This window comes from Niveispirillum sp. SYP-B3756 (assembly GCF_009495745.1).
Taxonomy (GTDB): Bacteria; Pseudomonadota; Alphaproteobacteria; order Azospirillales; family Azospirillaceae; genus Niveispirillum.
Genome location: NZ_WIDQ01000006.1, coordinates 287,893 through 345,563, shown reverse-complemented (window position 1 = coordinate 345,563; position 57,671 = coordinate 287,893). Strand labels below are relative to the sequence as shown.

Below are 57,671 nucleotides of genomic sequence, written 5' to 3'. Positions count from 1 at the left end.
CACGGCCGACGGCATGGATCATCGGGTAATTCTGCGCCAGCAGGTCGTCACCCACAATCACGCTGAAGCTGGCACCGAATTCCTTTGCCAGCGCCTCGGCAGCGGCGGCCAGTTCCGGCGGCCCCATATCCTCGCACGGGGTGTTCACCAGATCGCGCACCAGCGTGGCAGAGCGGGCAAAGCGCTCCACCGCCGCCGCATCGGCATTGGCCGGCAGCACCAGGCTGGCAAAGCTCTTGGTGGATTTCTTGTAGCGGGTGAACTGATAGCAGGCCAGGGCCCAGCCGGTGGCGACAGCGGTCGCCGTCGCCGGCTCCAGCGCCGTGTCAAGGACATAGCTGCCGGCGGGCAGGCTGCCCGGCAGGCCCGCCAGCGACCAGATATCCAGTTTCTCTGCCACACCAACCAGCACACGCACCAGCGCGCCATCAGCGCTGCCGATCAGGGCGGTGCTGCCGGGGGTGGCCTTGAAACCCAGGCGGCGCACCCAGGCGGCCTCTGCCGCCGGTGCGGCGTTCAGCCAGCCATCCAGCGCATCCTTGGTCAGCAGCGTCAGGGGAACGGTATCGGCGGCGGGGGCGGGCAGCAGACAGGTCAGCACTTGGGGCTTGGTCCTTTTGCAGAGGCGGGTATGGATTTTCGGGCTTGGTCGCCCTTTCTTCCAGCCCTACTCTCCCCCGGCCCCCATCGCAATGGTGAAGCTGAGATGACGACGCACGCCCCCACCGACCTGACCCTGGTGATCGCCAACAAGCGCTATTCCTCCTGGTCGCTGCGCCCCTGGCTGGCCCTGCGCACCGCCGGTGCTGCGTTTGACGAAGTCCTGGTGCGGCTACGTACACCGGAGACCACGCAGACCCTGCTGACCCATGGACCGAGCGGCAAGGCACCGGTGCTGAAGCAGGGCGATCTGACCGTCTGGGACAGTCTGGCCATCTGCGAATATGTGGCGGAACTGTTCCCGCAGGCGCAGCTTTGGCCCGCCGATGCCAAGGCCCGCGCCGTGGCCCGCGCGGTGGCGGCGGAAATGCATTCCGGTTTCATGGATTTGCGCCGCAACCTGTTCTTCGATTTGCATCAGGTGCATGATGTGCCGGAGCGGGTGGCGGCCGCTGCCGGCGATATCGCCCGTATCCAGGCGCTGTGGGCCGATTGCCGCGCCCGATTCGGGGCCAGCGGCCCCTTCCTGTTCGGCCATTTCACCATCGCGGATGCCATGTATGCCCCGGTCTGCGTGCGGTTGCGCGGCTGGCAGGGGGGTGAGCTGACGCCAGAGGCCGATGCCTATATCGACGCCATCTTCGCCCTGCCCGCCATGCGGGAATGGATGGCGGCCGCAGCGCAGGAACCCTGGGTGATTGATTACCTGAACATCTGATCCAGCCGTTCTTTATCCGCCATGTGGCCACCCTGGAATATTTCCATGGGCGGCCCGTGGCCCCGGCATTACCGCTGCATCCGATAAGGCAACCACCGCCCGCAAACCGCCATCAGGGAGCCCGCCCATGTCCGCCCCGTCCTTCCGCTTCCGCTATGGTCCCCGCGTGTTGAGCGGTCCCGGCACGGCCGGACAGGTGGCAGACCATCTGCCGGCGGGGCCCTGCCTGATGGTAACGGACAAGGGCGTGCGCAGCCTGGGCCTGCTGGCCCCGGTGCTGGAGGCGTTGGAAAAGGCCGGTATCCCGGTCAGCATTTTCGATGCGGTGGAACCCGATCCCTCGCGTGAAACCGTATTGGCCACGGTGGCGGCGGGACGGGCGGCGGGTGCTGTTTCCGTGCTGGGCGTGGGCGGTGGCAGCCCGATGGATGTGGCCAAACTGGCAGCCTATCTGCTGGCATCCGGTGATGATCTGGAGGCGATCTGGGGTGTGGAGCAGGCCAAGGGCCGGCGCCTTCCCCTGTTGCTGGTCCCCACCACGGCCGGCACGGGATCGGAGGCCACGCCTGTCACCGTCATTTCCGTCGGCAATGGCGAAAAGCGTGGGGTCAGCGCCGGGGTTCTGCTGCCCGATGTCAGCGTGCTGGACCCGCTGCTGACCCTGGGCCTGCCGCCGCATGTGACGGCGGCCACCGGCATTGATGCCATGGTTCACGCCATCGAATCCTATACCAGCGCCCGGCTGAAAAACCCGATGTCCGACATGCTGGCGCGTGAGGCGCTGCGCCTGCTGGCCGCCAACCTGCTGAAGGCCTGCCGCACGCCCGGCGATGTGGAGGTGCGCAGCGCCATGCTGCTGGGTGCCCATCTGGCAGGCGTTGCCTTCGCCAATGCGCCGGTGGCGGGCGTCCATGCCCTGGCCTATCCGCTGGGCGGGCTGTTCCATGTACCGCACGGCCTGTCCAACGCGCTGGTGCTGCCGCATGTGATGGCCTTCAACATGCCGGTGACGGCCCCGCTTTATGCCGAACTGGCCCCGCTGGTCGACCCTTCGCTGGCCGGCCTATCCCCAAGCGCACAGGCGGAAGGGCTGGTGGCCGCCATGGTCACCCTGTCGCGCGAAAGCGGCCTGCCGCAGCAGATGCGCGCCGTGGGCGTGACGGAAGCCGACCTGCCGCAGATGGCCAAGGACGCGATGCTGCAACAGCGCCTGCTGGTCAACAACCCCCGCCCCATTTTGGAAGCCGACGCGCTGGCCATCTACCAGGCCGCCTGGTGAGAAAAAAGCGGCCCCGCACCCTGTTACGCAGGATGACGGGGCCGTGGGAGGAAGGTTAAGCCAAAGGCATCCTAGAAGCTCGCCCCCACCCGCAGGCCAACCATGCGGCCAGGGTTATAGGTGGCTGTCGTGGAGCTCCAGACCACGGTGGTCTGATTGGCCACGCGCTTGTCTTCCACATTATTGACGAAGGCGTTGGCGAAATAGCGCTGATCAGCGCTTTCCCAGCGCAGGTTCAGGTCGGTCTTGCTATAACCGCCATTGCGGCCCTGCCCATAATTGGCACTGTCGCTGAACGTCTTGGACTGCACATAGAAATCGATTGCAGGGCTGAGCGTACTGCCGCCCGGCAGATCGAAAATATGCTCATAGCCCAGCCGCGCGCTCCAGCGTGGGGCATTGGCCAGACGGTTGCCGGAGAAATCCGCCACCGCACCGGGAATGGGGGCATAACCCATGATGGGCGCGAAGATATTGTACATCACATCGGCGCTGTGAAGATTTTCCGATGCATTGGGGAACCTGTTATATTTGCCATCCAGATAGGAGACATAGGCCGAGATGCGGTCGTTGCGCGTGGGGCGGAACAGGCTTTCCAGTTCCACACCCCGGATACGCGCCTTGGCGGCGTTGGTGGTGACCGCCACCGGCCCGGTGGCGGTGCTGATCACGCTGGAAACCTGCAGATCCTGGTAATCCATATTGAACAGGGTCGCCGACAGGAACAGCTTGCGATCCAGCAGGTTACCGCGCAACCCGGCTTCATAGTTCGTCACCGTTTCCGGCCGGTAGCTTGTATAGGGGGCCGGGTTGGTGCTGGATTGCAAACCGCCGGCGCGATAGCCGGTGCTGACCGTGGCATAGCCCATGATTTCATCGGTGAAATCATAGTCCAACCCCGCCTTCCAACTGACCTTGCTGAATTTTTCCGACGCGCGTGCCCGGTCATCGGTCAAGCCCAGACCACCGGCCGGGCAAGTGGTGCTGTTGATATTCTGCCGGGTGACGGTGCCGCCGAAGCAGACCAGTTCCTGCTGGCCACCATGCACCGTGTCCCAGGTGGAGCGCAGACCGGCCAGCAGACGGAACCGGTCCGTCACCCGGAAGGTGCCTTGGGCAAACACAGCAGCGGATTCACTACCCCAATCCGTATAGCTATTCACCACATCCACAGCAGCGATGGTGGAAATCTGCTTGCCGGTACCGGCAGAAATGGGACCGAAGGCGTTGAACACGCTGGCGAACGGGGCCGGTGCCGTATTGCCTGCGTGCAGCAGACGCTGACCAGACGGCGTGTCATCCCAATAATAATAACCGCCGCCGACCAGTGAAATCCGCTCCGCCTCGTAATTAATATCCAGTTCGTGGGAACTGGCCTTCTGGCGCTGGTCCAGATATTCCTGCGAGAAGACGCCGGTGCTGGCCACCACACCATCATTTTTCAACACGGAATAACCGGCCAGATAGGTTGCCGTCACCGCATCGGAAATCTTCCAGGTCAGGCGGGAACGGGCGCTATATTCCCGGACATCCTTGCCATTGTCGCGCACCTTCTGGATGCCGGGATTGGGTTCATGGGTCTTGATGATCTCTGCCGGGCCGAAGCGGCCCGTCTTCAGATCAGCATTAGGGTAATAATTATAGTTGGCCAGGTAAACCAGCGGGGTCGTCCCCTCATCCCGGCCATAATTCAGCGACAGGCGCCAGGTCAGGTTATCGGCAATGTTCCAGCGGCTGGTGAGGCGCAGGCCCGTCTGATCGGTCTTGTCGAACCGGTCCTGGGCCGAATATCGCGGCGACAGCCCGTCATTGACATGCCGGAAGGCAGAGACACGCAGGGCGAAATTATCCGCAACCGGCAGGTCTGTATGCAGGCGGACCTGCACATCCTGATGCGATCCATATTGCACGTCACCGCTGACGGCATAATCGTTGTCCGGATCGGCCGTATTGATATTCACCACGCCCGCCGTGGCGTTGCGGCCATGCACGGTGCCCTGCGGCCCGCGCAGCACCTCAATGGCACCGATATCAAACATGCCCAGCGTCAGCGTGGTGGCAAAGGGGGCATAGATGCCATCCACCTGCGTCGCCACCGTGGAATAACCGCTGAAGCCGTTATTGCTGCCGATGCCACGCATGGCAAAGCCATTTTGGCTGAATTGCAGGTTCGGCACCGCGGTGACCAGATCGCTCGCCACCGTAATATTCTGGCGGTCCAGGATATCCGGGTTCAGCACGGAAACGGCGATGGGCGCCTTGGCCAGCGTCTCCTTCACCTTCTGTGCCGTCACCACGATTTCCGCCAGCATATCCTCTGACGTTTCGGTCTCAGCCGCCAGGGCGGCAGCCGAAACAAGCATGGTGCTGGCCGACAGCAACAAGGCCGCACGCGTGACCTTCCATGGACGTGTCATTTTCCTTCCCCTCTATATTTGTTGGTTATGGTCTTTGGCCCGGACATTGCCGGAAAGCAGGCAGCAAGGCCCCGTCCCCGCGCCCAGGGGCGCGGGTTGTCTCTGTCCTTCCGGGGTACGGCTCGCTTTACTTCAGCAGAACACCCAGTGCTGTCTCCGCCATGGCGCGGTAACCGGCATCCGACGGGTGCAGCTTGTCGCCGCTGTCATAGGCCGGGTTGATCCGCTGCGGATCGGCACTGTCACGCACGGCAGCATCGAAATCGATGACGCTGTCAAATTCCCCGCTGGTGCGGATCCAGCGGTTCAGCTCCTGCCGTACCACTTCCTTTTCCGGCGTCGCATAGCCGGGAAAGGGCGATCCCAGGAAGGGGGTCAGGGTGGCACCGTGGATTTTCACCCCCCGCGCCTTGGCCCGTGCGATGAGCTGGCGATAACCAGCAATCAGGTCGGCCGCCGTGACAACCGGGTGATGGCCCGGCCCACGCGGATTTTCCAGCCCGCTCAACCCCAGATCATTGATGCCTTCCAGCAGTACGATATCGGTGACGCCGGGCACCGACAGGGCATCGCGGTCGAAGCGGGCCAGCGCCGCCGGCCCCATCTCGTCCCGCAGCACGCGGTTACCGGCGATGCCGGCATTGGCGATGGCGACGTCGTTCTGCCCCTTCTGGCGCAGCAGGGCCGCCAACTGATCGGGCCAGCCGCGCATCTTCGCATCCTTGGCCCCGGTTCCATCGGTGATGGAATCGCCGAAGGTGACGATGGTGCGCGCCCTCTTGGTGGCGCGCACCAGAATGGCGGAGACGATCTCCCGTCCGGTTTCAACCCGACCGCCGGTGAGCTTGGCCGCCCGCGTCTGATCGCCACCGGCCGCCACCTCCACCACATGCAGCGGGTCAGCCTGGGGAATGGTCACCGGTGCCGGCAGATGCAAGGTCACATAAACGATGGCACCGGCCGCCACCTGCAGGGGCAGCGGATCGCTCACCAGTGGGGCACCGGCGGCAATACGGGCCGCGGTGCCACCGGAAAAGTGCAGCGGGGCCACGCTCTTGCTATCAAGATTGCCGGCCGCATCCGCCAGGGCGATGGTCACCGCCGACACCTGCACATCCGTGGGCAAGGTTTCGGCCGACAAGCGGACGCGAACCTCATCCCCCGCAGCGGTGATGCGCATCTTATAGCGCAAAGTGCCCTGCACCTCTGCCGGCGGGCGCCAGAAATCGAAGGGCAGCTTCTCCAGATTTAAGGAGGGACTGGAGGCCCAGCTTTGCACCCAGCGCCCGTCCGGCGCCGCCAGGGCGGCCGGCACACAGAGCAGGGTCAGCGCCGACACCGACAACAGCCGCTTGAACAAGGAATTCTTCACGACTTCTTTCCTCCCACGCATTGGAAGCTTTCAGCGGCTTCCTTGTTTCCCGTGCCGTCATAGCGGGCATAGGTTGGATAGGGGCAGAGTGGCCGGGTACGGCCGGGCCAGGGGCTTTGCGGCCCGGCCGTGGCGGTCAGGCTGTCGGGGGCCTGCCCCCGTTCCACCCAATCGACCATGGCCTGGAAGGCGGCAAAACGGTCTGTCGCGGGGCCATTGCCACAATGGCCCATGCCGGGCACCGGGAAGACCCGCACAAAGCCGGCGGCCTGTCCGCCATAACGTTCATCCATCTCCCGATACCAATTGAGCGTATCGTTGATGGAGAAGACCGGATCGGAGACACCATGCGGCACGATCAGCTTGCCGCCATGGGCACGGAAGGCATCGATATCGGGGGATCGGGCCGACATCTCTTCCCAGGCCGAAACCGTAAATGGGGCGGCCACCCGGTGGATCAGGTCGCCATCCTTTTGAAAATCAAAGGTCAGTTGCTGTTCAAATATCTGCTGCGGGTCCATGCCCAAGGACCGGGGAGCGGGCGAAAACAGCCCATGCAGGGCCGCCCCGCCAATCACCACATTCAGTGGCGGGACCGGCGGCTGAACAAGGCCCAGCTTCCACACCGCCCAATCCGGTGATCCGATCCCGGCATCCCAGGGCCATTGCGCATAAAGGGCGGCCCCACCCTTCCCTTTCGGCCCGGCCAGCGACTTTTTCAGCGCCGCCAGCTTGCCGGGATCAACACAGCCATCCTCGGCGCCGGCGGCGCATTGCACGCTTTCCAGTGCCTTTTGCAATTTGGCACCGCCGCATTGGCCATAACGGCTGATGATGCCATCGGCCAAGCCATCATCGCCATCGCAGGCATCCAGCACCGCCCGGCGGATCAACACAAAATCATCGGCGCTGAACAGCCGGGAGAGGGCCGAAACCGAGCGCTTGCCCTTTTCATCCGGCGGCAGCAGGGCGCCAAAGGCCTGCACATCCCAATTCTGCGCCAGGGCGGCACGCGGCAGCGACATGCCGGGGGCACCGGCAACAATGCCGTCAAACATGTCGGGGAAGCGGTGGGCGGCCATCAGCCCTTCCTGCCCGCCCTTGGAACAGCCGGCGAAATAGGAATGGTCGGCCGTGCGACCATAGAAGCGGGTGATCAATGCCTTGGCACTGTCCGCAACCGTTTGCAGGGAAGCATAGGCATAGTTCCGCCGTGCCTCCGGATCCCAGCCGAAGGCGACGGGGCCACCCCGGGCCGGATCGCTGTTGCTGGCATTGTCATGGCCGGAATCCTGACTGACGACGGCATAGCCCTGGTTGACCGCCGGTTCCGTCAAGCCGGCACCGGGAACCAGACCCAGCGCATTGCCAATATTGCCATTGGTGCCGCCCCCACCCTGGAACAGAAAGCGGCCGTTCCAGTTTTCCGGCAGGCGCAGCCGGAAGCGGATTGCATAATGCTGACCATCAATGCCCGTGCGCGCTGCCATGGTCGCATCGATGACGCAATGCGGCTTCAGGGCCGGCGGCGGACCGGCAGGCCGTTCAAACGGCTCCGGCGGCACGGTCGCGCCCTCGGGCAGATAGCGAGCGGCCTGCACCTGGGTGGATGCATCGGGCCATTGGCCCTGCATCAGGGTGGCAACGGCCGCGCAGCGGCCCTCAAAAGCAGGCTCAGCCGCTCCAGCGGAAGCAGCCCACCCCACAATTGCCGTGGAAAGCGACAGCGATGCGACGCATCCTGCCAACAGCCTGGCTCTGGATACCCTGGCCACCTGTACCTCCCGGACTATTCGTTTTGTTCTTAAATATAACCATACTCCCACATTACAAACGATTGCAATCGCGTTTTTGAAAGAAGCAGCAAATTCCAGTCATGATGACATAGCCAACCGCACCGTGGACAAAAAGAAAGGGCGGCCCCCGGATCGCGCCGGGGGCCGCCCTTGGATGGGGCTGGGTTGATGCGGCTTTTTATCAGGCCGGTGGCATTAAATCCGTTCCACCACCATGGCGATGCCCTGGCCACCGCCAATGCACATGGTGATCAGCCCATAGCGGCCGCCCGTGCGGGCCAGTTCATAGATCGTCTTCACGGTGATGATGGCCCCCGTCGCCCCCACCGGATGGCCCAGCGAAACACCGCTGCCATTGGGGTTCACCTTGGCCGGATCGAAGCCCAGCAGCTTGGACACTGCACAGGCCTGGGCGGCAAAAGCCTCATTGGCTTCAATCACATCAATATCTGCCAGTGACAGGCCGGCGCGTTGCAGGGCGATGGGCACGGCGTGGACCGGACCCAGCCCCATCACCTCCGGTTCCACCCCGGCATGACCCCAGCCCAGGATGCGGGCCATGGGCTTGATGCCACGGGCGGCAGCGGCATCGGCCGACATCAGCGTCACCGCCGCTGCCCCGTCATTGACGCCCGACGCATTGCCCGCCGTTACCGTGCCATCCTTCTTGAAGGCCGGCTTCAGCTTGGTGAAATCTTCCAGCTTGGCATCGGGGCGGACATGTTCATCGGTATCGAACAGGCGGCTTCCCCCGCGTGCCTTCACCTCCACCGGCAGGATTTGTTCCTTGAAGCGGCCTTCGGCGATGGCGCGGGCGGCGCGGGTATGGCTTTCCAGCGCCAGCGCATCCTGGGTGGCACGGTCGATGTCATGGCGTTCGGCCACATTTTCAGCCGTGACGCCCATATGGATCTTGTGGAACGGGTCGGTCAGCACCGTCACCATGGCATCGACAACGGCGGCATCACCCATGCGCTGGCCCCAGCGCACAGAGGGGATGACATGGGGCGACCGGCTCATACTTTCCGCCCCACCAGCCACGGCCACGTCGCATTCCCCCAGCCGGATCATCTGGGCGACAGAAATGATGGCCTGAATACCGGAACCGCAAAGCCGGTTCAGCGTCAGCGCCGGGGCTGCGGTGGGGATGCCGGCATTCACCGCCGCCACGCGCGCCATGTAGGCGTCCTGCGGGCCCGACGGGATCACCTGCCCCATCACCACATGCTGCACATCGGCCGGGGCCACCCCGGCGCGGCGCACCGCTTCGGCAATCACCAGGCTGCCCAATTCTGCCGGGGCCATATCCTTCAGGCTGCCACCAAAGCCCCCAATAGCGGTGCGGGTGCCAGAAACAATCACGACATCGTTCAGCGTGCTCATCCAAAATCCTCCCAGATTTTCATGTTTTATCTGTAACGATAAATTATGCCTCCGCTGCGATGCACGCAAGAAACTTTCGCATATGCAAAAAGGGCCGACCCAAGGGCCGGCCCTTTTTCATCAGCGGCCCTTGAAGGCGGGCGGGCGTTTTTCGGCAAAGGCGGCCATGCCTTCCTTCTGGTCTTCCAGGCCGAAGGTGCTGTGGAAGGTGCGGCGTTCGAACAGCAGCCCTTCGGTCAGGCTGCTTTCAAAGGCACGGTTCACACTCTCCTTCGCCATCATCGCCACCGGGCGGGACATGGTGGCGATCTTCTCCGCCACCTTCAGCACCTCCGCCATCAGGTCGGCCAGTGGCACCACGCGGGCGACAAGGCCGGACCGCTCCGCCTCCGCCGCATCCATCATGCGGCCGGTCAGGCACATTTCCATGGCCTTGGCCTTGCCGATGGCGCGGGTCAGGCGCTGGGTGCCACCGGCACCGGGGATGGTGCCGATGGTGATTTCCGGCTGGCCGAACTTGGCATTGTCTGCCGCAATGATGAAATCCGCCATCATCGCCAATTCACAGCCGCCGCCCAGGGCATAGCCGGCCACGGCGGCGATGGTGGGCTTGCGGCAGGTGGCCAGCCGGCCCCATTTCTTGGTGATGAAATCGTTCAGATAGGCGTCCATATGGCTGAAGCCGGCCATCTCCTTAATGTCGGCCCCGGCGGCGAACGCCTTTTCCGACCCGGTGACGACGATCACGCCGATGGCGGGGTCCGACTCCAGGCCATTCAGCGCCTGTTCCATCTCCGTCACCAGCGCATCGCAGAGCGCGTTCAGCGCCTTGGGACGGTTCAGCGTGACGATGCCGACGGCACCCTTGGTTTCAACCAGGATATTTTCGTAGCTCACGGTCATTTCCCCATTTTTAGGCGGGTGATCAGGGCTGCAACAGCCGCCGCGCGATGATCACCCGCATGATCTCGTTGGTACCTTCCAGGATCTGGTGGACACGTAGATCGCGCAGGATGCGTTCCACCGGATATTCCCGGATGTAACCATAGCCGCCATGAAGCTGCAGTGCATCATTGGCGATCTGGAAACCGGCATCTGTGGCAAAACGCTTGGCCATGGCGCACCAGGTCGTCGCCTCCGCATGGCCCGCATCCAGCGCCACGGCACCACGATGCACCATCAGCCGGGCTGCATCCAGTTCGGTGGCCATATCGGCCAACTTGAACTGCAACGCTTGGAACTCGTTCAGTTTTTTGCCAAACTGCTGGCGCAGGTCCATATGCGCCTTTGCCGCGTCCAGGCAGGCCCGCGCGCCACCCAGGGAGCAGGAGGCGATGTTGAGCCGCCCGCCATCCAGCCCCTTCATGGCGATCTTGAAGCCATCGCCTTCAGCCCCCAGCCGGTTGGCCACGGGTACGCGGCAATCCTCGAAAATCACCGGAGCGGTGGGCTGGCTGTTCCAGCCCATCTTGCGCTCCTTCTTGCCGAAGGACAGGCCGGGCGTGCCCTTTTCCACCACCAGACACGAAATCCCCTTCGGCCCCGGCCCGCCGGTGCGCACCATCACCACATAAATGTCAGAGGTGCCACCGCCGGAAATGAAGGCCTTGGACCCATTCAGCACATAATGATCGCCATCGCGTTCGGCACGGGTGCGCAATGAGGCGGCATCCGACCCCGCCCCCGGTTCGGTGAGGCAATAGCTGGCGAAATGGGCCATGCTGAACAGATCGGGCAGCCATTTCGCCCGCTGTTCCTCATTGCCGAACGTGTCGATCATCCAGGCCGCCATATTGTGGATGGACAGATAGGCGGCGGTGGAAGGACAGGCGGCGGACAACTCCTCGAACAAGATCGCCGCATCCAGGCGGCCCAGGCCGGTACCGCCAAACTGGTCACGGCAATAGAGCCCGGCAAAGCCCAGTTCCGCCGCCTTGCGCAACACCGCCACCGGGAAAATCTGGTTTTCGTCCCAGTCGGCAGCAAACGGGGCCATATGCTCGGCAGCGAATCCGCGCGCCAGATCCTGGATGGCGCGCTGGTCCTCGGTCAGATCGAAATCCATCTCGGTCGATCCTTGGCATAAGAAAACGGGCGGTGCTGTCTTTGGCCTTGATAAGGCCGAAGCTCAAGCACCGCCCCAGTGTGCGGCCCGCCCTGGGAGAGCGTGATAAGGCCGCGATTTCTGAGAAAAGCCGGAGCGGCTGGCCCCCTTACCCCATGGTGGGGATGACGAAGCTGGCCCCGTCGCGGATGCCCGATGGCCAGCGCGACGTTACCGTCTTGGTCTTGGTGTAGAAACGCACGCTATCCGGGCCATGCTGGTTCAGGTCACCGAAGCTGGAGCGCTTCCAGCCGCCGAACGTGTAATAGGCCAGCGGCACCGGGATCGGCACATTGATGCCGACCATGCCAACATCCACCCGGGCGGCGAAATCACGGGCCGTATCGCCGTCGCGGGTGAAGATGGCGACGCCATTGCCGTATTCATGATCGTTCGGCAGGGCCAAGGCAGCCTCATAATCGTCGGCGCGCACCACGGACAACACTGGCCCGAAGATTTCTTCCTTATAAATCCGCATGTCCGGCGTCACCCGGTCGAACAGCACGCCGCCCATGTAGAAGCCATTCTCATAGCCCTGCAGGGTCAGTTCGCGGCCATCCACCACCAGTTCGGCCCCTTCCTTAATGCCGATATCGACATAGGCCTTGATCTTGTCCAGATGCAGGCGGGTGACGACGGGGCCGAAATCCGCTGTCGGATCGGTGGAAGGGCCAACGCGTAGCGTGCGCACCCGGCTGGCCAGCCGGTCGACCAGCATATCCGCCGTCTTCTGGCCCACCGGCACCGCCACGGAAATGGCCATGCAGCGTTCACCAGCCGAGCCATAACCAGCCCCGATCAGCGCATCGACCACCTGATCCATATCGGCATCGGGCATGATCAGCGCATGATTCTTGGCCCCGCCGAACGCCTGCACCCGTTTGCCGTTGGCCGTGCCACGGGAATAGATGTATTCGCCAATCGGGGTGGAACCGACAAAGCCCACCGCCTTGATATCCGGGTGGTCAAGGATGGCGTCCACCACTTCCTTATCGCCATTCACCACATTCAAAATGCCCTTGGGCAAGCCAGCCTCGGCCATCAGTTCCGCCAGCAGCAGCGGCACAGAGGGATCACGCTCCGACGGCTTCAGGATGAAGGCATTGCCGCAGGCAATGGCGGGCGCGAATTTCCACATCGGGATCATGGCAGGAAAATTGAACGGCGTGATGCCGGCCACAACGCCCAGCGGCTGGCGCATCGAATACATGTCGATGCCGGGGCCTGCGCCTTCGGTGAATTCACCCTTCAACAGATGCGGAATGCCGATGGCAAATTCCACCACCTCCAGCCCGCGCTGGATATCGCCCTTGGCGTCCGGGATGGTCTTGCCATGTTCCAGGGCCAGTTTCAGGGCCAGCTTGTCGAAATCCCGGTTCAGCAGTTCCAGAAACTTCATCAGCACGCGGGCGCGCTTCTGTGGGTTGGTGGCAGCCCAGGCCGGCTGCGCCGCCTTGGCATTGGCCACGGCCTCGGCCAGTTCGGCCGCACTGGCCAGCGGCACCTCAGCCGAAATCTCGCCCGTCATGGGGGTGAAGACCGGTGCGTAACGGCCGGATTTACCCTCTACCCGCGCGCCACCGACAAAATGATACAGCTTATCGACCACAGGTTCCTCCCTCGCTTATTGAAAGAAAGGGTGGCACGGGATGCCGCGCACGGCAAGGTGAGAGCTACCCCAGCCGGATGTGCGAAAACGCCAATATCCACCACAAAGAGTCGGTGCCGAGCGAAAGACGCTGCCGTATTTTTCGCCATAAATATTGGAACAAATTCCCGAACGCCGTTTGTTGACCCCACACAAAGGTTCGACGACGAACCCATTTTAAATTTCGCTCAAAAGCGACCTAACCCTTTGGACTATGCCCTGCCTCTTCTCGCCCACCACCATTGATGTATGTTTCCAGCAGAGGCACGCAGGGGAGACGCAGCAAGTGCAACATCATGATGGGGTGCATCTCCGCACCATGCGGACATCGCGGGGGATGAGTCTGGCGACGCTGGCCAATTCCGCCGGGCTGTCGAAAAGCGAGATTTCAAAACTGGAAAACGGGGTTCGGCCGTTCCGACCCGACCATGTCATCCGGCTGGCGAAGATTTTCGGGGTGGGGCCGAGCGACATGCTCTCCCCCTCCAGCCCGCTGCGCAGCATGTTGGGCGACAGCAAGGCGGAAACAGAGCTGCCGCTTTATGACGGGCGTGATCTTGCCCGCGAAGGCAGCAACGCCACCGCTCGCAGCAAGACTGCCCGACCGGCGGCCCTGCGCAGCGTCGCCGGCGCCTATGCGGTAACGGTGGCTGATCTGAACAATGCCCCGGCCTTCGCCCCCGGTGCCGTGCTGCTGGTCAATCCGGAAGCCACCGCCAAGGTGGGCGATCTGGTGGTGAACCGGGTTTCCTGGTCACCGCTGGCCTTTTATCTGCGCCAGGATGATGATGGGGGACTTTATGGGTTGACCCTGTCACGCAAGCGGGTAGAACTGGCCATGGATGATGCGGAGAAGTTGCACCGCGTCGTTGGGATCTGGTTGGGTGATTAACACCTTACGCCGTCAGGCTACCGCTTGACGGCGCAACAGCCACCCAGCCACACTTCCGGGCGGAGCGGTCCGGGAGAAAATGCCAAATGGCGGTGGAATTGGGTGGGATTGATACGGCGCGCATCGAAGCCCTTATGGCTGTCGAGCGCGCCGTTTTCATTGATGCACATCCGCGTTCGGCGGCACGGGCAGGCCAGGGGCTGGAAGGCTTCTATCAGGGCGTTCCGATGCACTGGATGCGGGATTGGCCCATGCCCTTCCCGTTGCTGGTGGAAAGCGCCAGCGGTGCCAGCCTGACCGATATTGACAGCAATATCCTAGCCGATTTCTGCCTGGGCGATACCGGTTCCATGTTCGGCCATTCCCCGCCCGCCGTGGCGGCGGCCATCACCCGGCAGGCCAGCCGGGGCCTGACCTATATGCTGCCGACGGAAGATGCGGCGGCTGTGGGCCGGCTGCTGCAACAGCGATTCGGCCTGTCGCACTGGCAGGTGGCGGGCAGCGCCACCGATGCCAACCGCTTTGCCCTGCGCGTGGCCCGTGCCGCCACGGGGCGGCCGAAGATCCTGGTCTTCAATGGCTGCTATCACGGCACCGTGGATGAAACCTTCGTCCGGCTGGTCGATGGAAAGCCCGTCAACCGGCCCGGCCTGCTGGGGCAGGTAACCGACCTGACCGCCCACACAAAAGTGGTGGAGTTCAACGATCTGCCGACGCTGGAAGCCGCCCTGGCCGACCGTGACGTTGCCTGTGTCATCACCGAACCGGTGCTGACCAATTGCTGCATGGTGCTGCCGGACCCGGATTTCCATACGGCCTTGCGACGGCTGACGCGGCAGACCGGTACCCTGCTGCTGATTGATGAGACGCACACCATCTCCACCGGCCCCGCCGGCTATTGCGGGCGGTACGGGCTGGAACCTGATATTTTCGTGCTGGGCAAGCCGGTGGCCGGCGGGGTGCCGGCGGCGGTCTGGGGCTTTACCGATCAGGTGGCGGCCGATCTGGACCGGGCGCGGGCGAGCCTGCCGCCCGGCCATTCCGGCATGGGCACCACGCTTTCCGCCAATGCCCTGTCGCTGGCAGCCATGCGGGCCTGCCTGGAACAGGTGATGACGCCCGACGCCTATGCCCATATGGAGTCGTTGGCCGAACAACTGGCGCAGGGGCTGACGGGGGCTATTGATGCCACCGGACTGCCCTGGCATGTGGTGCGGGTCGGGGCCCGGGTGGAGTTCATCTGCGCCCCCGGCCCCTTGCGCAATGGCACAGAGGCCGACGCCGCCCATGCCGGCCCGCTGGAACAGGCCATCCATCTGGCCTTGCTGAACCGGGGCTGCCTGATCGCACCGTTCCACAATATGATGCTGATCTCGCCGGTGACGGAGGCCAGCCAGGTGGCCCGGCTGGTCAATGCCTTCACCGATGTGACCCGCCTGCTGACAGATAAAGGGGGGCCAGCATGATCCCCGCCAGCGCTGCGGATTGGGATGAGGCCCGGCATTTCCTGGCCCACCATCCGGAAATCGACGCCATCGACATTGTGCTGATCGATCCCAACGGCATCGGCCGGGGCAAGATCATCCGCCGGCACGAATTGGAAGGGCTCTACCGCCAGGGGCGGCATCTGCCCTCCTCCATCCTGGGCCTGGATGTGACCGGGGAGGATGTAGAGGAGACCGGGCTGGTCTGGTCGATGGGCGATGCCGACCTGCGGGCCTGGCCGGTGCCGGGCACGCTGGTGCCCCTGCCCTTCACCAGCCCGCCGCGCGCCCAGGTGCTGGTGAGCCTGCATGAGCTGGATGGCAGACCCTTTGCCGCCGACCCGCGCCACGCCCTGGCACGGCAAATCATCGCCCTGGCGGCGGAGGGACGGCACCCGGCCGGCGCGTTTGAACTGGAATTCTATCTGCTGGATGCCAATCCCGGTGCCGATGGCCGCCCGCATCCCGCCGCCATGGCGCTGGATGGGCGCCGCCATGGCCAGACCCAGGTTTACGGGCTGGATGATCTGGATGGGATGCAACCCTTCTTCGCCCAGGTCTATGCGGCGGCAGAGGCCCAGGGACTGCCGCTGGAAACGCTGATCGCCGAATATGCGCCCGGCCAGTATGAGCTGACACTGCATTACCAAACCGATCTGCTGCGCGCCGCTGACGATCTGGTGATGTTGAAACGGCTGGTGCGGGCCTTGGCCCGACGGCATGGCATGGTGGCCTGTTTCATGGCCAAGCCGTTCCAGGGGATGGCGGGTTCGGGGATGCATCTGCATGTATCGCTCGCCGATGGGGCCGGCAACAACCTGTTTGCCGAACCGGTTGGGGAACCGCCCCCCGGCTCGTTGCTGCGCCATGCCATTGGCGGGCTGGCCGCCACCATGGGCGACGGGATGCTGGTCTTCGCCCCCCATGCCAATAGCTGGCGGCGCTATGTCGCCAATCTCTATGCCCCAGTTTCACCCAGTTGGGGCTGCAACGACCGGTCGGTGGCGCTGCGGGTGCCGGCGGGCGATGTGGCTGCCCGGCGGGTGGAACATCGCCCGGCCGGGGTGGATGCCAATCCCTATCTGGTGGCGGCCACGGTGCTGGCCGGCATCCGCCACGGCATCGACCAGCAGATTGATCCAGGCCCGCCCGCTGAGCGCGAGGGATATAGCCGCCAGGGCCCGTTCGACACCACCATGCCGCGCGACTGGCACGGCGCCCTGATCCAGGCCGAGCAGTCAGCCTTTCTGAAATCGGCACTGGGGCCGGCACTGCACCGTTCCTTCTGCGCCATCAAACGGGCGGAGCTGGGGCGGGTGATGGCGGCGGTGACGGAGCTGGATTACCAGCTTTATCTGCATCAGGTGTGAAAAGCCTCTCGTGAATAGTTGTGTAATCCAGCTGGTACACACATAATCCGGCTTCGCTTTCGCAACTGCGTTCCCCATCTTGCGCCGCCAGCTGTTGCCATTGCTATCCATTCTGCTGGCGGCCGGGGCACAGGCGGCGGAAGGGCCCTTGCCGGGGGTTCACCCCTCCGCCTTCCTGCCGGCTGCCGGTTCCGCCTGGCTGGATGAGGTGCTGTGGCGGGGCGGTGGAGAGGCCCGGATCGGCCTGCAACCGGTCACGCCGCTGGCCGTCACCCTGCGTCAGCCGGCGGAAACCGCCGATGCGGTGGGTGATCTCGATCTGAGGCTCTGGCCGCAGGGCCGCCATCATCCGGCCCTGACCCTGGGGATGCGTGGTCTGGGGGAGAGCGCTGAAAGGCTGGACAGCGCCATGCTGGGGGTGGAGATGGCGGGCGTGCAGCTTTCCACCGGCCTCGGCTGGCGCGGTGGTGTCGCCGATCATCCCGGTGCCCCGATCGGGCTGGTCAATCTGCGTGTTCCCGTCCCCTTGCCCCTGGTAGAAGGAATGTGGCTGACAGCCAGCGGCGGCACGGGCGGTGCCGCTTGGCAACCACGCCTGACGGCCAGCGTCCGGCCGCAGCAGGGCTTGGAATTATCTGGCGGCTGGCAGCGGCGGCGGGGCCTGCTGCTGGGGCTGGCCCTGCGCCTGGATCTGACGGAGCGGGACCAGCCCTGGCCCTTCCGCGCCCGCCGACCGGATGGGCAAGCCATCACCGAAATCACCGCCACCATGCCGGCCGCCGCCACCATTGCCGCCGCCACCCTGATTGATCACCCGCCCGCCAGCATTGCCACCCATCGGCTAGGTTTGCCCGGCATGGCAGTGCAGATGACGCCCGGATCGCTGGAACGCGCCCGCCGCTGGGATGGCAGCGGGGCGGAAATCCGCCGCAGCGCCCGGTTCAGCCGCGCCCCCTACCCCTCCCATCTCCCCCAGCATTGGGAGATTGGGCTGGATGCCACGGCGGAGGTCGGGCCAGGGCCGGATGGCAGCCGCTGGTCCCAGCGCAGCAGCGCCGGTGCGGCGCTGACCCTGGTGCCGCTGGCCGGGCTGATCCTGCATGGCGGTGGCCGGTTCACCATGCAGGAACCTGCCTCCCGCCCGGCCCTGGCCGAGGATACGCGCGGCCGGGGTGCGCTGGCGGCCTTTATGGCGGAACCGCTGGCGCTGGAACGGGCGCAAGGCAATATCGTCGCCGCCCTCTCCCCCTCTTTGGACATGATGCTGGAAGCCGGCCATCTGGAGGAAATGTATAGCGGCGCGGGTGGTGAGTTGCGCTGGCAGCGCCCGCTGGATCGCTGGTCTGTGGGCCTGACCGCGCATCATCTGTGGCAGCGGCTGCCCGGTGGCATCGCCCTGTTGCGCGGATCGGACAAGACCAGCGGTCACCTGACCCTGGGCTGGGAAGAAGCGGAAGCCGATACGCGCCTGGAACTGGCGGTGGGCCGCTATCTGGCCGGCGACTGGGGCGGTACTGCCAGCCTGTCCCGCCGGTTCGGCACCGGGGCGCTGCTGGCAACCGAACTGACGGTGGATCGTGATGGCGGCAGCACGCTCGGCTTTTCCGTGACCCTGCCGCTGGGCAATCTGTGGAACCGGGTTGAGATCAACGCGACAGGGAAAATCCACCCCCTGGCCCGGTCACGCCGCGAACGGCTGGACCGGGCTTTTACCTTGGGCGATCTGCGCCATGCCGCCGGCTATGGCCGTCTGCTGCGGGACTGGGATCGCGCTTTCACCCGGCCGGTGGAGTAACCCCCGCCGTCGCCGGCCCCCAGCCGCCACCCAGCGCGCGATACAGCGCCACCGCCGCCTGCAATTCCGCCAGCCGCGTCTGGGTCAGGCTGTCCTGGGCGGAGAGCAGGGAGCGCTGGGCATCCAGCAGGGTCAGCAGATCAACCTGCCCTTCCCGATAGCGGGTTTCCGCCAGCCGGAAGACTTCGCGTGCCAGCCGAACCGATTCCTCCTGCAGCTTGCGCTGGGTTTCGGCATTGCGGGCGGCCCCGCGCGCCGTCTCCACATCGGAGAAGGCCGCCAGGATATTAGCGCGGTAGGTCTCGATCAGTTGCAACTTCTGCGCCTCGGCGATTTGCACGGCGGCGCGGCGGCTGCCGCCATCGAAGATCGACTGTACCAGCGACAGGCCCAGATTGGCCGCCGCCGTCGGTGCATTGACCAGACTGTTCAATCCGCTGCCAGACAGATTGCCCGACAGGTTGATATTGGCCGATGGGTACAGGGCTGCGCGGGCCGCCACGATATCCGCCCCGGCGCTGACCAATGCCAGGGCGGCGCCTTTCAGGTCGGGCCGACGCTCCAGCAGGTCTGCCGGCACCCCCACACCGGTGGATGGCAGGCCTAGCCCGCCAAGCCCACCAGCGGCCACCGCCATATCCTGCGGCTGCCGACCCAGCAGCACAGCCAGATTCAAGGTGGCATCCAGTTCCTGCTGTCGCAGCGACGGAATGGCCGCCCGCTGGGATACCAGCGACGCCTGCTGCTGGGCCAGATCCAGGGCGGTGGCGGCCCCGTTGCGGAAGCGGGATTCCACCACCGCCAGCACCCGTTGCGCCAAGGTCAGATTTTCTTCCGCATTGCGGGCGCGGTCCCGCAAGGCCAATACCTGGAAATAGGTATTGGCCACATCCGCCGTCACCGTCAGGGCGACGGTTTCCTGATCCAGCCGGCTGATTTCCGTGTTCACCTGCGCCGCCGTGGCGGCTGCCCGGTTCCGGCCCCAGAAATCCAGCTCATAGGAAGCAGACAGGCCCAGCCCGGCGCTGGTACGCCCCTGGGAAGGGGTGGTGCTGTCACCCCAGCCGCCACTCTGCTGCCGGCTGACATTGGCAGACGCCCCAAGGGAGGGCAGCAGGGCGGCACCGGCCTGCACCTCCCGCAACTGCGCCTGACGCAGCCGCAGGGCGGCGCGGGCCAGATCGGTATTGGCCTGTCTGGCTTCGGCCAGCAGGGCCAGCAGTTCCGGCGTATTGAAGCCCTGCCACCAGTCGGCCTGGGGCCAGACGGCGGCGCCATCATTGCCGGCCGACCATGTGGCCTGTGGCGTAACCGGCCGTACCACGGCCATGTCATCCGGATGGCCGGTACAGCCGCCCAGCAGGGCCACGCTGGACAGAAGGGCGATGGTCAGGGGCCGAAGTGGGCGGCGGGTGATCATGCGGGGAAAGTCCGGGATTTAGGGTCAGTCAGACGCAAGCGCGACGACGGGATCAAGGTGGGCGGCACGGCGGGCCGGCGTGAAGCCGAAGATCAGGCCGGTGGCAAAGGCACAGCCAAAGGCCAGCAGCACCGGCATCAGCGACAATTGGATGGGCGTACCAATAAGCGTCAGCCCACCCGCCACCGACAGGCCCAGCACCACGCCAATCACCCCGCCCAGCGCCGATACCAGCAGCGCCTCCAGCATGAATTGCTGCATCACATGCCGGGCGCGGGCGCCGGTGGCCATGCGGATGCCGATTTCGCGCGTCCGCTCCGTCACATTCACCAGCATGATATTCATCACGCCAATACCGCCAACCAACAGGGAGATGGCGGCGATGGAACCCAGCAGCACCGTCATCGTGTCCCGCATCGCCATCTGTGTTTCAATGATGGAGGCGGTATTGCGGATCTGGAAATCCTCCATCGAATGGCGGGCGATCAGCAGGGCTGTCACTTCTGCCTGGGTGGCATCAATCTGCTCCAGATCCTCCACCAGCACGGTGATGGTGCGCAGGTTGCGCCGGCCGAACAGGCGGAGCTGGCCGGTGGTCAGCGGCACGAAGACAACATCATCCTGATCCTGGCCAAAGGCCGTGGCCCCCTTGGCCGACATCACCCCGATGACCTGGAACGGCACATTCCTCAGCAGCATATATTGGCCGATGGGGTTGATGCCGGGAAAGACATTGTTGGCGACCGTCTGGCCGATAACGGCCACCGGGGCATAGCGTTTCTCATCCTCCGGCGTGAAGAATACGCCTTCACCGACCGGCCAGTTCTTGGCCGTCACCATGTTGGATGTCGTGGCATTCACCTGGGTCTGGTAATCCTGGGTGCCGGCCCGCGCGGTCACGCCGCCGGTATATTCAGGCACCGCCGCCACCACATTGCGCAACGTGGCAATGGCATCGGCATCGCTGGGCACCAGGGTCGCCACGCCATTGGCATTGCGCTGGCCGGGCGCACCGGGGCGCACCAGCAGCAGGTTGGTGCCCATGGCACTGATCTGGTCCATCACCGCTTGTTTGGAACCATTGCCCACCGCCAGCATCGCCACCACGGAGGCAACCCCGATGACAATGCCCAGCAGGGTCAGAATGGTGCGATAAAGATTGGCCGTCAGCGCCCCCATGGCCATGCGGAAGGCTTCCACCAGTTCCCGCATCGTCCAGCTGCTATCCTGGCCCGGTTCCGGCACGTGCAGGGCATGGGCCGGAACCGGCGGGGCCGGGGCCACACCCGGATGTTCCACCGGATGGTCAGCGATGATCTGGCCATCCTTGATCTCCACCAGCCGCCTTGCATTTTGCGCCACATCGCGGTCATGGGTGATCAGGATGATAGTGTGCCCCTGGTCGGCCAACTGGCCCAGCAGGCGCATCACCTCTTCCCCGCTGCGGCTGTCCAAGGCACCGGTCGGCTCATCCGCCAGAATGACCTGACCGCCATTGACCAGCGCGCGGGCAATGGAAACACGCTGCTGCTGACCGCCGGACAATTGGCTGGGCCGGTGATCCAGCCGCTCCCCCAGGCCCAGGGAGGTCAGCAGATGTTCCGCCCGTTCCCGCCGCGCCTCGGGTGACATGCCGGCATAGATGGCGGGAACGGCGACATTCTCTGCCGCCGTGATCATCGGGATCAGATTATAGCTTTGAAAGACGAAGCCGAATGCCTCGCGTCGCAGCAGCGCCAGCATGTCGCGGTCGAAGGTGGAAACGTCTCGCCCGTCAAACAGATATTCGCCAGTGGTCGGCCGGTCCAGGCAGCCCAGGATGTTCATCAGGGTGGATTTGCCCGACCCCGACGTCCCCATGATGGCGACAAACTCACCAGGATAAATCTTCAGGGAGATGCCTTTCAGCACCTGCACCGCCAGTTCCCCGGTGGCGTAGGTCTTGGTGATGTCCTGCAGTTCGATAAGCGGGGTGATCTGCGGTACTTCCTGTGGCGCGCTCATAGCACCCCCGGCGGGCGCATCCGCGGCATGTTCTGCTGGTTCTGTTGGCGCTGAGCCTGCATCTGACCGGCGGTGGGAGCACGGCCGATCACCACCTGCTCGCCCTCTTTCAGTCCATCGGCGATTTCCACATGGATGCGGTCGCTGACGCCGATGGTCACCCGGCGTTCCTCCGTCGTGCCATCCGGTTTCAGCACGGTGACCATCCGCATTTTGCCGCGCCCGCCGCCGGCCGGGCGTTCGCCCCCTGCGGCCGGTGAGTGGGGCCGTGCGCTTGCCCCGCCGGCCATGTCGGCACCGGGTGGGCGCTGGCCCGGCTGGCGGGGGCCGGTGGGGCGCTGCGGGGCCTGCAGCGCTGCCACCGGCACGCGCACCACATCCTTGGCCGAGGCGACGATGAAGAAGACCTGGGCTGTCATCTGGGTCATCAACTCGCCCCCCTCGTTCCCGACATCGAACAGGGCATTATAGAGAACAACGTTATTTTCCACCGTCGGCGTCGGCTCCACCTGCCGCAAGGTGCCCTGCCAGCGGCGATCCGGTCGCCCCAATGTGGTGAAATAGGCCGGCATCCCCACCTTCAGGCGGGAAACATCGGCTTCCGACACTTCCGTCGTCACCGTCATCGCCGACAGATCGGCGATGCGCAGCACAATGGGGGCCGACTGGTTGGCATTCAGGGTCTGGCCCTGCTTGGCATTCTGCGACACCACGGTGCCGGTCATCGGCGCATAGATCTTGGTGTAGCCCAGGTTCGCCTCGTCCCCGCGCAGGGTGGATGTCGTCTGACGGATCTGGGCATTCATCACCCGCACCGATGCTTCGGCCGCGCGCAGGCTGGTCTCCGCACTCTGATAGGCGTCCTGGCTGGTGGCATTGTCCTTCAGCAGGTTTTTCTGGCGCTGATATTGCTGGCGGGCCAGCGCCAGTTCCGCCTCCCGCTGGGCCAACTGGGCGCTGTAATTTTCCAACTGCGCCTTATCCGCCTCCACCCTGGTCTGATAGACGGTGGGATCGATTTCCGCCAGCAGGGTGCCTTGCTCCACCGTTTGGCCGATCTCTACATGCAGCTTGCGCAACTGCCCGGAAACCTGGGTGCCGACATCCACATAATCGCGCGGCTGCAGGTTGCCCACGGCCGAAACCGTATCCTCGATATCGCCCCGCTCCACCGCGGCGGTCAGCAGATGCGCATTGTCGGGTCCGGTGGAGCGAACGCCGAACCACCACCAGGCCCCGCCCCCCAGCAGCACCAGCGCGGCAAGGCCGACGGGCAACAGCCGACGGGACTTGGCTTTACCGCGACGCGGTGCCGCAGGTTTAGGGGAACCGGTAGCAACGACAGGGCTGGAGGGCTGCATCAGCGATCTTCAGTCAGTTCGTGGAAAATCAAAGCGATCCGCCCTTATACGCCGCACCCGAGAAAGCCCTGCACAGAAAGATCAGGAAGTTTCATGACAGGCTTATTTCTCACTTGCGCCGGGAGGCGGCTCCGCTGGTCAATGCTGCTTTCTTCGCCCCTACCTGATAATCCCGCTATACCAATGAACGAAAATCCCAGGCTGCTGCAGCGGCGTCATTTCCGTTATAGAATAGGGTATGAGCTTTACGGCGGATTTCCCGCCGTGGCGGCGGCTTCCGCCTGTATTTCGGATTGGCCATGGCGCTTTATTCCGCATTCCTGACGCTGCGAGGGCGGCTGATATTTCTGGTGGCGACAGTTATCGCCGCCATGGCCATTGTGCTGGTGCTGGAAAACAGTGCGCGGCGCAATGATGCCATTGCCCAGGCCCAGACCCGCGCCTTGGATATTGCACAGGCCATTGCCAACCAGCATGGCGAATTGTTGATGAATGTACAGCGCGTGGTCACTGTGGTGGCCCGGCAACCGCCTGGGGAAGCGGAATGTGCGGCCAGACTTTCCCCATTGAAAGAAACCCAGCCCTGGCTGTCGAACCTGCTGGTGACAGACGCCGAAGGGAAAGTGTTGTGCAGCACCGCGGCACCCGGTGCCGTGCAAAGCGTTGCCGGCCGGGATTATTTCCGTCAGGCCATGATGACCGGTCAGCCGGTCACCAGCGGTTACCTGCGCGCCCTCAGCGATGGTCGCTCCATCCTGGTTTATGCCCATCCGATCATGGGAAAAGATGGCAAACCGGGCGGTGTGGTGCTGGCGGGGCTGCTGCTGGCCTGGCTGGAACAGTCGGCTGATCGGCTGACAGCCGATACGTCCACCGAAATGAACCTGCTGGCCGTTGATGCCCAGGGCAATGCGCTGATCCGCAAACCACAGATACTGGGGATGGAAGGCGTGTCGCTGCGCGACCTTCCTTTCGTGCAGATGGCTCTGCTGCGAGAGAGCGGCACCCTGCAGGGCACCGGGGTGGACCGGGTGGACCGGCTGATGGGCTTTGCCTCACTGGGCGATACAGGGGTGAAGATCATCGTTTCCTTCCCAAAGGAACAGGCTGTCGCCCGCGCCGAACTGGAATTCAGCCGGCATCTGGCCTTTACCGGCATCGTCGCCATCCTGGCCGTCGCCATTCTCTATGTCGGCCTGTCCCGCACGGTGCTGACGCCACTGACCCGGCTTTCCCGCGTGGTGGAGCGATTGGGCCGGGGGGAACTGGGCCTGCGCGCGCCAGCCGGACCGGGGGAAATCGGCGTGCTGGGGGCTGCGATCAATGAAATGGCGGAAGGGTTGCAGCATCAGGCCCAGGAACTGGCAACCCGAGATGCGCAATACCGGCTTCTTTCTGAACAGGGCAGCGATGTGGTGGCCCTCCACGCGCTGGACGGCACCTATCTCTATGTCTCGCCCTCGGCTGACTGGATGCTGGGGCATCTGCCGGACCGGCTGGTCGGCGGCAGCCCGCTGGATCTGGTGCATGAGGAAGATGCCGAACGTCTGGAGCGGGCCCTGTCCGTACTGACCGCCGGTATGCCCTGTCCACCTGTCACCTATCGGCTGCGCCATGGTGACGGACATTTCATCTGGGTGGAAACTGCCTTCGCTCTGGCCGCCGACCGGCAGGCTGGTCAGCGCATCGTGTCCGCGACCCGCGATGTCGGTGAGCGGGTGGCGCAGGAGCAGGAGCTGCGCACCGCACGTGACCGTCTGGGCGATCAGACGGAAAATCTGCGCCGGCTGGCCGAAGACCTGGACCGGTCGCGTCTGGCGGCTGAAGCCGCGCGGGAAGCGGCCGAACAAGCCCGGCGGGAGGCTGAACGCGCCAATCAGGCGAAATCCGAATTTCTGGCCAATATGAGCCATGAGGTCCGCACGCCGATGAATGGCATCATCGGCATGACGGCCCTGTTGCTGGATACCACCCTGGATACCGAACAGCGCGGCTTTGCCGACACGATCCGGGAAAGTGCCGACGCACTGCTGTATGTCATCAACGATATTCTGGATGTCTCCAAGCTGGAAGCGGGCAAGCTGGAGCTGGAGCAGATCGATTTCTCCCTGGAAGAGGTGGTGGATGGCGTGCTGGCCATCCTGGCTCCACGGGCCCAGCAGAAGGCCATCGCCCTGACCGCCAATCTGGACCCGGCAGCCACCGGTGCCTATCGCGGCGACCCCACCCGGCTGCGCCAGATTTTGCTGAATCTGGCTGGCAATGCGGTAAAATTCACCGATGACGGGCGTGTCACTATCAAGGTGCAGCTGCTGCCATCAACCGATGGCAGCGAGGGCCGGAACCTGCGCTTCACGGTCAAGGATACCGGCATCGGCATGGTGCCGGAACAGATCGACCGTCTGTTCCAGAAATTCAATCAGGCCGATAATTCCATCAGCCGCCGTTTCGGCGGCACCGGTCTGGGCCTGACCATCAGCCAGCAGCTGGCCCGCTTGATGGGATCGGAAATCAAGGTCGACAGCACGCCCGGTACCGGTAGCCGCTTCTGGTTCGATATCAATCTACCGGCCGCCAGCGCCCGCCTGCCCAACCGGCTGGAACTGCCGGAACGGCTGCGTCGGCTGACGGCGCTGGTGGTGGATGATCTGGAAACCAACCGTCGCATTATGGGTGGCCATCTGGACCGGCTTGGCATACGGCATGTGCTGGTCAATGGGGGACAAGGCGCGCTGACCGAACTGGATCGCGCCGCGCGGGAAAAGCGGCCGCCGGATGTCATCCTGATCGACCATTCCATGCCCGGTATGGCTGGCGACAGTCTGGGCGCCTGGCTGCGTCACCATCCCAGCTTTGCCCAGGTCAAGCTGGTGCTGGTCACCTCGGCCGGCGGGCTGGAACCGGGCGATCCGGCGGCGGAAGTCTTCGATGCGGTGCTGGTGAAGCCGGTGCGGCCTCAGGCCCTGCTGGAGACATTGGGCCGGCTGTTCGGGGAGCCGGTTCCTGCGGTCCCGGAGACGCCTGAGATCGGTCAGCCACTGGCCCGCGGCGTCGGGCGGCAGGTTCTGGTGGTGGATGATAACCAGATCAACCGCGACGTGGCCCGCCTGATCCTTATGCGCGAAGGCTATGGCGTCACCCTGGTGGGCGACGGGATGGAGGCCACCGCTGCGGCGGCGGCCAATCGCTATGATCTGATCCTGATGGATGTGCAGATGCCGGGAATGGATGGGATAGAGGCGACCCGCCTGATCCGCATCCAGGAACAGCAGGCAGGACGCCCCCGCACCCCAATCATCGCCATGACGGCAAATGCCATGGTGGGGATGCGGGAAACCTATCTGGAAGCCGGGATGGATGATTACGTGTCCAAGCCCTATGTGCCCGTCACCCTGTTGGAAACCGCCGCCCGCTGGTCGGGTGCGTCCGGTACAACAAGAATATTGGAGGTTACGCCTGAAATGGTGGAAACGAATACACAAGAAGATGATGTTTCAGGCGAACCGGTGCTGGACCGCAGCGTGCTGGAAGGATTGCTCTCCTTCGCCACGGTGGAGGAATTCAGCGATCTGGTCTGGACTTTCATCAAAACCGGGCGGCAGCGCGTCGAACGGATGCAGAAACATCTGACGGACAGCAACTGGCCGGACCTCCGCCGCGAAGCCCATTCCATGATCTCGCTGGCTGGCAACCTGGGCACACCCCGGTTGCGCGTGCTGGCGCAGCGGATCGAAATGGCGATCATTGAGGAACGCTATGGCGATGCGGGTGAGCTTGTCAGCCGCTTCATCCGCCACGCCCCGGCCGGTTGGCTGGCGCTGGAGGCTTTCCTGGCTGAACTGCACGCCCCGGCAGCCTCCTGACCCCGGGATGGGATAGAGGTATCTGTGACATTAATGGGGCCGCTTCGCATTGTTTACCCACTCTTAAGCAGTGGGTGTAAATCTGAGTACCTGTTCACCTTGCCTTCGGGGCGACGTTACCCACCGGTAGCGTGAAGGAGAGAGCGACGGCCGGCACGGCCCTCCAACGGAGGTGCCGTGCTCTGGCGCGTATGACGAACAGGTCCGACAATCACCGCCGCAACCGGCAGGGACTGACCGCCGCCAGATCGAAATGCAGGCTGGTCAGGCGATCGGGTACGCCTTGGCCCCTGATCAGGCTGGCCGCCAGCCCTGCCACGGCCGGGGCGGTCTGTATGCCATACCCCCCCAAGGCCGCCAGCCAGAAGAAACCGGGTATCCCCGGTTCGAACCCGATGACTGGATTGCGATCAGCGACGAAGCTGCGCAAACCCGCCCAGCTGCGCCCCTTTCGGGTCACCTTGATGTTGCAGGCTGCTTGCAGCCGATCCATGGCCAAGGCGATATCCAGCTCCTCCGGCTGTACATCGGCCGGTTCCACCAGGGTTTCATCCGCTGGCGACACCGCCAACATGCCGGCCGAGGGTTTGAAATAGAAGCTTTCGTCGATATCGACGACGAAGGGCAGCCGGGCAATGTCCAGCCCGGCCGGTGGTTCCACCAGGGTGACCGTGCGGCGGCGCGGTTCCAGACCGACCGGGGCCACCCCCGCCAACTGGGCCACCTGATCAGCCCAGGCACCGGCGGCATTCACCAGGGTCCAGGTTTGCCAGGGCCCGGCCGGTGTATCCACCCGCCAGCCATCCCCGTCGGGGCGAATGCCGGTCACCGGCATTTCGGTCCGGATAATCGCCCCCTGGGCCCGGGCCGCCCGCAGATAGGCCTGATGCAGCAGATCGACATCAATATCGCAGGCCCCTGATTCCAGAATGCCGGCCCCCACCTGATCGGGGCGCAGGAACGGCACCAGGGTCAAACATTCGGGGGCGGTCAACGGGTTGATGGCCGGGGCCAAGGGCTGCATCTCGATCAGGGCCGCGGTCAGCTTCTCCAACTGATCGCCGCGGGCGATATGCAGGGTACCACGCGGGTGCAAAATCGGACGGGGGCTGAACCCGTCCGGCGGATGGCGCAGGAACGGGCCGGATGCCACGGTCAGTGCCCGGATGGCCCGGCTGCCATAGGTTTCCGAATATACCGCCACCGAGCGACCGGTGGCGTGATAGCCGCAATGGGTCTCCCGCTCCAGCAGGGCCACCCGATGGTCGACCGACATGGCATAGGCCAGCGCCGCGCCGGCAATGCCACCACCGACAATCAGGATATCAATCTGTTCCATGCCCACCTCGCGGCCATTCCCCGGCATTGGTTCCGGTGGAACCCGCCGATCAACGACAGCTTACCAGAGATTAAGGAAACCGGCATGGGTGGACGACAGGGGGCGATGCGGGAAATTGGCGCCCCCTGTGCCCTCGATCCGTCAAGCGGCGGGGATGCTCCGCGGGCGGGCGGACGGGCGCCAGTTGAGGTAACCGACGACGAACATGCGAATGGCGGCTGTCAGGGAAATGTCACCCTGTCGCTTGGCGGCAATGTGGCTGGCCACCTCATTGATGGTCATCCCCTCACCACGGGCAATGTTGCCCAAGGCTTTCCAGGTCATGGAATCAATACGGACGGAGGTTCGGTGACCACAGACGATCAGGTTACGGGTAACCGTGTGGTCGATCTCTTTGACCTCATCCAGGGCGCGGCGCATCAGGTGGCTGACCACGGGTTCATTATCCTGGTCAGGGGCGATTTTCGTCAAGTATGGCATTACGCGGCGATCCTTGCTGCCTTGCGGGTTGATATTCTTATTTTCAGGCCGCGCGTCGGCGGCCCCAGGGTGACACCCCCGACGGGACGCAGACGCTCCACCTGTCCGGATTCTGGAATCAGGTCGAAGGCGGAAACCATCATCACCGCCAGGGCGGTCAGTTCCGCCAGGGCCAGTTGAGCGCCGACGCAGGTACGCGGCCCCATGCCGAAGGGGACAAAGGCGAACTTGTCCGGCACAGTGTCGATGAAGCGTTGTGGATTGAAGACAGACGGTTCGGCCCAGTGCGCCGGCTGGCGATGCAGGGCCCAGGGCGACAGCAGAATGGTCGCTCCCTTCGGTACCGACGTACCATCAATGACATCGTCGGTCAGCGCCTGGCGCGCCACCCACCAGGTGGAGGGGTAAAGGCGCAACACCTCCTGTACCATGGCCTTGCACCGCGGCAGGTCGCGCAGGCGGGCGGGATCAAGACCCCAGCCGCCATTGCTGGCCCCTTCGGCTTCCGGCCGCAGCCAATCCACCAGATCAGGCCGCGCCGCCAATATGTAGACTAGCCAGGCAGCCGCCATCGCCGTCGTCTCGAAGCCGGCGACCAGCATGGTCATGGCCTCATCCCGCAAGACCGCCGGGCCGAATTGTTGCTGCAAGGGCGTCAGTGCCGCCAGCGGACCGCAGGGGTTAGACAGGAAAGCGGCAATATGGGTTTCCAATGTACGGATGGCGCTTTTGAACCGCCGATGCTTGCGCGTGGGCAGCAACATGTCCAGGTCGATGGCCCGCCACATGGTTTCCGTCAGCCGCTCATGGGCCACCACGCCGGCACCATAGACCGCCGCACTTTGCTGCGTATCCATGCGGGCATGGAACAGGGCGGCGACCACCATCTTCATGGTCAACTCGCCCATCAAGGCGTGCAGGTCCAGCAACTCCCCTTCGCGGGCAGCCAGCATGGCGGTTTCCTGGCAGAGCACGCCCATGGCCATGCCGATACCCTGCTGCAGAGAGGCCCCGCCGAAGCTGGATTTCACCGCGTCGCGCGCAGCCTTCCAGCGGTCACCGCTGGCCGTGATCAATCCGTCCCCCAGCAGCGGGCGCAGACGCGCCTGTTCCGACCCTTTGCCATAGCGGTCGCGGCCATCCACCAGCACATGCCGGAAGGCAGAAGGCGTGGCCACCAGAACCGCCTTTTTCGGCCCCAACTGCACCGGCACGGGGGCTGGCTGTCCCAGAGTGCGGGTTTCAACAAAGCCGATCGGATCGGCGGCGAAAGCCGGAAGATCGCCCATCAGCGCTTCCTTGATCTTGGCGAGCATGGGAACACCTCACGCAGCAGCAATCTGGGCCTGACCGGCCGCAACCCCCAGTTGGCTTGCATAGGACTGCATATCCAGGGTGATGATGGTGGCGACCACATCGCCCTGGCTGCCGGTACCCACAACCACCGGCGTGACATCCTGGGTCACGGGCAAGCCGCAGGCGCGGATGAAACGGCCGAAAGGCGGCTCCACCACAGCGATCAGCCGGCTGGCCCCCTGATCAAAACCGAAACGGCCAATTTCCAGCGCCAGAGATTTGCCGACATCGCGCCGGCGCGGATGGCTGGGTGCTACCGCGAAACGGCTGATCTCCCAGATATCCGGCCGCTTGGGCAGATGCAGACCTTCCAGCAGATCGGGGAAATATTGTTCCAGCAGATAGGGTTCCGTTGTGCGCAGCGAGCGCCAGTAACCGACCACAACATCCTGCTCGACAGCGACGCAATGCAGCGCCATCTTGTCGAATTGATCGATTTCCAGCTGATTGAGGGACTTGACCGACCAGCCCAGCGTTTCGCGGAATACCTGATGGCGTAACCGCCAGGCCTGGGCCATGTATTCCGGCGCTTCACCTGCACGGAAGCGGAAGATCTTCAATTCCTGCATGACATACTCCGCTACGCTGTTTTGAGGAGTACGCCACTTGCGACATGGGTTATGATAGCTGGGCATTCGCACAGGTATTCGTGCGTTGGGCCGACAGCGCGTTGTATTGTGGGGATTACGATGCACGTAGCGGAAGAAATTTTAAATCGATTGTCCGATGCACCAGATCAGGACGCATTATGGCTATGCATGACACAAATCATCCATGGTCTTGGATTTCAGTGTTTCTCCTATGTGGATGTGCGCCAGCTACCCTTGCATGACGAGGCATTGCCCTTTTACCAGACATCGGTACGCAGTGATTTTGTGGATACATATGTATCCATGGGACTCCTGGGTTATGATCCGGTCGTAACGCGGGCGGCCAGCAGCAATATGGCCTTCACCTGGGCTGATTGTCTGGAATTCGATCCGCGCGCACGTCGGCGAACCGGACCGAAAGGGCGCGCCTGGCAGGTAATGGGTCTGGCCAAGGATCATGGATATACGCAGGGATTTGCCATGCCGCTGCACGCCGTGGATCATCGCGGCCAGCCGGCATCGGCCCTGCTCAGCCTCTATTGGACCGAGGCGCCGGCAGAAATGGAGCACGCCGTTCCCTTCTGGCTGAAGTTGGCCGCCGCCACCTATCATGAAAGGCTGCTCCATTTTCGGGGGCTGCCGCAGGTTCCGATCCAAGCGCCACCATCGCTGACGGATCGGGAGCGGGAAATTCTGGTCTGGGCCTGCCGTGGAAAAACCCGATCGGAGACGGCGGATATCCTGAATATCACCGAGCGCACGGTGGAGTATCATTTCGAAAATGCCATGCGGAAGCTTGGGGTATACAATAAATTTCACGCCATTGCGGTGGCCGTGCAATCCCGCCTGATCGCCCCGTGATTTTCCCTTCAGCGCCCTGGTAAGGGAAGCGCGCCCATGCTATGGCCCTGCCATGTTTGACAGGATACAGACGAAATCGGTTGTTTCCAGACGCGGCTTCCTGGCTGGGGCTGGCGCTTTCATGGCGGTGGGAATGGCGCCCAGCGCCCGTGCTCTGGACCTGCGGAATACGCCTTTTACGGTGACCGGTCAGCTTGCCCGACTCGATCCCTATCTGCTCTACGCCGTCAGCTATGTTGAAAGCCGGCTGGACAGAAAGGGGCGCACCGGCCCCTGGCCCTATGCCGTGCGCACCGCCAAAGAATCTTACTATCCGCCTGATCTGCCCAGCGCCATGCAGCTGGTGATGGCCCTGCCAGCGGCAGAACTGGCAGACGCTGATCTGGGCTGGATGCAGGTGAATGTGCGCTGGCACGGACATCGGGTGCCCGATGTCAGCCATCTGCTCCATCCGGATATCAATATGCGCGTTGGGGCGGGCATCCTGCGGGAAGCCATCGACAGCCTGCCCCGTGATCTGGAACTGGCGGTCGGTCGTTATCACACTTGGATGGATGAACCGCGTGCCCGCGATTATGGCCGGCGGGTGCTGGCATTGCGCGCCCAACTGCGCCGGGGCTGACATACGGCAACAGGGGATCAGTCCAGCAGGCGCCGGGCAGCCAACAGGTCCATCAGGATATTGGACAATTGTTCCCGCTGGCGCGGGGAAAGGCTGGCCGCTATCTCTGCATCATTTTCGTTGTCAACAATTTCTGGTGCATCTGGATGATTTCCAGCGGCATGGTCGGGGCTATCCCCCGCTACCTCCCCCTCATCCAGATTGAACAGGTTGGCGGCAGGCGCTTGCCCAACCGGGGGCAGGCCGCCGCTGCCGCGCATTTCCTTCAGCAGGCGCTGGACCCCCCGGATCGTATAGCCTTCACGATATAGCAGGGCCTGGATACGGCGCAGGAGTTCCACATCGTCCGGGCGATAATAGCGCCGGCCGCCACCGCGTTTTAGCGGTTTGATCTGCGGAAACTTGGTTTCCCAGAAGCGCAGAACATGCGGCGGCACTTCAAGGTCGGCCGATACCTCACTGATAGTACGGAAAGCTGTGGCGGATTTGGCCACAGGCTTGCTCGGTACCGCATCGGCATCAGTCGTCGCCACATCACGCATCGCGCGTTCAGCCCTGCCCGGCGAAACGGTCGTTAATGCGCGACTTCAGCACATGGGAGGCGCGGAACACCAACACCCGGCGCGGCAGAATCGGCACCTCTTCCCCGGTCTTGGGGTTGCGGCCGACGCGCTGGCCCTTGGACCGCACGGCAAAACTGCCGAAGGAGGAGATTTTGACCATGTCGCCGCCGGCCAGCGCGTCAACGATCTCGTCCAGCACGCTTTCAACCAGATCGGCGGATTCATTGCGCGACAGGCCGACATGCTGGTAGACGGCCTCGCTCAACTGGGCACGGGTAACGGTATTGCTCATGACGTTTCCCCCAAGGCAGTAAAGCCTAGACGGTACTTGCATGATGAAAGCGCGTCAATTCCAGATAGTTGGGCGCGGTTGTTGATGCGTCGCCAAAAGGCGGGAATCAATAACGAACCAAGGCGCCGCCCCAGGTGAAGCCGCCGCCCATCGCTTCCAGCAGCAGTACATCGCCGCGCTTGATGCGGCCATCATGCACTGCCTCCACCAAGGCCAGCGGGATAGAGGCGGCCGATGTATTGCCATGATGGTCAACCGTCATCACCACACGGGACGGGTCTAGCTTCAGCTTGCGACCGGTCCCTTCAATGATTCGGCGGTTGGCCTGATGCGGCACCAGCCAATCAATGTCTGACGGTTGCATGTCATTGGTGGCCAGGGCTTCACGCACCACATCGGCCAGATTGACCACAGCGTGCTTGAATACTTCCTGACCGCGCATCCGCACATGGCCTACGGTCTGGGTGCTGGAGGGACCGCCATCGACATAGAGCAGATCGTGGTGGCTGCCGTCAGAATGTAGATGGGTCGACAGAATGCCCTGGTCGGCCGCTGTACCCTGCCCTTCCTGGGCCCGCAGCACCACGGCACCGGCCCCGTCACCGAACAGCACACAGGTGGTGCGGTCAGTCCAATCCAGGATTCGGGAGAAAGTTTCCGCGCCAATCACCAGCACTGTGCGCGCCTGCCTGGCCTTGATGAAATTGTCGGCTACCGAGAGAGCATAGATGAAGCCTGAACAGACGGCCTGCAGATCGAAGGCGGCCCCCCGCTTCATGCCCAGGCGGGCCTGCACCTTGGTGGCGGTAGCGGGAAAGGTATTATCGGGCGTGGCCGTGGCCAGCACGATCAAATCCAGCTCATCCACCGTCACCCCGGCATGATCCAGGGCCGCAACGGCGGCGTGATAGGCCAGATCGCTGGTGGTTTCACCATCAGCGGCAATATGACGGGATTTGATACCGGTGCGTTCGCTGATCCACTCATCCGACGTCTCAACGATCTTGGTCAGATCGTCATTGGTCATGACGCGCGCGGGCAGATAGGAGCCGCAGCCCAGAATAATCGACCGGATCGCCATTATTGAACCGCCGCCTCGCTACCCTGACCATCTGCCTCGACCTTGGCGGCGGCACTGGCGGCCAGCGCCGCCTGCAATACCGCCAATTGATCGCGGATCTTATCGTTGAAGCCGTGGTTGGCCATGTCGGCGGCCACAGCAATGGCGTTGCTGAAACCAATGGCGTCGGTGCCGCCATGGCTTTTCACACAAATACCACGCAGGCCCAGGAACATCGCCCCATTATAACGGCGCGGGTCCATGCGCAGGCGCAGCTTGCCAAAGGCACCACGGGCCAGCAGATAGCCCAGCTTGGCCAGCAGCGAGGAAGCGAAGGTTCGCTTCAGGAACTCGCTGTAAAGCTTGGCCGTACCTTCTGCCGCCTTCAGCGCGACATTGCCGGTGAACCCATCGGTGACGATGACATCGACAGTACCGGCAGCAATATCATTGCCTTCCACGAAACCGTGAAAGTTACGGGCCAGCGGCGTATCGCGCAGGGCCGCAGCGGCCTCACGGATCGACTCGTGACCCTTCTGCTCTTCCGACCCGACATTCAACAGGCCGATGGAAGGTTCCAGCAATCCCAGCACAGTCCGGCTGAACACCGTGCCCATCACAGCGAACTGGACGAGATTATCCGCGTCGCATTCCAGATTGGCCCCCATATCCAGCATCACACTCTCCCCCCGCAAGGTGGGGAAGATGGAGGCGATGGCCGGACGGTCGATGCCGGGCAGCGTTTTCAACACGAATTTGGCAATCGCCATCAACGCGCCGGTATTTCCGGCGGAGACAACGCAGGCCGCCTCCCCTGCCGCCACCGCATCGATGGCCAGCCGCATACTGGAACTGCGCCCAGCACGCAAAGCAACGGAAGGTTTGGCATCCATGGCCACGAAATCCGGCGTGTGCCGGACGGTGGAGATGGATTTCAGGGCCGGATGGCGGTCGAGAAGCGCGTTGATACGCGCTTCATCGCCGACAAACAGGAACTCGACATTCGAACAGCGCTCACGCGCCAAGTCGGCGCCGGCGACGACCATGTCAGGTGCATGGTCGCCACCCATGGCGTCCAAGGCGATCCGCAAGCGCGCAGTCACGAGCGTACGTGGTCCCTATACCGCGAGAAGCCGGAACGGCAATGATTACGCGGCAGCAGCAGCGGTCTGCGTCACTTCACGGCCGTCATACTGGCCGCAGGAACCGCAGACATGGTGCGGGCGCTTCAGCTCGCCGCAGTTGCTGCATTCATTGTACGCGGAAGCGGTCAGCCCGTCATGCGAACGGCGCATGTTACGCTTGGACTTGGAGGTCTTTTTCTTCGGAACGGCCATGATCGTAACTCACAATGTTTTAGGCGGCCAACAAGGGGCCGCCTTGGACAGAGGCGCTTGAATACTGGATATGGTGTGTCAGGGCAAGCAAGAAACCCGATTATGACGACTTCTTTAAGCGGGACAGGGCCGCAAAAGGGTTCTGACGGGGGGGCTCGGGCGGCAGATCGCCCCCATTATCCTGGCTGGTCGGGTCATAATCCTCCAGAATCGGGGTGAATTCCACCCCCGGCACACGCGGATATGGCTCCAGCGACAGGGAAAGATTCTGGGCCACCAGTTCGCCAATATCGATCCGCCCACCCGGCATCGGTTCGGGGAAATCCTCATCCCCGCCCAAATACTGGAAATGGTCGCTCTCCGCCTCCTCATCTTCCTTGGGGATCAGATGGTCTGGGGCGAACAGGGCGGAGAAATCTTCCTGCACGTGGGCAGGCACCGGCTCCAGGGTCACCACGCAACGCTGCACCACGTCGGCTGTTACCTCACCGGTAACCTTGATGAACTCCCCCCGCACCCGGCGCAGGCGCATTTTGGCTGTCAGACCGGAAAGCGAGATCAGATCGAATCGCTGCGCCAGTGCAGCGCATTCCGCCTCGGTCGCCGTCACCACCTCGTGCCCACCGGCCGTGGTCACCTTGTCGGCGATGACGATGCGGGATAGTTCGGGGGCGTGGGATGGGCTGTTCATGATGGAAACTCCGCTAGAACGAAAAATTGCCCGATAAAGCGGGCGGACGGCGGGCGGTAGAACGCCGCTCAGGATATAAAGGTAATCTCTCCGGCCAGCAGCCGCTCGATTGGGAACGCCTCCAGATGGGCCAGTTGGCGGCGGGCATAGGCGGCCATGGCGGCCACATGCTCCGGTTCCGGCAAGGTGGAGCCATAAAGATTGCGATCCAGCGCGGCCTCCAGCGTGGCAGCGTCGGTGCCAGCCAATCCGGTATCATAGGCTTGGACACGCCCATAATAGTGACTGGCCAGTTCCTTCACCCGTTCGCCCACCTTCATGTCGCTGGCGCCCAGTTCGCGCAGATTGAAATCCAGATCGGCGAACATGAAATTGAACAGGGCCTGGTTGAAATCTGCCACGGCGGGGCCGCCCATGGCCAGCCGGCGCATCACCAGCCAGGCATGAAGGGCCATCATCTCAAACCGTCCCTCCAGCGTGTCGGGCACACCCAGATCGCTGAAAAATGCCGGCTGGCGCGCCTGTTCCACAATCGCGCCATAGAGTTTTGCCACGGTGCGTTCCGAGATCTTTTTCCTGAACAGGCGGTTCAACATGGAAGGCTTCCAAAGTGGCGATTGAGGGCAACGGAATGGCCACCGCCACAATATGGCAGGGGCAGTGATTGACATTGCGCCAAAGCCGGTGCCAATGTCACCGGCCAGATAGGGGGCGGTGCCCCCGGCGTCAAGCATGGCCCATGGTGCGACCGCTTGTGTCTTACCCTCTGGTTCGTGCATAGGCAGCCGGGACACCGGTTCCTGATGATGATTTTGACAAGAGATGCTCCGTTCATGCGCAAGACCCACGCTTCGCTGCTGTTGACCGCCGGCCTTGCCGGCCTGGCCCTGGCAGGGTGCAGCCCGATCACTGCGGTCAGGGGCAATCTTGTCGAAGATAGCCGCCTGGCCCAGATTCAGCAGGGCACCACCACCCGCGATCAGGTGCAATATGTGCTGGGCTCGCCCACCTCCACCGGCACGGTGGATGGATCGACCTGGTATTATATCGGCCGCCACACCGCGCAGGAGGCCTTCTTCGATCCGGAGGTGACGGCCCAGCGCATCGTGCGCATCCGCTTTGACGATCAGGGCACGGTGCAGGAAATCAAGGAGATTGATGGCAGCGAGGCCGCCTATGTGGCGCCGGTTGCCCGCGTCACCCCGACCGAAGGCCATGATATGGGCTTCTTCGAACAGATGCTGAGCAACCTGTCCAAGCCGTCGCGCAAGAAGAAGGATGACGGCAAGAAGAAGAAGTAAGTTCGCGCGCCTCATGCGCCGAACCGAAAACAGGCGGCCCTTGGCGGGGCCGCCTGTTTTGTTTTTGGCCGCATTGCCTATTGATGCGCCAGAATGGCCAGCAGCAGCAGAGCGACGATATTGGTGATCTTGATCATCGGGTTAACGGCTGGGCCAGCCGTGTCCTTATAGGGATCGCCCACCGTATCGCCGGTCACCGCCGCCTTGTGGGCGTCAGAGCCTTTGCCGCCATGGTGGCCTTCCTCAATATATTTCTTGGCATTGTCCCAGGCCCCGCCTCCTGAGGTCATGGAGATGGCGACAAACAGGCCGGTAACAATGACACCCAGCAACATGGCGCCAACCGCGGAAAAGGCCGCCCCCTTGCCAGCAATCGCCCCCACCAGGGCGTAAAGCACCAAAGGTGCCAGCACCGGCAACAGGGAGGGCACGATCATTTCCCGGATGGCGGAGCGGGTCAGCATATCAACGGCACGGCCATAATCGGGTTTTGAGGTGCCAGCCATGATGCCAGGATTCTCCCGGAACTGGCGCCGTACCTCCTCCACCACCGAGCCGGCGGCACGGCCCACCGCCGTCATGCCCATAGCCCCGAACAGATAGGGCAGCAACCCACCCAGAATCAGCCCGACCACGACATAGGGGTTGGAAAGGCTGAAATCGATCTCCACCCCGGCGAAATAGGGATAGGCCGTGGGATCGGCCATGAAATATTTCAGATCCTCATGATAGGCGGCGAACAGCACCAGCGCGCCCAGACCGGCTGAGCCGATGGCATAGCCCTTGGTCACGGCCTTGGTGGTATTGCCCACGGCATCCAGCGCGTCGGTGGTGACGCGCACCTCCTTGGGTAGATCGGCCATTTCGGCGATGCCGCCGCCATTGTCGGTGACGGGGCCGTAGGCATCCAGTGCCACCACCATACCCGCCACCGCCAGCATACTGGTGACCGCAATGGCAATGCCGAACAGGCCCGCCAGCAGATAACAGCCAATAATGGCAGCACAGATCACCAGCGCTGGCAGGGCTGTGGATTCCATGGAAATGGCCAAGCCCTGGATGACATTGGTGCCATGGCCGGTGGTGCTGCTCTGCGCCACTGACCTCACCGGGCGATAGCCGGTACCGGTGTAATATTCGGTGATCCAGACAATCAGCGCCGTCACCAATTGCCCGATGACGGCGCAGTAATAAAGGTCCATCCCCGTGAAGCGGACGCCGGCCCCGGTGGCCAGCGGAGTAGCGAACCCTTCCGGCAGCACCCAGGCTGTGACAGCGGCAATCGCCCCCAGCGACAACACCCCGCAGGCGATGAGACCCTTGTAAAGCGCCCCCATGATATTGCCGGAACTGCCCAGCCGCACAAAGAAGGTGCCGATGATGGAGGTGATGATACAGGCCCCGCCGATGGCCAGCGGATAGATCAGCATCGCGTCGAGATAAACCCCCTGGCCGGCAAAGAAGATGCCGGCCAGCACCATGGTTGCCACCACGGTCACGGCATAGGTTTCAAACAGGTCGGCCGCCATACCGGCGCAATCGCCGACATTATCGCCGACATTATCGGCAATGACGGCGGGGTTGCGGGGATCATCCTCCGGAATGCCGGCTTCCACCTTGCCCACCAGATCGGCGCCGACATCGGCGCCCTTGGTGAAGATGCCACCGCCCAACCGGGCGAAGATGGAAATGAGGGAGGCGCCGAAGCCCAGTGCGACCAGCGCATCCACCAGCGGTCGGCCAGTGAAGCCCATGCTGGTCAGCACCAGAAAATAGCCGGCCACCCCCAGCAGGGCGAGGCCGGCCACCAGCATCCCCGTCACCGCCCCAGCGCGGAAAGCCAGCGACAACCCTTGGGCCAAACCCTGGCGCGCCGCCTCCGCCGTACGCACATTGGCGCGGACAGAAATATTCATGCCGATATAGCCGGCCGCCGCCGACAAAACCGCCCCCAGCACAAAGCCAACGGCGACATGCAGCCCCAGCAGTGCCCCCACCAGGATGGCGATCACCACGCCCACCAGGGCGATGGTCGTATATTGGCGGTTGAGATAAGCCCCGGCGCCGATCTGGATCGCCTGCGCGATTTCCTGCATCCGGGCATTGCCGGGGCTGGCCGCCAAAACCGAACGCGCCGTCGCCACCCCGTAAAGAATGGCAAGCACGCCGCAGGCCAGCACGAAATAGAGCACGTGCATGATCATGTCGTTTCCTTACCCTATGAACGGTGCCGCTTCTGAAGCGAACGGGCCGGACGGCCGGCGGCACTCTGGCAGGGCTCAGCATGACATGCACAGGAAACGACATCAATCCGATGCTATCGATTTGATATGATGCAATCCGATATGTTTCTCACCCTTGATCAATAGGCCGGGCGCTGGCTGACCGACTGGATCAGCACATCGCGCACAATATCCGGCCCCACCACCTTGTCCGTCACCTGTTTCAATTCATCCTTGATGGCGGGGATATTCAGGATCTGGCCATCGATCACCTGCCCCTTATCCAGGGAACCATAAAGGGCCTGCACATAGGCATCGATCAGGCGAGGGCCCTTCGCCCTCACCTCATCGCGGACCGTATCATCATCCACTTCCAGGCTGACCGTGATGATGATGTTCTGCGTCGCCTTGGTCTGCCCCATTACCGGCACGATCATCGGGCCGATGGTGGCATAGGAGGGCGGGCCGGTGCGGACCTTCTTCACCGGTTCCTTGGCTTCCGCATGTTCAGCGTCGGCCGGTTTGGCCAGGAACATGAAATAGGCACCGGCACCGGCGCCAATCAGCACCAGCAGGGCCAAAACAAGGATGATGATTTTCTTCATGTACGGTCAGCCATCAGCAAGGTTGCGGCCAGTATAGGCCGCCACCGCGCCGGGCACGAGGGCCAATTGCCCTAAAATATCACAGCCCCCTGGGTGGGGTGCTCAATGCGGCCCCTTGGTCGCCTCACCGGGTTGTGGGGCTGCCGCCGTTTCCGCCGTCAACCCAACCTCCCGGTAATATTGCTCCGCCCCCGGATGCAGTGGCACAGCCAGCCCATCGAGGGCGGTGCGCAACTGGATGGATTTGCCGCGCGGATGGCCAGCATCCAGCAGCAGGCGGGTCTGGTCGTTCCAGAGGGCGGCCGTAATGTCATGCACCAGCTGTGGCTTGATATCCCCGCGCACCAGCCATTGTGCCCCCACCCCCAGGCTGCTGGTGGCTGGCACATTCTCATAGGTGCCAGCGTCGATCAGGCTTTCGGTGAAGAAGGGCAGCCGCTTCTTCAACTTTTCCCCCTTGGCATCATCGAAGGGCAACAGGTTGATCGGCACGCGACGCGCCAACTCCGCCACCGCCGGCAGCGGATAGCCGCCAACAATGACAAAGGCGTCCAGTTCGCCCGCCACCAACCGATCCCCGGCCGCCGCCGGGCTGAGATACAGCGGGGCGATCGCTTTTTCCGACAGGCCATAGCTGGCCAGGATGGCGCGTGACGTCACCAGCGTGCCGGAACCCTGTTCTCCCAGCGCCACCCGCTTGCCCTTCAAATCACTCGGTCTTTTCAGGCCACTGTCGGCGCGCACCACCAGATGAATGGTTTCAGTGTAGAGATTGGCGATGGCGCGCAGGTCGGCATAGGCCCCCTTCTCAAACGGTGCCTTGCCCTCAATCGCCGCATGGGCAATGTCGGCCTGGACCAGGGCCGATTCCAGCCGGCGCTGCCGCAGCAGATTGACATTCTCCACAGCACCCGAGGTGGATTGCGCCACCACGATCAGGCCTGGCACACCACAACTGCCGCCCCGGTCACAGGGGCGCGTGCCCGGTGGGTTGGACACCGCATTGGCCAGCAGCCCGCCGATCAGGAAATAAGTGCCACCGGTGGTCGCCGTGCCGATCTGGAAGAAACGCACCTGATCGCCGGGCTGCTGGGCCAGTGCCCCTGGCACCAGACCCAGCCCCAGAAGGCCCCCCCCCAGCGCCAGCAGCCGTCTTCTTGACGGCGCAGCGGCGTGCATCGGGTCAGGAAAAGTGTCTGCGGGTCCGGCGCGGAACTGCATGGCGCGGTGCATCCGATCGCTCATGGTTCAATTGCCCCATGGTGCGCCCCGCCAGCCACCGGCGCAACCGGAACGCCTGCGCAACAACCGGCAGAAAGCGGTGCATTGAAGAAGTGAGCAAAGGATTTCACCGGGCTGTGGCGAAAATATCGCCGCACCGCGACCATCACATGACGTTGAGCAGCAACAGAATGCCAACCAGTGCGATGGCCGCACCCGCCAAACGGGAAGCCAGCGCGCCGCCGAACTGATAAAGCGTCGCTGACAGGCCGACTCCGGCACTCAGCGCCAGCAGGCAGCCGGCCACCAGTCCCGGCCAGAACAGCCATTGGCTGCTGGACGCGCCCTCCCATTGCGACAGCGCGATGCCATGCAGGGCCCCGGCAATGGCGGCCAGCACCAGCCCCAGCACCCTGGGCAGCGAAACAGTGAAGGCCAGCAGCCCGCCAAACAGCACCAGCGAGCCCTCCAGCGCATAGGCGGCATAGGGGATATGAATGCCCGAGCGCGTCAGCACGCCGAACAGCAGTCCCGCCACCAGGGCCAGGGCGGCACCGATCCCGGGGCTGCCTTTGCCCTGCATATCCAGCCACAAGCCCAGCCCCAACAGGCCCAGCAGGTGCAGATAGGTCAGCACCGGCCCCGCCAGACCGGCGGAAAAGCTGGGCGGCAACGCTGTGGCGGCGGCCGCATCGCCCGCCAGCACAGCCAGCGTCAGGGCGGAAATGATCAGGCGGCGGGAAACAGCACCGGTGCCGCATCGCATCAGGAAGAACTCCGCGTGACGGTGGGAATGGTTCCCTTGATCGCCCGCCGGACAAGGCGAGGTCAAGGCTGCTGTCAGCCACCGGCATCGGCCGACCGCCCCGCCGTCACGTTGACCGAGACCGTCATACCCCGATAGTCGGCGGGTGCCCCCGTCCATTGCCCGGCCAGCGGTACCGCTTGGCTGGCGTCCCGTGTCACTGCCACCCGGATCAGGTTGCGTCCGCCGGCAATGCCATTTGTGGGGTCGAACTCCACCCAGCCGGCACCGGGCAGATAGACCTGCATCCAGGCATGGGTGGCCCCGGCCCCAACGGCCACATCCCCAGCCCCATCGGCGACGGGATCATAGAGATAGCCGCTGACAAAGCGGGCGGCGAAACCCAGGCTGCGCGCCGCCTCCATCATCAGCAGGGCGAAATCCCGGCAGGAACCGCTGCCACGCTCCAGCGTCTCAACCGGGCTTTGCGTGCCTTCCGCGTCGCGCGACTGATAGGTGAAACCGCCGCGAATAGCGGCCGTCATAGCCCGCAGCATGGGCAGGGTGTCCACCAGCCCGTCGCTGCCCGGCTCCGCCCGCACGAATTGGCGGGCCCATTCATCCACCTTATGGTCGGGGTCCGGATAATGGCGCTCCATGGTGCGGCCCAGATCCGGCACCTCGGCCGCGTCATAGCTGAACGGGTAATGGCGGGCATGATCTTCCAGGGCAAAATCACCCGGGCCGGCCGGGAACTGTTCCAGCACGATCCGGCTTTCGATGGTCAGCCGGCTGGCGCTGATGCCATCGAACCGGGCCAGCGCCACCGAGTTGCCGAACACATCATGCATCCAGCGCAGATCGCTGGGGGCTGGTTCCATCACCAGCCCGGTTTCCAGCAGCCGCAGATCATGGCTGTCGCGGGGACGGAACATCATGCGGTGCGGTCCCAGTACCACCGGATTGGCATAATCATAGGTGGTTTTGTGCGTGACGGTAAGAATGCCCATATCCCCCTGCCCCTGGCTTTTCCCCGCTTATGATAACAGCCGGGGCGCCAATCAGGTTCCCAAACCGCCGATGACGCGGATGCAACATTGGCAGGGACGCAGTTGGGCGCTACCGTCGGGGACAGGACCGCGCTATGTAGGCGGCAGGAAATGCAATTCGGCCGCCCGGCGACCCGCCGGGCCTTGCCCGGAGATGTGGTGTGATGAAGCTCTATGGCGCGTTGCTCAGCCCCTATGTGACCCGGGTGGTCCTGGCCATCCGCTTCAAGGGATTGGACATTCCCCTGGTACCGCCACCCGGCGTGGGGTTGAAATCGCCCGAATATCTGGCCATCAATCCCTATGGCAAGATGCCGGCCCTGGATGCCGGCGATGCCAGTATCATCGAGTCCGAAGTCATCTGTGAATTCCTGGACGAACGGTTCCCGGAAAAGAAGATTCTGCCCGGCAATGATGTGGCGCGTGCCCGCGCCCGTATCATCAGCCGCGCCATTGATCTTTATGTACTACCGGCCTTGCTGGGCCTGCTGGGCCAGATGAACCCGATCAACCGCGATGCCGCGCTGGTGGCGGAAAAGCGGGCGGAGCTGCGGCGCGGGCTGGATGGGTTGGAAACCTTTATCGAAGCCGCCCCCTGGTGCATGGGCGATGCCTTCACCCTGGCCGATTGCGCCGTCGTGCCCGCCTGCTTCTTCCTGCAGAAATTCCTGCCGGCCTTCGGGGTGATGGATGTGTTTGAAAATCATCCCAAGCTGGGCGCGGTGTGGGACCATGCCAATGGCGACCCGATGGGGGCCAAGCTGATCGCCGAGATGACCGACGCCCTGGATGATTTCATGCGCCGTCGGGCCGCGAATAGTTAACCCGATAGGGCCATTTGGCACAGCCGGTTGACCGCCGCAACAGGCGGGCGCATGGTTGCGCCCGTCACGCGCCGGCACGGGCGCGGGCAATGCAATCCAACGCGAAAAAGAACAGGAACCAAATCCATGGTGAAGCCGATGCGCCTCGCGGCAACGACCGCCGCGACGATCGCCTTGATGGTGGGTGTCGCCCATGCCGATGAAGGCATGTGGACGCTGGACAATGTGCCGACAGCGGCAATCGCCAAGGCCACCGGCTTCACGCCGGACCCGGCCTGGCTGAAGAAGGTGCAGCTTTCCTCGGTGCGTCTGGCCGGCGGCTGCTCCGGCAGCTTCGTGTCCGGCGAAGGGCTGGTGATGACCAATCACCACTGCGTCGCCGACTGCGTGGCCGAACTGTCCAGCGCCAATGATGACGTGCAGGCCAACGGCTTCCTGGCCAAGGACCGCGCCGATGAGCGCAAGTGCGCCGGGATCGAGGTCAACCAGTTGACCGATATCATCGACGTTACCGACAAGGTGAACAAGGCGACCGCCGGCAAGAACGGGCAGGATTTCGCCAATGCCCGCCGCGCCGCGCTGACCCAGATCGAAAAGGAATGCGCCGGCAACGATGCCGCGCTGCGTTGCGACGTGGTGACCCTCTATCAGGGCGGCCGCTATAATCTCTATAAGTATCAGCGTTATCAGGATGTGCGGCTGGCCTTCGCGCCGGAGGCCGGCATCGCCGCCTTTGGCGGCGACCCGGACAATTTCAACTTCCCGCGCTACTGCCTGGACATGTCGCTGCTGCGCGTCTATGGCGCTGACGGCAAGCCGTTGAAGAGCCCCAACCATTTCAAATGGTCCAAGCAGGGCACCAAGCCGGGTGAAGCCACCTTCGTTTCCGGCCATCCCGGCTCCACCTCCCGCCAGCGCACCATCGCCGAGCTGGAATTCGTGCGGGATGAGGTGGCCACCTCCTACCTGTTCTATGCGCAGGAGCGTCGCGGCCGCCTGATCGAATTCGGGCGGGAGAATGCTGATCGCCGCCGTGAGGCGTTCGAGCCGCTGGCCCATACCGAAAATGGCATCAAGGTCTGGCATGGCCGCCAGCAGGCCCTGGCCGACAAGGAATTCTTCGGCGCCAAGGTGAAGGCCGAACAGGAGCTGCGGGCCAAGATCGCCGCCGATCCCAAGCTGGCGGCCGAGGTGGGTGATGCGTTCGAGGTGATCGCCAAGGCACAGGACCGCTACGCCCAGTTGTTTCCGCGCTATGTGATGCTGGAACGGATGCGCGCCTTTGACAGCGATCTGGCGGGCTTTGCCCGTTCGCTGCTGCGTGCCGCCGATGAAAGCAAGCTGGCCAATAATGACCGTCTGCGGGAATTCAGCGATGCCCGCCTGCCGGCCCTGAAGCAGCGCCTGTCCAATCCGGCCCCGGTCCATAAGGATCTGGAAATCGCCATGCTGTCCTTCTCCCTGACCAAGCTGCGGGAGGCGTTCGGCCCGGACGATGCCATCGTCAAGGCGGTGCTGGGCAAGCAGTCGCCCGATCAGGTGGCCAATGCCGCCATCACGGCCAGCAAACTGTCCGACCCGGCGGAACGTCTGCGCCTGTTCGAAGGCGGCAAGGCCGCCATTGATGCGTCCGACGATCCGCTGATCAAGCTGCTGAAGGCCATCGATCCGGCCGCCCGCGCCAGCCGCAAGGCCGTGGAAGATGAGGTGGAAGCCCCAGTGGAGCAGGCCCAGGCCCGCATCGCCAAGGCCCGCTTCGCCATCTATGGCGACAGCGTCTATCCCGACGCTACCTTCTCGCTGCGCCTGTCCTACGGCAAGGTGCAGGGCTGGGAGGAGCTGGACGGCCATCAGGTGGAACCCTACACCACCTTCGCCGGTGCGTTTGAGCGCGACACCGGTGCCGCCCCGTTCGACCTGCCGACCCGCTGGGATCAGGCCAAGGGCAAGGTCAACATGTCCACGCCGTTCGATGCCGTGACCACCAATGACATTATTGGCGGCAATTCCGGCTCCCCGGCGCTGAACAGCAAGGCGGAGGTGATCGGCCTGGTGTTCGACGGCAATATCCACAGCCTGTCGGGCGACTATGGCTATGAGCCCAAGCGCAACCGTACGGTGATGGTGGATGTGCGCGGTATGACGGAAGCTCTGCGCAACGTCTATGGTGCCGACCAGTTGATCAAGGAGCTGGGGGTGAAGTGATATCCCTGCCCCCGCCCATCCCCCGGGGATGGGCGGGGAGTCTTCTTTGTTACTTTCAAATGATCAGTATGGAAACACCGGGCGTTTCCTCATGCATACAGCGCTATTATTTCTGATTATACCAACGGTCATAATTCATGACCGTTGGTACGGTGGCGACCGCCGCCGCGCCGCTCATGCGGCGTAGCCAAGCCAGCGGATGCTGGCGCCGGCGACTAAGGGGCAGGAAAGATTGACCAACGGTCAAGATTTCATGCCGCTGGTATTATAAGATAAGCTCCCTTTTCATCCTCTGGCCCCCATCTGCCAGGAAGGCTTGGGCACGGTAATATAGGATCATCGTATACGAAACCCTTTCTTGCCGCCCGCGCAGCCTGCATATGACAGGCAGAGCGGCAGGTAAAAATTATACGGTATTTTTCATGTGATTATGTTTGGGGGATGCGAGTGATTCTGATCCCGCCGCCACTCATTCAATTGCCCCCGATCATGCGACAATCTGCCACATGTTCGACCCAGACACCCAAACAGACGGCTGTATGAGAGGGAACCCGCAGCCCGCCTATGTTGCGGTGCGCAGAAGCCCCCTCTCCCTTTATTGCGATCCGATAGTGCGTTAGCTTGTTTCATTACACAGCGTGGCTTGACAGCGCATCATTCGCTAAGCCACCTTGAAACCCGTTAGCAGGAGCACATGGGAGAGACCGGCCCCGCGCCGGCGCCGAAGGAGCAACCGCCCCGGAAACTCTCAGGCAAACGGACCATGTGTCTCGGGATTACAATCTGGAAAGTGACGGAAGCTGCGGCAGGCCGTCCGCCGACGGGGTAATACTCTCAGGCAAAAAAACAGATGGGGCGCCGAGAAGCACTGAAACCGCTTTGGGGGCGCAGCCATGTCCATCACCAGTTAATCCCTGACGCCCGGATTGCGGGCGCCCACTCCTCACAGACACTCACATCAGCATGACCTGCCGACGGCAGGGAACGCCGTTTCCATGCCACCCGTCAGCGGTCGGCAACGGGAAAGCTGCGCCCTTTGCACAATGATCGGCGGGATGCGCGAGCAGGGAAGCAAAATGAACAGGATTCTCAAGGCGGCGCTGCTGGGCAGCGGTTCCGCGATCAGTCTTTTATTGTCCGCTGCTGCCCTGGCACAGCCGGCCGACACCAATTTGCTGACAGCACCGGCCACGCCGACGCCAGCCGAAACCGTGCCCGCCGCCTCATCCGTCACCGATACGGATGAACTGGATGAAATTGTCGTCACCGGTTCCCGGCTCAGTTCGGAATATAACAGCCCCACCCAGGTGCAGGTGATCAAGGCAGAGATGGCCCGCAATGCCGGTGCCTTCGATACGGCCAGCATCATCAATCGCGCTGTGGCGGCCATGGGATCGCAGCAGATCAACAACCGCCTGTCTGCCACTGGGGCGGGCGGCATGGTGGTGGATGGCGGCAACAATGCCCAGACCATCGGCCTGCGCAATCTGGGCGCAGGGCGCACGCTGGTGATGCTGAATGGCCACCGGCTGACGCCGGCCGGCACCGGCAGCCGGGTCGGGCAGGTCGACCTGAACACCATTCCCTCTTCCATTATCGATCGGGTGGAGGTGCTGACGGGCGGCGCCTCCTCCATCTACGGGTCCGACGCCATTGCCGGCGTGGTCAATATCATCCCCCGCCGTGCCTCGGCCGGGCTGGAAATGGCCCTGGATAGCAATGTCACCCAGCATGGCGGGGCTAATTACGTCCAGGGCTCCCTGTTCTGGGGCAAGGATTATGGCGACGGTTACATCAATATCGGTGCGGAATATCGCCGCCAGGAATCCCTGAAGAACCGCCAGCGGTCCCGCACATCCTGCGCCCAGGATTATGTCTTTGATGCCGCCACCGGCCAGCGCGCCGATCTGCTGGATGCAAGTGGCAATATCAAATGCCGCAACCTGAACCCGACCGGCATTTTCTTTGACTACGGTATCTATGGCGGCTGGTTCCAGTATGACCCGACGCCTGGCAACCCCGCCTATCCGGCCTCTGCACTGGGACTGCGTGCCAGCCTGCCGGATTGGGTGCGCGCGGCCCGTGGTGGCTATCCAGAGACCTATACCTACGGCACCAGCGACAGCCCCGCCTATCAGAATGCCGACAGCATCTCCCCGCTGGAAACCGGCAGCCTCTATATCTCCGGCGCCTATCAGGTCAGCAATGATGTGGAAGCCTATGGCAATCTGCTGCTGAACCGGCGCGTCTCCTCCTCCGACACCTGGCAGTTCCTCTATCCGCTGCTGTCCCCGACCAACCCTAATAATACGGTGGCAAAAGGCCTGATCCAGGCCAGCGACGGGTCATCGAACGGGCTGGTGCAGCCACAGATGAATATGGGGCAATATCAGCGCCAGACGGTGAATTACGGTCAGGCCATCGGCGGTCTGCGCGGCACGCTGGACATGCCGCTGCTCAATAACAAATGGTCCTGGGATGTTTCCGGCCATGCCGGCCGGTCCGATGGCCGTTACAGCAGCGATTTCTTCTATAATGACCGGTTGGACGCCGCCACGGCGCCGGGCGTGGCCTGCGATCCCGCACGCATCACCATTTCCGGCCCCGCCAACTGCGTTTCCATCCCCTGGCTGTCCAAGCGGTTCTTAGTGGACCAGAACTGGACGCAGGAAGAACGCGATTTTCTGCAGGGGCGGGAAACCGGGCGCACCAAGTTCGATCAGGCCGGTATTGACGGTTCCATTTCCGGATCGCTGTTCGATCTGCCGGCCGGGCCGCTGGATGTGGCCACCGGCTTTGCCTTGCGCTATCAATATCTGAACGATACGCCGGGCTACAATGCCCGCAATGGGAATTACTTCGCCTCTTCCACCGCCGGCATCACCAAGGGTTCCGACACGGTACAGGAACTGTTCGGGGAAATCGGTGTGCCGTTGCTGGCCGATCTGCCGCTGGTGGAAAAGCTGACCTTCACCGGGTCCGGCCGCTACACGAAATATCGTAGCTTCGGGTCGGATGAGACTTACAAGGCCGGCCTGGGCTGGACGGTTGCCTCCTGGATATCCCTGCGCGCCAGCACCGGCACCTCCTTCCGCGCGCCCTCGCTTTATGAGCTTTATCTGGCCAACCAGTTGAGCTTCTATTCTTATTTCGATCCCTGCAGGCGTTATGGCGACAGTGCCACCGCCACGGTCACCGCCAACTGCGCCGCCCAAGGCTTCGCACCGGATTTTGATCCGTCCAATACCGGCATCACGGCCGTGACTGGCGGCGGCAGGGGGCAGTTGGAGGCAGAAACCTCCCGCAACAAGAATATCGGCATCGTACTGACGCCGAGCTTCGCCAATCTCAGCGTCGCGGTGGATTATTACAGCATCGCCGTCAATAACGAGGTGGCGTCCTATGGCGTGGGCAGCATCATTAACCGCTGCTACAACAACCCCACTTTCCCTGGTAACAGCTTTTGCGCCAAGATCATCCGCGACCCGACGACCCGCGCCATTACGGCGGTTGATGACCGGCTGGTCAATCTGGCCCGGCAGAACCAGCGCGGTATCGATCTCTCCCTCAATTTCCGCCAGCCAACCGATTTCGGCAGCTTCGGCATTGACCTGCAATGGAACTGGGTGCTGGAAAACGTGCTGCGCCGGGACGAAACCTCTTACGAGGATCGCAACGGCCTGTCTGGTAATCCAAAGACCACAGGCTGGGTGGAAGCCAATATCAATGTTGGCAAATGGACCGGCTTCTACGGCTTCAACTTTATCGGCCCCACCAACGACACCAAATATTATGAAGATGGTAATCTGTTCACCTACTGCAACGCCTATGCCGGGCGGAGCCAGCCCGGCAACCGTAATGACTGTCTGAAGGTGACGGAGAAGCTGAAAGTCGGCAGCTACATGACCCATTATGTCAGCGTGAAATATCAACTGGTCGAGGACATGTTCGCCCAGCTTGGCGTCACCAACATGTTCGACAAGAAGCCACCGGTGATGGGGTCCGACAGTTTCACCTATCGCACCGGCTCGGTCCCCAGCAACCTGTATGACCTGCGGGGCCGCACCATCACCTTCCGCTTGGGCAAGACCTTCTGAGGTCGGTTATAAAACCGGCGGCCACCGCCTTGGCCGCCGGTATGCTTCGCGCGATAAAGAAGATCAGGGAGAGGGTTTTGCGCCTGTTGAACATTCGCATGAAGGGTTGGCTGCTGGCCGGATGCGCCATGTTGGGGCTGGCCAGCATCGCCCAGGCGGGGCAGCCCCGGCTGCTGCGCTACCCGGATATCCACGGCAATCAGGTGGTCTTCTCCTATGCCGGGGATTTGTGGATCGCCGCAACCGATGGCGGGGCGGCCCGCCAGTTGACCAACGGTCCGGGGCTGGAACTTTTCCCGAAATTCTCCCCCGACGGCAAATGGATCGCCTTTACCGGCCAATATGGCGGGGATGAACAGGTCTTCATCATCCCGGCCAGCGGCGGGGCCCCGCGCCAGTTGACCTGGTACCCCGCGCGCGGGCCAATGGCCCCGCGCTCAGGCAGCGATAATCAGGTGACGGGCTGGAAGCCGGACGGGTCGGCCGTGCTGTTCCGCTCCTTCCAGGATGTACCGCAGGCGACCGATTCCCGGCTCTATACCGTTTCGGTGGATAATGGCACGGTAGAAACCCTGCCCATGGCCCGCAGCGGCAGCGGTGCCTTCTCCCCCGATGGGAAGAAGCTGCTCTTCTCCCCGCTGTTCCGCGATTTTCGCACCTGGAAGCGTTATCAGGGCGGTTGGGCACCTGATCTCTATATCGCCGATCTGCAGAACCTGACGCTGACCAACATCACCAACACGCCGCGTACCGAGCGTGACCCGATGTGGACCGACAAGGGCATCTATTACCTGTCCGACCAGGACGGGCACATGAACCTGTATCAGGCCGGCGCAGACGGGGCCAATCCCCGTAAGCTGACCGATTTCACCGAGGATGGGGCCGACTTCGCCAGTGCCGACGCGGCGGGTGATGTGGTGATGCAGTTCGGCGCCGGCCTCAGGCTTTACGAAGCAAAAACCGGCAAGGTCCGGCCGCTGGATATTGACGTTCCGGCCACCGATGTCGACCGGATGCCGCGTCTGGTCGGGGGGACAGAAACGCTGGAATGGAGCGCCCTGTCCCCTGACGGGCAGCATGTGGCGATCATCAGCCGTGGCGATATTTTCATCATGCAGTCCGACCAGCAGGGGGCCGTGGTCAACCTGACCCACAGCCCCGGCGCGCATGACCGCGATGCCGCCTGGTCGCCCGATGGCGGGCGCATCGCCTATTTCTCCGACGCCAGCGGGGATGAGGAAATCTGGGTGGTGCCCGCCGGCGGCGGCACCCCCCGGCAGGTGACGAAGAACAGCCAGACCCGTTATTACCGCCCCGTCTGGTCGCCCGATGGCGCGCATGTGGCCGTGCTGGATCGTGAAGGCACCCTGTTCAGCATCGACATGACCAATGGCGAACGCCGGCAGGTGGGCAGCAGCAAATCCTGGGATCTGCGCCAATATGAATGGTCGCCCGATGGGCGCTATCTCGCCTATGCCGAGTTACAGCCCAACGATATGCGCACCCTGCGCATCTGGGATTCGCGCAATGGCCAGGCCGTCACCGCCACCGACCCCGCCTATGACAGTGGGGAACCGGTTTGGTCGCCGGATGGGCGCTATCTGGCCTTCCTGTCCGTGCGCGATGTGAACCTGCAGATCAGCGAGACAGAGTGGAACTTTGCCGCCACCCGGCAGACACGGCTTTATCTGCTGGCCCTGCAAAAGGACACACCCAACCCCTTCCCCAATGGCAGCCCCGCTGGCACCGAACCGGACAAGGGCAAGGACAAGGCGCCGGAGAGCCCGCCGCCGGTGGATATGGACGGGCTGGCCGACCGGCTGATCCCGGTACCGATCGGCAAGGATAATTACAGCGATCTGAATTTCGGCCCCGGCAACAGCCTGCTGTACCGTATCAGCGATCCCGCCAGCTTCGGGCGGGAGGGGCCGAGCCAGGGAACGCTGTTCGCCCTGCCGCTGGGCAAGGAGAAGCCCAACAAGATCACCGGCGACCTGATGGGGTATGAGTTGGACCGGCATCGGCAAACCATCCTGCTGCGGCAGGGCAAGGCCGATCTGCGCGTCGCCCCCATCAGCCCCGGCGGGCTGGCGGGGGAGCCCAAGCGCCTGGAGCTGGAGCGCATCAACCTGCGCATCGACCCGCCGCAGGAATGGGCCGCCGTGTTCAACGAGGCGTGGCGGCTTTACCGGGATTATTTCTATGATCCCGGAATGCATGGCCATGACTGGAAGGCCATCGGCGATCATTACCGGGCTATGCTGCCGGCCCTGGGCAACCGGGCTGACCTGAATTACATCCTGGGCCAGATGATCGGCGACCTGAATGTCAGCCATGCCTATGCCAATGGCGGGGATCAGGATCTGCCCAAACGGCCCGATACCGGCCTGCTGGGCGCCCGATTCACCTTCGACAAGGCGGCCGGGCTGTGGCGGATCACCAAAGTTTTTGAAGGGGACAGGGCCGATCCGCTCTACCGCTCGCCGTTGAACGCGCTGGGCAGCAAGGTCCGGATGGGGGAATTCCTGCTGGCCATTGATGGCGTGCCCCTGGATGCCAGCACCCATCCCTATCAGGCCCTGGCCGGCAAGGCGGGACAGGTGGTGGAACTGGCGCTGGGCCAGTCCCGCAATGTGGAACGCCGGCTGCTGGTCCGCACCCTGCGCAGCGAGGCCCCCCTGCTGCGCCATGAGGAGCGGCTGGCGGCCCAACGGCTGGTGGAGAAATTGTCCGGCGGCCGCGTCGGCTATGTCCATATCAGCGACATGACCAGCAACGGCCTGACGGAATTCGTCAAAGACTGGTATGGCCAGTTGCGCAAGGACGGGATCATCATCGATATCCGGGGCAATACCGGCGGCAATGTCTCCCGCATGATTCTGGAGCGGCTGTTGCGGCCGGCCTTCACGCGCGGCTTCGTACGCGGCGTGCAACAGCCGCAAACCTATCCCTGGGGCGGCTATACGCAGGTCTTCACCGGGGAAATGGCCATGCTGGTCAGCGAGACCACCATGTCTGATGGCGACACCATGGCCTGGACCTTCAAGCAGACCGGGCGCGGGCCGCTGATCGGCAAACGCACCTGGGGCGGGGTGATCGGCATCGGCGATCTGGGGCCCTTGCTGGATGGCGGCAGCGTGACCGTGCCGCAATATGCCCTGGCAGGCCCCAAGGGCGAATGGATTGTGGAAGGCGAAGGCGTCACCCCGGATATCGAGGTGGATTTCGACCAGCCCGCCCTGCGGGGCGAACCGGATGCGCAACTGGTCACCGCGGTGCAGAATGTGCTGTCGCGCATCAAGGGCCATCCCGGTGATCTGGGCGGCCCCCAGCCCTATCCGGTCAAGCCGTAACCGGAACGCGGCCGGCGTTGTAAGCGCCGGCCGCTGCATACCAACCCTATTGCGCCGTCTTTTCCACCAGATCCAGACGGGCACGGTAGGGATCATCGACAAAGCGCGGGCCTTCCTGGGTGAAATTCAGGATCTTGTCAGCCTTGGGATCATAGGGGCCCCAGGCGGGGCCACCCTTGGCCGAGGGCACGCCATCGCGCGCGAATGAGACGAAATATTCATGCGCCGCCTTGGACGTGGCCTCGTCCGCCGGCGTCACCTGACCCGGATAGCGCACATTGATGGTGCGGAAGAAATAGGGGATTTCGCTGGCGTGCATGGCACCCGGCGTCTTCTCCCGGATGGAATCAGCGACATAGGAGAAGCGATAGGCAAAGGTCGGTACGCCCCGAGCCACAGCGGCGCGGGCGACATAGCGGGCCGGCTCAATAAAGCCGCGATCGCCCATGATCTTCCAGATCACCATCGTGTCATTGGGGGCGGCATACAGGCTCTTGGCCTGCTCCGCCAGTGGGCCGAAGCTGGCCAGCACCGGCGCCACATCCTTGCCCATAGGGAAACCATCCATGCCGGTGGCCCCCACCATCACCGGCACCTTGGCGGACCCGCCGCCTTCGGCCAGGATCAGGGCCGGGTCGCGCGTCACCAGCTTGCCATCAACAATGGGGCCGGTCATGGTGCGCGGACCGGCGGTGAAGAGAGACGCCATGCTGGCATCGGCCACCTTGTCCGCCGGCAGGGCACGCAGGGCCTTCAAGCCGGTCGGGCCTTCATCCGTCACCCCGACGGATTGGGCAAAGGCAAGCCCGACCTTTTCCGCCGCACCTAAATCCAACATGCTCATCAGGCCGCCGGGGCGGCCCCCACCAGACATGGCGATGGTCTTGGCAAACAGGCCCTTGGCCGGCTCCAGCGCCTGCAGCACATTTACCGACCGGCCGCCGGCCGATTCCCCGAAAATGGTGACGTTGGCCGGATCGCCCCCGAAGGCGGCGACATTGCGCTTCACCCATTCCAGGGCCGCTACCTGATCCATATAGCCGAAATTGCCCGTCGGCTTGCCCCCCGCCTCCGCCGTCAAGGCCGGATGGGCGAAGAAGCCCAGACGGCCGATCCGGTAATTGGCGCTGACCAGAATGACGCCGCTTTCGGCAAAGGCGCTGCCATCATAAACACCGGGCGAGGTGCCGCCATTGACGAAACCGCCGCCATAAATCCAGAACATCACCGGCAGCTTGGCCCCCGGCTTGGCATTGGCCGGTGCCCAGACGTTCAGATAGAGACAATCCTCCCCCACCGGGCCGCCCAGCGGGGCGGCATCGCCGGGGAACGGCACCTGCTGGCAATCATTGCCGTATTCCTTGGCCGGTCGCACCCCCTGCCAGGGGGCGACCGGGGCCGGGGCCCGCCAACGCAGATCGCCCAGCGGCGGGGCCGCGAAGGGAATACCCTTGAAGGCCCGCACCTTGCCCTGTTCCACCCCTTCTAGCGTACCGGACGAGACTTTCACCTGCGGGGCAGCGGCCAGCGCCGTACTGGCCAGCAAAGGCAGGGCAATGGCGGCGGCAATCAATCGACGTAGCATCAGCAGAACTCCAGGCTTCAGGAACCGTGACGGAAACCGATTTTGTAAAGCGGATCACCGCTATCGGCAGGCAGGGCTGGCGACTGTTTGGCCACCGACTGCATGTTGGACGGCAATTCAAACGGCAAGCGGCCCTGCGGCGCCACCTTGCCGGTCAGCGCATCGAACAGGGCCGCATCGGTGGCCCCGAACTCGGCAATCAAGGTGGCGGCGTGCGGCTTGATATTGGTCAGGATGGCGGGACGGTCCATGTAAACCGTGACGATCACCGGCACCTTGGCCGCCGCCTGGCGCACCAGGGCCAGCCCGGCATCACCTTCTTTGAAATCAATGTCGCCTTCATGCTGCATCCGCCCGAAGAAGTGATTGGGATGCAGGGTCTGGAACGGGGTTTTCAGACGGATCAGGGCGATATCCGCCTGATCCGGGCTGGCCACGATGGTGAAGCCGGCGGCCTTGGCCGCTGCCTCATCCACGCCATGGATGAACAGGCGCTTGCCCCCGCCCGCCGGCAAGGGGGCCGGGCCCAGGCGGTTTTCCAGCATCACCAGCGCCTTGGCCTGCACCTGACGCCCCTCCGCCAGCACATCGGCCCGGCCGATGATCCCAGGGGCGGCAGCCGGATCGACGAAGGGATTTTCGAACAGGCCCTGTTCGAACTTCAGTTCCATGATGGTGGCGACCGCCGCATTCAGCCGGCTTTCCGGCAGCAGCCCCTGTTTGACCGCCGCCAGCAGCGGCAGACCATCATTGACGCCACCGAACTGGTCAATCCCCGCCAACATGCCCTTGGCATAGCGCTGCGGCTGGGTCAGATCCTCCACCCCCCAGGGGGTGGCAATATCCTTGGGCTGCTGCGGCGGGTTGCCGGTGCGACAGCTTTCATTGCAGTCATTGGTGATGGCCCAGTCCGACAGGATCAGGCCCTTGAATTTGTGCGTGCCGCGCAGCAGATCGGTCAGCATCTGCTTGTTATAGCCGCCGCTGACGGCTTCCACCGGTTTGCCATCCAGGCTCAGGCCCTTCTGGATGGTGTAGGTGGGCATCACCCCGGTCACACCCGCCTCAAACGCGCCCAGGAAGGCGGCGACATGGCGGTCAAAGCCGCCCTTGGTGAAATCGGTGAAGCGGCCATAATAATTATGCCCGTCGAACCCGTCGATCTGGGCGCCATAGCCTACCCAATGTTTCACCACGGTGGTGACACCACCGGGGGCCAGGCCCTTATCACCCCCCTGCATCCCCTGCACATAGGCTTTCACCTGAGCGCCGACGCGGGCCGGGTCTTCGCCGAACGTACCGTTGATGCGCGACCAGCGCGGTTCGGTGGCCAGATCAGCCTGCGGTGACAGGGCCATATGGATACCGACGGCGCGATATTCCGCCCGGATGCGATCAGCGAAATGCCGGGTCAGTGCTGGATCATCCAGCGCGCCAAAGCCCAAGGTTTCCGGCCATTGGGAAAAACCGCTCGCCTTTACACTCGCCCCACCCACCACCTGAAAATGGTTGCGCGGGTCGGTGCTGATGGTCAGCGGAATACCCAAGCGGGTGCCGGCCGCGATCATCTGCAGGCGGTTATTTTCCGCCGCGAAATCGGCGGGGGCGATGGCCATGCGGGTGATCAGGCTGTTGACATGCTGGTCGCGGATGATGGCTTCCGCCGCCGGCATGTCATAAGCGGGGCCAGGCGACAGCGGCCCGCCC

General features: G+C 63.4%; 43 protein-coding genes and 1 riboswitch (2 of these 44 only partly in view). Of the genes, 14 read left to right on the top strand and 29 right to left on the bottom strand.

What is annotated here, in order from left to right; all coding sequences use genetic code 11:
* Positions 1-601, bottom strand: the start of a protein-coding gene (locus GE253_RS15055; RefSeq protein ID WP_348770863.1) for a leucyl aminopeptidase family protein. It extends 785 nt beyond the left edge of the window; the window shows 601 of its 1,386 coding nt (coding positions 1-601); it begins with the start codon at positions 599-601; its stop codon lies beyond the left edge, outside the window.
* Between the two features lie 105 nt (positions 602-706).
* On the opposite strand from GE253_RS15055, the gene GE253_RS15050 reads away from it, so the two are divergent.
* A complete protein-coding gene (locus GE253_RS15050; RefSeq protein ID WP_153204936.1) occupies positions 707-1,378 on the top strand; it encodes a glutathione S-transferase family protein in 672 nt (223 codons plus the stop codon).
* Between the two features lie 127 nt (positions 1,379-1,505).
* Positions 1,506-2,657 (top strand): iron-containing alcohol dehydrogenase, encoded by a 1,152-nt coding sequence (locus tag GE253_RS15045; RefSeq protein ID WP_153204934.1) that lies wholly within the window; start codon positions 1,506-1,508, stop codon positions 2,655-2,657.
* Between the two features lie 71 nt (positions 2,658-2,728).
* Here the strand turns inward: GE253_RS15045 and GE253_RS15040 are convergent, their stop codons facing one another.
* The 7 genes from GE253_RS15040 to GE253_RS15010 all read right to left on the bottom strand — a co-directional run bounded on the left by GE253_RS15040 (position 2,729) and on the right by GE253_RS15010 (position 13,338).
* The gene (locus GE253_RS15040) at positions 2,729-5,074 is read right to left on the bottom strand and encodes a TonB-dependent receptor (RefSeq protein WP_153204932.1); all 2,346 of its coding nucleotides are present in this window, start codon (positions 5,072-5,074) and stop codon (positions 2,729-2,731) included.
* 127 nt (positions 5,075-5,201) lie between these two features.
* On the bottom strand, positions 5,202-6,446 hold the full coding sequence (locus tag GE253_RS26560) for an SGNH/GDSL hydrolase family protein (protein WP_173012657.1): 1,245 nt from the start codon (positions 6,444-6,446) through the stop codon (positions 5,202-5,204).
* A complete protein-coding gene (locus tag GE253_RS15030) occupies positions 6,443-8,080 on the bottom strand; it encodes a tannase/feruloyl esterase family alpha/beta hydrolase (protein ID WP_211101477.1) in 1,638 nt (545 codons plus the stop codon). Before GE253_RS15030 ends, GE253_RS26560 begins: the two co-directional genes overlap by 4 nt.
* Positions 8,081-8,437: 357 nt before the next feature.
* On the bottom strand, positions 8,438-9,625 hold the full coding sequence (locus GE253_RS15025) for an acetyl-CoA C-acyltransferase family protein (protein WP_211101476.1): 1,188 nt from the start codon (positions 9,623-9,625) through the stop codon (positions 8,438-8,440).
* 120 nt (positions 9,626-9,745) lie between these two features.
* On the bottom strand, positions 9,746-10,522 hold the full coding sequence (locus GE253_RS15020) for an enoyl-CoA hydratase (RefSeq protein ID WP_348770862.1): 777 nt from the start codon (positions 10,520-10,522) through the stop codon (positions 9,746-9,748).
* Between the two features lie 28 nt (positions 10,523-10,550).
* Positions 10,551-11,690, bottom strand: coding sequence for an isobutyryl-CoA dehydrogenase (locus GE253_RS15015; protein WP_153204926.1), 1,140 nt, complete (start codon positions 11,688-11,690; stop codon positions 10,551-10,553).
* Positions 11,691-11,838: 148 nt separating this feature from the next.
* Positions 11,839-13,338: a CoA-acylating methylmalonate-semialdehyde dehydrogenase gene (locus GE253_RS15010; protein ID WP_348770861.1), complete on the bottom strand. Its 1,500-nt coding sequence runs from the start codon at positions 13,336-13,338 to the stop codon at positions 11,839-11,841.
* Positions 13,339-13,663: 325 nt separating this feature from the next.
* Between GE253_RS15010 and GE253_RS15005 the strand changes: the two genes are divergently transcribed.
* The 4 genes from GE253_RS15005 (at position 13,664) to GE253_RS14990 (ending at position 18,918) form a co-directional block, all read left to right on the top strand.
* Positions 13,664-14,269 carry a helix-turn-helix transcriptional regulator gene (locus GE253_RS15005; protein WP_173012656.1) on the top strand — a complete coding sequence of 202 codons (606 nt, stop codon included), beginning with the start codon at positions 13,664-13,666 and terminating at the stop codon, positions 14,267-14,269.
* An 86-nt stretch (positions 14,270-14,355) separates the two neighbouring features.
* Entirely contained in the window at positions 14,356-15,735 is a 1,380-nt protein-coding gene (locus GE253_RS15000; RefSeq protein ID WP_153204923.1) for an aspartate aminotransferase family protein, read from the top strand.
* On the top strand, positions 15,732-17,123 hold the full coding sequence (locus tag GE253_RS14995) for a glutamine synthetase family protein (RefSeq protein WP_153204921.1): 1,392 nt from the start codon (positions 15,732-15,734) through the stop codon (positions 17,121-17,123). The genes GE253_RS15000 and GE253_RS14995 overlap by 4 nt, the downstream gene beginning before the upstream one ends.
* Before the next feature lie 79 nt (positions 17,124-17,202).
* Positions 17,203-18,918 (top strand): YjbH domain-containing protein, encoded by a 1,716-nt coding sequence (locus tag GE253_RS14990; RefSeq protein ID WP_153204919.1) that lies wholly within the window; start codon positions 17,203-17,205, stop codon positions 18,916-18,918.
* Here GE253_RS14990 and GE253_RS14985 read toward each other — a convergent pair.
* The 3 genes from GE253_RS14985 to GE253_RS14975 are packed head-to-tail and all read right to left on the bottom strand — an operon-like array spanning position 18,899 to position 23,703.
* Positions 18,899-20,338 (bottom strand): efflux transporter outer membrane subunit, encoded by a 1,440-nt coding sequence (locus GE253_RS14985; RefSeq protein ID WP_153204917.1) that lies wholly within the window; start codon positions 20,336-20,338, stop codon positions 18,899-18,901. The genes GE253_RS14990 and GE253_RS14985 overlap by 20 nt on opposite strands.
* A 24-nt stretch (positions 20,339-20,362) precedes the next feature.
* Positions 20,363-22,342: a MacB family efflux pump subunit gene (locus GE253_RS14980; RefSeq protein WP_153204915.1), complete on the bottom strand. Its 1,980-nt coding sequence runs from the start codon at positions 22,340-22,342 to the stop codon at positions 20,363-20,365.
* Positions 22,339-23,703 carry an efflux RND transporter periplasmic adaptor subunit gene (locus tag GE253_RS14975; RefSeq protein WP_153204913.1) on the bottom strand — a complete coding sequence of 455 codons (1,365 nt, stop codon included), beginning with the start codon at positions 23,701-23,703 and terminating at the stop codon, positions 22,339-22,341. Before GE253_RS14975 ends, GE253_RS14980 begins: the two co-directional genes overlap by 4 nt.
* Before the next feature lie 299 nt (positions 23,704-24,002).
* Between GE253_RS14975 and GE253_RS14970 the strand changes: the two genes are divergently transcribed.
* Positions 24,003-27,566 carry a response regulator gene (locus tag GE253_RS14970; protein ID WP_153204911.1) on the top strand — a complete coding sequence of 1,188 codons (3,564 nt, stop codon included), beginning with the start codon at positions 24,003-24,005 and terminating at the stop codon, positions 27,564-27,566.
* Between the two features lie 211 nt (positions 27,567-27,777).
* On the opposite strand, the gene GE253_RS14965 is transcribed toward GE253_RS14970, so the two are convergent.
* The 4 genes from GE253_RS14965 to GE253_RS14950 all read right to left on the bottom strand — a co-directional run bounded on the left by GE253_RS14965 (position 27,778) and on the right by GE253_RS14950 (position 31,310).
* Positions 27,778-28,905 carry an FAD-dependent oxidoreductase gene (locus tag GE253_RS14965; RefSeq protein ID WP_153204910.1) on the bottom strand — a complete coding sequence of 376 codons (1,128 nt, stop codon included), beginning with the start codon at positions 28,903-28,905 and terminating at the stop codon, positions 27,778-27,780.
* Positions 28,906-29,046: 141 nt separating this feature from the next.
* A complete protein-coding gene (locus GE253_RS14960; RefSeq protein WP_211101475.1) occupies positions 29,047-29,385 on the bottom strand; it encodes a ribbon-helix-helix domain-containing protein in 339 nt (112 codons plus the stop codon).
* On the bottom strand, positions 29,385-30,701 hold the full coding sequence (locus tag GE253_RS14955) for a cytochrome P450 (protein ID WP_153204908.1): 1,317 nt from the start codon (positions 30,699-30,701) through the stop codon (positions 29,385-29,387). Before GE253_RS14955 ends, GE253_RS14960 begins: the two co-directional genes overlap by 1 nt.
* 9 nt (positions 30,702-30,710) lie before the next feature.
* The gene (locus GE253_RS14950) at positions 30,711-31,310 is read right to left on the bottom strand and encodes a GNAT family N-acetyltransferase (protein WP_173012655.1); all 600 of its coding nucleotides are present in this window, start codon (positions 31,308-31,310) and stop codon (positions 30,711-30,713) included.
* A 120-nt stretch (positions 31,311-31,430) separates the two neighbouring features.
* Between GE253_RS14950 and GE253_RS26555 the strand changes: the two genes are divergently transcribed.
* The gene (locus tag GE253_RS26555) at positions 31,431-32,192 is read left to right on the top strand and encodes a LuxR family transcriptional regulator (protein WP_173012654.1); all 762 of its coding nucleotides are present in this window, start codon (positions 31,431-31,433) and stop codon (positions 32,190-32,192) included.
* 133 nt (positions 32,193-32,325) lie between these two features.
* On the top strand, positions 32,326-32,814 hold the full coding sequence (locus GE253_RS14940) for a transglycosylase SLT domain-containing protein (protein WP_173012653.1): 489 nt from the start codon (positions 32,326-32,328) through the stop codon (positions 32,812-32,814).
* 17 nt (positions 32,815-32,831) lie between these two features.
* Here GE253_RS14940 and GE253_RS14935 read toward each other — a convergent pair whose 3' ends face one another.
* The 7 genes from GE253_RS14935 to GE253_RS14905 form a co-directional block, all read right to left on the bottom strand.
* Entirely contained in the window at positions 32,832-33,356 is a 525-nt protein-coding gene (locus tag GE253_RS14935) for a MerR family transcriptional regulator (protein ID WP_153204902.1), read from the bottom strand.
* Positions 33,357-33,363: 7 nt separating this feature from the next.
* Complete coding sequence (locus GE253_RS14930) at positions 33,364-33,669, bottom strand: integration host factor subunit alpha (RefSeq protein WP_089287254.1); 306 nt, start codon at positions 33,667-33,669, stop codon at positions 33,364-33,366.
* A gap of 106 nt (positions 33,670-33,775) precedes the next feature.
* Positions 33,776-34,750, bottom strand: a complete 975-nt coding sequence (locus tag GE253_RS14925) for a beta-ketoacyl-ACP synthase III (protein ID WP_153204901.1) — start codon at positions 34,748-34,750, stop codon at positions 33,776-33,778.
* Positions 34,750-35,832 (bottom strand): phosphate acyltransferase PlsX, encoded by a 1,083-nt coding sequence (plsX, locus tag GE253_RS14920; protein ID WP_348770860.1) that lies wholly within the window; start codon positions 35,830-35,832, stop codon positions 34,750-34,752. Before plsX ends, GE253_RS14925 begins: the two co-directional genes overlap by 1 nt.
* Positions 35,833-35,877: 45 nt before the next feature.
* The gene (rpmF, locus tag GE253_RS14915) at positions 35,878-36,066 is read right to left on the bottom strand and encodes a 50S ribosomal protein L32 (RefSeq protein ID WP_089287257.1); all 189 of its coding nucleotides are present in this window, start codon (positions 36,064-36,066) and stop codon (positions 35,878-35,880) included.
* 100 nt (positions 36,067-36,166) lie between these two features.
* Positions 36,167-36,757, bottom strand: coding sequence for a DUF177 domain-containing protein (locus GE253_RS14910; protein ID WP_153204900.1), 591 nt, complete (start codon positions 36,755-36,757; stop codon positions 36,167-36,169).
* Positions 36,758-36,825: 68 nt separating this feature from the next.
* Positions 36,826-37,353, bottom strand: a complete 528-nt coding sequence (locus GE253_RS14905; RefSeq protein WP_153204899.1) for a ubiquinol-cytochrome C chaperone family protein — start codon at positions 37,351-37,353, stop codon at positions 36,826-36,828.
* A gap of 237 nt (positions 37,354-37,590) precedes the next feature.
* Between GE253_RS14905 and bamE the strand changes: the two genes are divergently transcribed.
* Positions 37,591-38,058, top strand: coding sequence for an outer membrane protein assembly factor BamE (bamE, locus tag GE253_RS14900; protein ID WP_153204898.1), 468 nt, complete (start codon positions 37,591-37,593; stop codon positions 38,056-38,058).
* A gap of 77 nt (positions 38,059-38,135) precedes the next feature.
* Here bamE and GE253_RS14895 read toward each other — a convergent pair whose 3' ends face one another.
* The 5 genes from GE253_RS14895 to GE253_RS14875 form a co-directional block, all read right to left on the bottom strand.
* Positions 38,136-40,256, bottom strand: a complete 2,121-nt coding sequence (locus tag GE253_RS14895) for a sodium-translocating pyrophosphatase (protein ID WP_153204994.1) — start codon at positions 40,254-40,256, stop codon at positions 38,136-38,138.
* A gap of 164 nt (positions 40,257-40,420) precedes the next feature.
* Complete coding sequence (locus GE253_RS14890; RefSeq protein WP_089287262.1) at positions 40,421-40,885, bottom strand: hypothetical protein; 465 nt, start codon at positions 40,883-40,885, stop codon at positions 40,421-40,423.
* A gap of 102 nt (positions 40,886-40,987) precedes the next feature.
* Positions 40,988-42,130, bottom strand: coding sequence for a TAXI family TRAP transporter solute-binding subunit (locus GE253_RS14885; protein WP_247878668.1), 1,143 nt, complete (start codon positions 42,128-42,130; stop codon positions 40,988-40,990).
* Between the two features lie 142 nt (positions 42,131-42,272).
* The gene (locus GE253_RS14880) at positions 42,273-42,872 is read right to left on the bottom strand and encodes a HupE/UreJ family protein (protein ID WP_173012652.1); all 600 of its coding nucleotides are present in this window, start codon (positions 42,870-42,872) and stop codon (positions 42,273-42,275) included.
* Positions 42,873-42,946: 74 nt separating this feature from the next.
* Positions 42,947-43,861, bottom strand: coding sequence for a transglutaminase family protein (locus GE253_RS14875; protein ID WP_153204895.1), 915 nt, complete (start codon positions 43,859-43,861; stop codon positions 42,947-42,949).
* Positions 43,862-44,064: 203 nt separating this feature from the next.
* Here GE253_RS14875 and GE253_RS14870 point away from each other — a divergent pair, with 203 nt between their 5' ends.
* The 4 genes from GE253_RS14870 (at position 44,065) to GE253_RS14855 (ending at position 54,379) form a co-directional block, all read left to right on the top strand.
* A complete protein-coding gene (locus GE253_RS14870) occupies positions 44,065-44,724 on the top strand; it encodes a glutathione S-transferase family protein (RefSeq protein ID WP_153204893.1) in 660 nt (219 codons plus the stop codon).
* Between the two features lie 126 nt (positions 44,725-44,850).
* Entirely contained in the window at positions 44,851-46,929 is a 2,079-nt protein-coding gene (locus GE253_RS14865; RefSeq protein WP_211101473.1) for a S46 family peptidase, read from the top strand.
* Positions 46,930-47,614: 685 nt separating this feature from the next.
* Positions 47,615-47,703: riboswitch (glycine riboswitch) on the top strand.
* A gap of 302 nt (positions 47,704-48,005) precedes the next feature.
* Positions 48,006-51,026: a TonB-dependent receptor gene (locus GE253_RS14860; protein WP_173012651.1), complete on the top strand. Its 3,021-nt coding sequence runs from the start codon at positions 48,006-48,008 to the stop codon at positions 51,024-51,026.
* A gap of 98 nt (positions 51,027-51,124) precedes the next feature.
* On the top strand, positions 51,125-54,379 hold the full coding sequence (locus tag GE253_RS14855) for a S41 family peptidase (protein ID WP_173012650.1): 3,255 nt from the start codon (positions 51,125-51,127) through the stop codon (positions 54,377-54,379).
* 46 nt (positions 54,380-54,425) lie between these two features.
* On the opposite strand, the gene GE253_RS14850 is transcribed toward GE253_RS14855, so the two are convergent.
* The gene (locus tag GE253_RS14850; RefSeq protein WP_211101472.1) at positions 54,426-55,964 is read right to left on the bottom strand and encodes a carboxylesterase family protein; all 1,539 of its coding nucleotides are present in this window, start codon (positions 55,962-55,964) and stop codon (positions 54,426-54,428) included.
* 17 nt (positions 55,965-55,981) lie between these two features.
* Positions 55,982-57,671, bottom strand: partial view of a glycoside hydrolase family 3 N-terminal domain-containing protein gene (locus tag GE253_RS26550; RefSeq protein WP_153204887.1) — the 3' portion only. 272 nt of this gene lie beyond the right edge of the window; the window shows 1,690 of its 1,962 coding nt (coding positions 273-1,962); the start codon falls outside the window, past its right edge — the gene reads right to left on this strand; it ends in the stop codon at positions 55,982-55,984.

What these genes read in the sequence shown, in the direction of transcription:
- GE253_RS14885 (WP_247878668.1), bottom strand. Translation starts at nt 42,130, where the DNA reads ATGAGCGATCGGATGCACCGCGCCATGCAGTTCCGCGCCGGACCCGCA.
- GE253_RS15050 (WP_153204936.1), top strand. Translation starts at nt 707, where the DNA reads ATGACGACGCACGCCCCCACCGACCTGACCCTGGTGATCGCCAACAAG.
- GE253_RS14925 (WP_153204901.1), bottom strand. Translation starts at nt 34,750, where the DNA reads ATGGCGATCCGGTCGATTATTCTGGGCTGCGGCTCCTATCTGCCCGCG.
- GE253_RS14880 (WP_173012652.1), bottom strand. Translation starts at nt 42,872, where the DNA reads ATGCGATGCGGCACCGGTGCTGTTTCCCGCCGCCTGATCATTTCCGCC.
- GE253_RS14875 (WP_153204895.1), bottom strand. Translation starts at nt 43,861, where the DNA reads ATGGGCATTCTTACCGTCACGCACAAAACCACCTATGATTATGCCAAT.
- GE253_RS14960 (WP_211101475.1), bottom strand. Translation starts at nt 29,385, where the DNA reads ATGCCATACTTGACGAAAATCGCCCCTGACCAGGATAATGAACCCGTG.
- GE253_RS14895 (WP_153204994.1), bottom strand. Translation starts at nt 40,256, where the DNA reads ATGCACGTGCTCTATTTCGTGCTGGCCTGCGGCGTGCTTGCCATTCTT.
- GE253_RS14985 (WP_153204917.1), bottom strand. Translation starts at nt 20,338, where the DNA reads ATGATCACCCGCCGCCCACTTCGGCCCCTGACCATCGCCCTTCTGTCC.
- GE253_RS15040 (WP_153204932.1), bottom strand. Translation starts at nt 5,074, where the DNA reads ATGACACGTCCATGGAAGGTCACGCGTGCGGCCTTGTTGCTGTCGGCC.
- GE253_RS14910 (WP_153204900.1), bottom strand. Translation starts at nt 36,757, where the DNA reads ATGAACAGCCCATCCCACGCCCCCGAACTATCCCGCATCGTCATCGCC.
- GE253_RS14995 (WP_153204921.1), top strand. Translation starts at nt 15,732, where the DNA reads ATGATCCCCGCCAGCGCTGCGGATTGGGATGAGGCCCGGCATTTCCTG.
- GE253_RS15000 (WP_153204923.1), top strand. Translation starts at nt 14,356, where the DNA reads ATGGCGGTGGAATTGGGTGGGATTGATACGGCGCGCATCGAAGCCCTT.
- GE253_RS26555 (WP_173012654.1), top strand. Translation starts at nt 31,431, where the DNA reads ATGCACGTAGCGGAAGAAATTTTAAATCGATTGTCCGATGCACCAGAT.
- GE253_RS14950 (WP_173012655.1), bottom strand. Translation starts at nt 31,310, where the DNA reads ATGCAGGAATTGAAGATCTTCCGCTTCCGTGCAGGTGAAGCGCCGGAA.
- GE253_RS14850 (WP_211101472.1), bottom strand. Translation starts at nt 55,964, where the DNA reads ATGCTACGTCGATTGATTGCCGCCGCCATTGCCCTGCCTTTGCTGGCC.
- GE253_RS14965 (WP_153204910.1), bottom strand. Translation starts at nt 28,905, where the DNA reads ATGGAACAGATTGATATCCTGATTGTCGGTGGTGGCATTGCCGGCGCG.
- GE253_RS14955 (WP_153204908.1), bottom strand. Translation starts at nt 30,701, where the DNA reads ATGCTCGCCAAGATCAAGGAAGCGCTGATGGGCGATCTTCCGGCTTTC.
- rpmF (WP_089287257.1), bottom strand. Translation starts at nt 36,066, where the DNA reads ATGGCCGTTCCGAAGAAAAAGACCTCCAAGTCCAAGCGTAACATGCGC.
- GE253_RS14855 (WP_173012650.1), top strand. Translation starts at nt 51,125, where the DNA reads ATGAAGGGTTGGCTGCTGGCCGGATGCGCCATGTTGGGGCTGGCCAGC.
- bamE (WP_153204898.1), top strand. Translation starts at nt 37,591, where the DNA reads ATGCGCAAGACCCACGCTTCGCTGCTGTTGACCGCCGGCCTTGCCGGC.
- GE253_RS15025 (WP_211101476.1), bottom strand. Translation starts at nt 9,625, where the DNA reads ATGAGCACGCTGAACGATGTCGTGATTGTTTCTGGCACCCGCACCGCT.
- GE253_RS14980 (WP_153204915.1), bottom strand. Translation starts at nt 22,342, where the DNA reads ATGAGCGCGCCACAGGAAGTACCGCAGATCACCCCGCTTATCGAACTG.
- GE253_RS15030 (WP_211101477.1), bottom strand. Translation starts at nt 8,080, where the DNA reads ATGCAGGGCCAATGGCCCGATGCATCCACCCAGGTGCAGGCCGCTCGC.
- GE253_RS14865 (WP_211101473.1), top strand. Translation starts at nt 44,851, where the DNA reads ATGGTGAAGCCGATGCGCCTCGCGGCAACGACCGCCGCGACGATCGCC.
- GE253_RS14940 (WP_173012653.1), top strand. Translation starts at nt 32,326, where the DNA reads ATGGCGCCCAGCGCCCGTGCTCTGGACCTGCGGAATACGCCTTTTACG.
- GE253_RS14970 (WP_153204911.1), top strand. Translation starts at nt 24,003, where the DNA reads ATGGCGCTTTATTCCGCATTCCTGACGCTGCGAGGGCGGCTGATATTT.
- GE253_RS14975 (WP_153204913.1), bottom strand. Translation starts at nt 23,703, where the DNA reads ATGCAGCCCTCCAGCCCTGTCGTTGCTACCGGTTCCCCTAAACCTGCG.
- GE253_RS14890 (WP_089287262.1), bottom strand. Translation starts at nt 40,885, where the DNA reads ATGAAGAAAATCATCATCCTTGTTTTGGCCCTGCTGGTGCTGATTGGC.
- GE253_RS14905 (WP_153204899.1), bottom strand. Translation starts at nt 37,353, where the DNA reads ATGTTGAACCGCCTGTTCAGGAAAAAGATCTCGGAACGCACCGTGGCA.
- GE253_RS14860 (WP_173012651.1), top strand. Translation starts at nt 48,006, where the DNA reads ATGAACAGGATTCTCAAGGCGGCGCTGCTGGGCAGCGGTTCCGCGATC.
- GE253_RS15015 (WP_153204926.1), bottom strand. Translation starts at nt 11,690, where the DNA reads ATGGATTTCGATCTGACCGAGGACCAGCGCGCCATCCAGGATCTGGCG.
- GE253_RS14935 (WP_153204902.1), bottom strand. Translation starts at nt 33,356, where the DNA reads ATGCGTGATGTGGCGACGACTGATGCCGATGCGGTACCGAGCAAGCCT.
- GE253_RS14930 (WP_089287254.1), bottom strand. Translation starts at nt 33,669, where the DNA reads ATGAGCAATACCGTTACCCGTGCCCAGTTGAGCGAGGCCGTCTACCAG.
- GE253_RS15045 (WP_153204934.1), top strand. Translation starts at nt 1,506, where the DNA reads ATGTCCGCCCCGTCCTTCCGCTTCCGCTATGGTCCCCGCGTGTTGAGC.
- GE253_RS14870 (WP_153204893.1), top strand. Translation starts at nt 44,065, where the DNA reads ATGAAGCTCTATGGCGCGTTGCTCAGCCCCTATGTGACCCGGGTGGTC.